Origin of the sequence: Duganella violaceipulchra (assembly GCF_019166075.1) — a bacterium.
Classification (GTDB): domain Bacteria; phylum Pseudomonadota; class Gammaproteobacteria; order Burkholderiales; family Burkholderiaceae_D; genus Rugamonas; species Rugamonas violaceipulchra.
In genome coordinates this window covers 1-57,671 of sequence record NZ_JAHTGR010000022.1, presented here as the reverse complement: position 1 = coordinate 57,671, position 57,671 = coordinate 1, and the positions used below count along the sequence as shown (strand labels likewise).

General features: G+C 59.7%; 48 protein-coding genes and 2 tRNA genes (1 of these 50 running past the window's edge). 20 read left to right on the top strand and 30 right to left on the bottom strand.

Translation table 11 applies throughout. The features are described 5' to 3' along the window. Window positions 1–348 carry the end of a type VI secretion system protein TssA gene (gene tssA / locus KVP70_RS28800; RefSeq protein WP_217945825.1) on the top strand. The gene continues 867 nt to the left of window position 1, outside the view, so the window shows 348 of its 1,215 coding nt (coding positions 868–1,215); the start codon falls outside the window, past its left edge; its stop codon occupies window positions 346–348. Window positions 349–352: 4 nt separating this feature from the next. Here tssA and KVP70_RS34695 read toward each other — a convergent pair whose 3' ends face one another. After that, the gene (locus KVP70_RS34695; protein WP_020705285.1) at window positions 353–478 is read right to left on the bottom strand and encodes a hypothetical protein; all 126 of its coding nucleotides are present in this window, start codon (window positions 476–478) and stop codon (window positions 353–355) included. A gap of 127 nt (window positions 479–605) precedes the next feature. Further along, window positions 606–1,058: a hypothetical protein gene (locus KVP70_RS28795; protein ID WP_217945824.1), complete on the bottom strand. Its 453-nt coding sequence runs from the start codon at window positions 1,056–1,058 to the stop codon at window positions 606–608. Window positions 1,059–1,311: 253 nt separating this feature from the next. Between KVP70_RS28795 and KVP70_RS28790 the strand changes: the two genes are divergently transcribed. The 6 genes from KVP70_RS28790 (at window position 1,312) to KVP70_RS28765 (ending at window position 16,786) form a co-directional block, all read left to right on the top strand. Beyond that, entirely contained in the window at window positions 1,312–1,938 is a 627-nt protein-coding gene (locus tag KVP70_RS28790; RefSeq protein ID WP_217945850.1) for a pyridoxamine 5'-phosphate oxidase family protein, read from the top strand. Window positions 1,939–2,065: 127 nt separating this feature from the next. Further along, window positions 2,066–3,577 (top strand): mechanosensitive ion channel family protein, encoded by a 1,512-nt coding sequence (locus tag KVP70_RS28785; RefSeq protein WP_217945823.1) that lies wholly within the window; start codon window positions 2,066–2,068, stop codon window positions 3,575–3,577. A 224-nt stretch (window positions 3,578–3,801) separates the two neighbouring features. Next, the gene (locus KVP70_RS28780; RefSeq protein WP_217945822.1) at window positions 3,802–5,376 is read left to right on the top strand and encodes a ShlB/FhaC/HecB family hemolysin secretion/activation protein; all 1,575 of its coding nucleotides are present in this window, start codon (window positions 3,802–3,804) and stop codon (window positions 5,374–5,376) included. A gap of 53 nt (window positions 5,377–5,429) precedes the next feature. Next, complete coding sequence (locus KVP70_RS28775; RefSeq protein ID WP_217945821.1) at window positions 5,430–14,093, top strand: two-partner secretion domain-containing protein; 8,664 nt, start codon at window positions 5,430–5,432, stop codon at window positions 14,091–14,093. 22 nt (window positions 14,094–14,115) lie between these two features. Continuing rightward, window positions 14,116–14,964, top strand: coding sequence for a hypothetical protein (locus tag KVP70_RS28770; RefSeq protein ID WP_217945820.1), 849 nt, complete (start codon window positions 14,116–14,118; stop codon window positions 14,962–14,964). A gap of 49 nt (window positions 14,965–15,013) precedes the next feature. Then, the gene (locus KVP70_RS28765) at window positions 15,014–16,786 is read left to right on the top strand and encodes a CHASE2 domain-containing protein (protein WP_217945819.1); all 1,773 of its coding nucleotides are present in this window, start codon (window positions 15,014–15,016) and stop codon (window positions 16,784–16,786) included. Here the strand turns inward: KVP70_RS28765 and KVP70_RS28760 are convergent, their stop codons facing one another. The 6 genes from KVP70_RS28760 to KVP70_RS28735 form a co-directional block, all read right to left on the bottom strand. After that, window positions 16,787–17,245 carry a hypothetical protein gene (locus tag KVP70_RS28760; protein WP_217945818.1) on the bottom strand — a complete coding sequence of 153 codons (459 nt, stop codon included), beginning with the start codon at window positions 17,243–17,245 and terminating at the stop codon, window positions 16,787–16,789. It abuts the gene before it with no gap. 26 nt (window positions 17,246–17,271) lie between these two features. Next, window positions 17,272–17,727, bottom strand: coding sequence for a hypothetical protein (locus KVP70_RS28755; protein WP_217945817.1), 456 nt, complete (start codon window positions 17,725–17,727; stop codon window positions 17,272–17,274). Between the two features lie 31 nt (window positions 17,728–17,758). Then, a complete protein-coding gene (locus KVP70_RS28750; protein ID WP_217945816.1) occupies window positions 17,759–19,342 on the bottom strand; it encodes a caspase family protein in 1,584 nt (527 codons plus the stop codon). Between the two features lies 1 nt (window position 19,343). After that, the gene (locus KVP70_RS28745; protein ID WP_217945815.1) at window positions 19,344–19,955 is read right to left on the bottom strand and encodes an OmpA family protein; all 612 of its coding nucleotides are present in this window, start codon (window positions 19,953–19,955) and stop codon (window positions 19,344–19,346) included. A gap of 117 nt (window positions 19,956–20,072) precedes the next feature. Continuing rightward, window positions 20,073–20,501 (bottom strand): type II toxin-antitoxin system VapC family toxin, encoded by a 429-nt coding sequence (locus tag KVP70_RS28740; RefSeq protein ID WP_217945814.1) that lies wholly within the window; start codon window positions 20,499–20,501, stop codon window positions 20,073–20,075. After that, the gene (locus KVP70_RS28735; RefSeq protein ID WP_217945813.1) at window positions 20,498–20,752 is read right to left on the bottom strand and encodes a type II toxin-antitoxin system Phd/YefM family antitoxin; all 255 of its coding nucleotides are present in this window, start codon (window positions 20,750–20,752) and stop codon (window positions 20,498–20,500) included. The genes KVP70_RS28740 and KVP70_RS28735 overlap by 4 nt, the downstream gene beginning before the upstream one ends. 349 nt (window positions 20,753–21,101) lie before the next feature. Between KVP70_RS28735 and KVP70_RS28730 the strand changes: the two genes are divergently transcribed. Further along, a complete protein-coding gene (locus KVP70_RS28730; protein WP_217945812.1) occupies window positions 21,102–22,436 on the top strand; it encodes a tyrosine-type recombinase/integrase in 1,335 nt (444 codons plus the stop codon). Window positions 22,437–22,450: 14 nt separating this feature from the next. Here KVP70_RS28730 and KVP70_RS28725 read toward each other — a convergent pair whose 3' ends face one another. The 7 genes from KVP70_RS28725 to KVP70_RS28695 all read right to left on the bottom strand — a co-directional run bounded on the left by KVP70_RS28725 (window position 22,451) and on the right by KVP70_RS28695 (window position 29,564). Beyond that, window positions 22,451–25,387, bottom strand: a complete 2,937-nt coding sequence (locus KVP70_RS28725) for a bifunctional DNA primase/polymerase (protein ID WP_217945811.1) — start codon at window positions 25,385–25,387, stop codon at window positions 22,451–22,453. After that, a complete protein-coding gene (locus tag KVP70_RS35045; protein WP_307730292.1) occupies window positions 25,384–25,740 on the bottom strand; it encodes a hypothetical protein in 357 nt (118 codons plus the stop codon). The genes KVP70_RS28725 and KVP70_RS35045 overlap by 4 nt, the downstream gene beginning before the upstream one ends. 129 nt (window positions 25,741–25,869) lie before the next feature. Then, window positions 25,870–26,616 (bottom strand): hypothetical protein, encoded by a 747-nt coding sequence (locus KVP70_RS28715; protein WP_217945810.1) that lies wholly within the window; start codon window positions 26,614–26,616, stop codon window positions 25,870–25,872. A 565-nt stretch (window positions 26,617–27,181) separates the two neighbouring features. After that, window positions 27,182–27,439, bottom strand: a complete 258-nt coding sequence (locus tag KVP70_RS28710) for a hypothetical protein (RefSeq protein ID WP_217945809.1) — start codon at window positions 27,437–27,439, stop codon at window positions 27,182–27,184. Between the two features lie 252 nt (window positions 27,440–27,691). Beyond that, window positions 27,692–28,408, bottom strand: a complete 717-nt coding sequence (locus KVP70_RS28705; RefSeq protein ID WP_217945808.1) for a hypothetical protein — start codon at window positions 28,406–28,408, stop codon at window positions 27,692–27,694. Between the two features lie 262 nt (window positions 28,409–28,670). Next, window positions 28,671–28,982 carry a hypothetical protein gene (locus KVP70_RS28700; protein ID WP_217945807.1) on the bottom strand — a complete coding sequence of 104 codons (312 nt, stop codon included), beginning with the start codon at window positions 28,980–28,982 and terminating at the stop codon, window positions 28,671–28,673. Window positions 28,983–29,015: 33 nt separating this feature from the next. Further along, window positions 29,016–29,564 carry a hypothetical protein gene (locus KVP70_RS28695; RefSeq protein WP_217945806.1) on the bottom strand — a complete coding sequence of 183 codons (549 nt, stop codon included), beginning with the start codon at window positions 29,562–29,564 and terminating at the stop codon, window positions 29,016–29,018. A gap of 102 nt (window positions 29,565–29,666) precedes the next feature. On the opposite strand from KVP70_RS28695, the gene KVP70_RS28690 reads away from it, so the two are divergent. Next, window positions 29,667–30,029 (top strand): hypothetical protein, encoded by a 363-nt coding sequence (locus tag KVP70_RS28690; protein ID WP_217945805.1) that lies wholly within the window; start codon window positions 29,667–29,669, stop codon window positions 30,027–30,029. Here KVP70_RS28690 and KVP70_RS28685 read toward each other — a convergent pair. Beyond that, window positions 30,026–30,370 (bottom strand): hypothetical protein, encoded by a 345-nt coding sequence (locus tag KVP70_RS28685; protein ID WP_217945804.1) that lies wholly within the window; start codon window positions 30,368–30,370, stop codon window positions 30,026–30,028. The two genes, KVP70_RS28690 and KVP70_RS28685, sit on opposite strands and share 4 nt — an antisense overlap. A 401-nt stretch (window positions 30,371–30,771) precedes the next feature. Between KVP70_RS28685 and KVP70_RS35425 the strand changes: the two genes are divergently transcribed. Next, window positions 30,772–31,137: a DUF3892 domain-containing protein gene (locus KVP70_RS35425; protein ID WP_217945803.1), complete on the top strand. Its 366-nt coding sequence runs from the start codon at window positions 30,772–30,774 to the stop codon at window positions 31,135–31,137. A gap of 453 nt (window positions 31,138–31,590) precedes the next feature. On the opposite strand, the gene KVP70_RS28675 is transcribed toward KVP70_RS35425, so the two are convergent. Further along, window positions 31,591–32,328 carry an SOS response-associated peptidase gene (locus KVP70_RS28675; RefSeq protein ID WP_229225159.1) on the bottom strand — a complete coding sequence of 246 codons (738 nt, stop codon included), beginning with the start codon at window positions 32,326–32,328 and terminating at the stop codon, window positions 31,591–31,593. Window positions 32,329–32,343: 15 nt separating this feature from the next. Here KVP70_RS28675 and KVP70_RS28670 point away from each other — a divergent pair, with 15 nt between their 5' ends. Continuing rightward, window positions 32,344–33,039 (top strand): hypothetical protein, encoded by a 696-nt coding sequence (locus KVP70_RS28670; RefSeq protein ID WP_217945802.1) that lies wholly within the window; start codon window positions 32,344–32,346, stop codon window positions 33,037–33,039. Here KVP70_RS28670 and KVP70_RS28665 read toward each other — a convergent pair whose 3' ends face one another. The 5 genes from KVP70_RS28665 to KVP70_RS28645 all read right to left on the bottom strand — a co-directional run bounded on the left by KVP70_RS28665 (window position 33,040) and on the right by KVP70_RS28645 (window position 36,104). Continuing rightward, entirely contained in the window at window positions 33,040–33,324 is a 285-nt protein-coding gene (locus tag KVP70_RS28665) for a hypothetical protein (RefSeq protein WP_217945801.1), read from the bottom strand. A gap of 260 nt (window positions 33,325–33,584) precedes the next feature. Further along, a complete protein-coding gene (locus tag KVP70_RS28660; RefSeq protein ID WP_217945800.1) occupies window positions 33,585–34,358 on the bottom strand; it encodes a hypothetical protein in 774 nt (257 codons plus the stop codon). 39 nt (window positions 34,359–34,397) lie between these two features. Then, window positions 34,398–34,955 (bottom strand): hypothetical protein, encoded by a 558-nt coding sequence (locus KVP70_RS28655; protein WP_217945799.1) that lies wholly within the window; start codon window positions 34,953–34,955, stop codon window positions 34,398–34,400. Window positions 34,956–34,982: 27 nt separating this feature from the next. Next, entirely contained in the window at window positions 34,983–35,759 is a 777-nt protein-coding gene (locus KVP70_RS28650; protein ID WP_217945798.1) for a RepB family plasmid replication initiator protein, read from the bottom strand. 6 nt (window positions 35,760–35,765) lie between these two features. Further along, a complete protein-coding gene (locus KVP70_RS28645) occupies window positions 35,766–36,104 on the bottom strand; it encodes a hypothetical protein (protein ID WP_217945797.1) in 339 nt (112 codons plus the stop codon). 101 nt (window positions 36,105–36,205) lie between these two features. Here KVP70_RS28645 and KVP70_RS28640 point away from each other — a divergent pair, with 101 nt between their 5' ends. Next, window positions 36,206–36,448 (top strand): helix-turn-helix domain-containing protein, encoded by a 243-nt coding sequence (locus KVP70_RS28640; protein WP_217945796.1) that lies wholly within the window; start codon window positions 36,206–36,208, stop codon window positions 36,446–36,448. 185 nt (window positions 36,449–36,633) lie between these two features. On the opposite strand, the gene KVP70_RS28635 is transcribed toward KVP70_RS28640, so the two are convergent. The 3 genes from KVP70_RS28635 to KVP70_RS28625 all read right to left on the bottom strand — a co-directional run bounded on the left by KVP70_RS28635 (window position 36,634) and on the right by KVP70_RS28625 (window position 39,191). Continuing rightward, window positions 36,634–36,709: transfer RNA gene (locus tag KVP70_RS28635), tRNA-His, on the bottom strand. A gap of 113 nt (window positions 36,710–36,822) precedes the next feature. After that, window positions 36,823–37,662 (bottom strand): glutamate racemase, encoded by an 840-nt coding sequence (murI, locus tag KVP70_RS28630; RefSeq protein WP_217945795.1) that lies wholly within the window; start codon window positions 37,660–37,662, stop codon window positions 36,823–36,825. Continuing rightward, window positions 37,662–39,191, bottom strand: a complete 1,530-nt coding sequence (locus KVP70_RS28625) for a fumarate hydratase (RefSeq protein WP_217945794.1) — start codon at window positions 39,189–39,191, stop codon at window positions 37,662–37,664. The genes murI and KVP70_RS28625 overlap by 1 nt, the downstream gene beginning before the upstream one ends. A gap of 371 nt (window positions 39,192–39,562) precedes the next feature. Here KVP70_RS28625 and acs point away from each other — a divergent pair, with 371 nt between their 5' ends. From acs to KVP70_RS34480, 4 genes are all read left to right on the top strand, one after another. Then, a complete protein-coding gene (acs, locus tag KVP70_RS28620) occupies window positions 39,563–41,551 on the top strand; it encodes an acetate--CoA ligase (protein ID WP_217945793.1) in 1,989 nt (662 codons plus the stop codon). Between the two features lie 76 nt (window positions 41,552–41,627). Then, window positions 41,628–41,718, top strand: a tRNA-Ser gene (locus KVP70_RS28615). Window positions 41,719–41,936: 218 nt separating this feature from the next. Beyond that, window positions 41,937–42,692 (top strand): tyrosine-type recombinase/integrase, encoded by a 756-nt coding sequence (locus tag KVP70_RS34485; protein WP_229225158.1) that lies wholly within the window; start codon window positions 41,937–41,939, stop codon window positions 42,690–42,692. After that, on the top strand, window positions 42,673–43,176 hold the full coding sequence (locus tag KVP70_RS34480) for a tyrosine-type recombinase/integrase (RefSeq protein WP_262311802.1): 504 nt from the start codon (window positions 42,673–42,675) through the stop codon (window positions 43,174–43,176). Before KVP70_RS34485 ends, KVP70_RS34480 begins: the two co-directional genes overlap by 20 nt. A gap of 49 nt (window positions 43,177–43,225) precedes the next feature. On the opposite strand, the gene KVP70_RS28605 is transcribed toward KVP70_RS34480, so the two are convergent. From KVP70_RS28605 to KVP70_RS28590, 4 genes are all read right to left on the bottom strand, one after another. Beyond that, window positions 43,226–43,492 carry a nucleoside/nucleotide kinase family protein gene (locus KVP70_RS28605; RefSeq protein WP_262311803.1) on the bottom strand — a complete coding sequence of 89 codons (267 nt, stop codon included), beginning with the start codon at window positions 43,490–43,492 and terminating at the stop codon, window positions 43,226–43,228. A 199-nt stretch (window positions 43,493–43,691) separates the two neighbouring features. Continuing rightward, a complete protein-coding gene (locus KVP70_RS28600; protein WP_217945792.1) occupies window positions 43,692–49,280 on the bottom strand; it encodes a beta strand repeat-containing protein in 5,589 nt (1,862 codons plus the stop codon). A gap of 12 nt (window positions 49,281–49,292) precedes the next feature. After that, window positions 49,293–50,402: a WD40 repeat domain-containing protein gene (locus tag KVP70_RS28595; RefSeq protein ID WP_217945791.1), complete on the bottom strand. Its 1,110-nt coding sequence runs from the start codon at window positions 50,400–50,402 to the stop codon at window positions 49,293–49,295. A gap of 131 nt (window positions 50,403–50,533) precedes the next feature. Continuing rightward, window positions 50,534–50,794, bottom strand: coding sequence for a helix-turn-helix transcriptional regulator (locus tag KVP70_RS28590; RefSeq protein WP_217945790.1), 261 nt, complete (start codon window positions 50,792–50,794; stop codon window positions 50,534–50,536). An 887-nt stretch (window positions 50,795–51,681) separates the two neighbouring features. On the opposite strand from KVP70_RS28590, the gene KVP70_RS28585 reads away from it, so the two are divergent. The 4 genes from KVP70_RS28585 (at window position 51,682) to KVP70_RS28570 (ending at window position 56,402) form a co-directional block, all read left to right on the top strand. Continuing rightward, the gene (locus KVP70_RS28585) at window positions 51,682–52,548 is read left to right on the top strand and encodes a phage integrase N-terminal domain-containing protein (RefSeq protein ID WP_217945789.1); all 867 of its coding nucleotides are present in this window, start codon (window positions 51,682–51,684) and stop codon (window positions 52,546–52,548) included. Window positions 52,549–52,765: 217 nt separating this feature from the next. Further along, window positions 52,766–53,992: an ABC-three component system protein gene (locus tag KVP70_RS28580; RefSeq protein WP_217945788.1), complete on the top strand. Its 1,227-nt coding sequence runs from the start codon at window positions 52,766–52,768 to the stop codon at window positions 53,990–53,992. Further along, window positions 53,989–54,465 carry a hypothetical protein gene (locus KVP70_RS28575; protein WP_217945787.1) on the top strand — a complete coding sequence of 159 codons (477 nt, stop codon included), beginning with the start codon at window positions 53,989–53,991 and terminating at the stop codon, window positions 54,463–54,465. The genes KVP70_RS28580 and KVP70_RS28575 overlap by 4 nt, the downstream gene beginning before the upstream one ends. Beyond that, complete coding sequence (locus tag KVP70_RS28570) at window positions 54,465–56,402, top strand: coiled-coil domain-containing protein (protein WP_217945786.1); 1,938 nt, start codon at window positions 54,465–54,467, stop codon at window positions 56,400–56,402. Before KVP70_RS28575 ends, KVP70_RS28570 begins: the two co-directional genes overlap by 1 nt. 617 nt (window positions 56,403–57,019) lie before the next feature. Here KVP70_RS28570 and KVP70_RS28565 read toward each other — a convergent pair. Next, window positions 57,020–57,415 carry a hypothetical protein gene (locus KVP70_RS28565; protein ID WP_217945785.1) on the bottom strand — a complete coding sequence of 132 codons (396 nt, stop codon included), beginning with the start codon at window positions 57,413–57,415 and terminating at the stop codon, window positions 57,020–57,022. Between the last annotated feature and the right edge of the window lie 256 nt (window positions 57,416–57,671).

The window sequence follows — 57,671 nt, the reverse complement described above, 5'->3', positions numbered from 1 at the left end:
CTGGTGGCGCTGGAGCGCGTGCTGCAGCAACTGGTCCCCGAGCAAAAGGAAGAAGAAATGACGACGCCGGAACAGCCGCAGGGCGGCGAGCAAGGGAATGACCCGGCAACGGTCCCGGCGCTGCCGCCGGTGGCCCTGTCAGGCTGGAAGAACCGTGACGAGGCCTACGCCGCGCTGGGCGCGATCGCCGATTATCTGAGCCTGGTGGAGCCGCACAGTCCGACGCCGTACTTGTTGCGGCGCGCCGTCAACTGGGGCCGCATGCCGCTGCCCGAGCTGATGGCCGAGATTATCCGGGAAGAGGGGGACCTGAACCGCCTGGTCAATATGCTGGGCTTGCGCGAGTGAGGACTTAGCGCAGCTGGTAGAGCGAGATGGTTTGGTCTTGCAAGGCGTTTTCCGAGCACAACACATAGGTCGATGCGCAGGCCAAACTGAGTAACAACGCGCCGAAGGCGATATGGAGATAGCGTGCCATGACAAGCTCCCAGCAGGGGTTGGACTTCCAGTGAGTCCAGAATACCCCGGGAGTTGCATGACGGGCATCAGCCGAATGTCCGACATTTTGTAGGACTACTGCCCGACTCTGTCTTTATGCTAACGTTTTACTTGGTCTTCCAGACGATGATGGCATCGGCCGGCGCGGTGTCGAGCGCGTTCGACACTTGCAGCCAGTGTTGCAACTGTTCCGGATGCTTGAGCTGGATGCCGGAGCCGTCGATGTAGCCGATCTGCTCGACCATCTTCGGGTCCATCTTGGCCTTGGACACGGTCGGCGCGCCGGCCACCATGCGGTCGTAGGCTTTGCGGGCCTTGTTTTCCCACTTGTGCAGGCTGCTCTCGTCGAAGCGGTTGGCTTCGAAGTAGACGGTCAGCGAACCGTCGGCGTTGCCGTAGCCGACGATGCCGGCGCCTTTGCGGATGGTGGTGGAGCTGCTGACGTCAAACAGCGCGGTCGGCACGAACACCGCGGCGCGGCCGTTGACGTCGGGACAACCGACTGGCGTGTCCTTGCTGTAGGTACTGACTTCGTGCAGGGGTGTTCTCTCTTGGGACATGGCTGGGCTTAATCTGGAAAAGGGGAGGCGTTGCATGCGGATGCACAGAGGTTCATTGTAGCGTCAATCTAGTTCCATTAGGCAACTGCCCCAACAAAATTTTGTAACGCGCAACGGGGGAACGGAAAAAATCAGGCGCGCGTGCCGGACCTGCATGCCATTTTTGACACGTGGTGTCGGGTACAATCGACGGCAATCGGCCACTGCCAAGTCAGCGTTCCGGGTTTTTATCATGAGGAGGTAGACCAACGTGATCCAGCTTGACCCTAATTATGCCGTCTCGGATATCGATACGCTTGAGAGACTTTATGGTGCGCCTGCTGCCGCATCGGTTAAGAAGGAAGTCTCCTACGTGCATCCACAGTATCGGAAATTTATCGAGGCTGCGCCCTTTGTACTGCTCGCAACAACTGGATCGGAGGCAATGGATCTGTCGCCGCGAGGCGACTCGGCCGGATTCGTCCGCGTTCACGATGCGAACACCTTGCTGCTGCCGGACCGGCGCGGAAACAACCGGGTAGATAGCTTGCGCAATATTCTCCATGACCCGCGCGTTGCTCTCCTGTTCCTGATACCTGGGATTGGAGAAACAGTTCGGGTTGTGGGCAAAGCATCGATCCACCTCGACCCAGACTTGCTTGCGGCGTTTTGTGTCGATGGCAAGCCCCCCCGGTCCGTGTTGGTGATAAAGGTTGAAGCTGTTTTCTTCCAGTGCTCCCGTGCCGTGCTGCGGTCGAGCCTTTGGGATCATTCCAGGCATATCGCCCGCGATGCCCTGCCGAGTCTGGGGAAGATACTTGCGGAGGTCAGTGATGGGGCAATTGATGGCCTGAAATACGATGCCGACTTGCCCGAACGCCTAAAAACCACCATGTACTGATGATTTTGGAAAGCAGGAGTTTTGTTGCTCGCTAAAAAGGTTTAAATCGTTTAGCTGGTTATCACGTTGCGCATGGGTGGGGATCAGTTCACAATACATGCAAGGTAGCAACGAATGGGGAGCCGGGATGCTGACGATAGATGGCCCGTGGATCAATCCCTGGCACGCCGGCCTGGTCGCCGCCGTCCTCCTCTGCAGCGTGACGCAGCTGCTGCTGACCCGCTCCGATCCGGACAGCCCGCACATGTTCCGCCACCACCTGCTGTTCGGCGGCTTGTGCCTGATCCTCAGCCTCTCCAGCAAACTGATGATCGACCTGGCGCAGCGCCAGGCCGCCAGCCTGCTGGAGAGCGCCGCCATGCTCGGCTTCGGCCTGCTGCTGATACGCATCCTGGGCCTGACCGCGTTCCGCGTGTTGCTGCCGGCGCTGCGCATGCACCCGCCGCGCATCATGGAAGACATCCTGCTGGTGATCACCTACATCGTCTGGACCCTGGTCTGGCTGCGCCTGGCCGGCCTGGACCTGAGCGGCCTGGTGACGACCTCGGCGGTGATCACCGGCGTGGTGGCGTTTTCGATGCAGGAAACGCTGGGCAATATCCTCGGCGGCCTCGCGCTGCAGCTGGACAATTCGGTGCGCATCGGCGACTGGATCAGGCTCGACGATGTGCGCGGCCAGGTGGTCGAAGTGCACTGGCGGCACACGGCGCTGCGCACCAATAACGGCAATCTGATCGTCATCCCCAACAGCGTGCTGATGAAGTCCAAGGTCGATGTGTACAGCCGCGCCGGCAAGCCGGAATTGCGCCGCTGGGTGCATTTCTGGGTCGAGGACGGCGTGCCGCCGCGCGAGGTCATCAACACCGTCGAGACGGCGCTGCGCCAGACCCACATCGAGCACATCTCGCCGCTCAAGGCGCCCGAATGCATCGTCACCGATTACCGCGACGGCAACATCCACTACGCGGTGCGCTATTGGCTCAGCAATCCGGCCCACGACGACGGCACCGATTCGGCCGTGCGGGTGCACTTCTACAGCGCGCTGCAGCGGCAAAACCTGTCGCTGGCCCATCCGTGCATGGACATCCGCCTGAACCGTGAATCGGAGCGCGCCGCCAAGCTGCGCCAACTGGCCGAGATCGCCGTGCGCAAGGCCGCGCTGGCCAAGGTCAAGCTGTTTGCCGGCCTGACCGACGAAGAACTGGGCGGGCTGGCCCAGTCGCTGCGCAACACCCCCTTCGTCAAGGACGACATCGTGACCCGTCAGGGCGCCGTGGCCCATTGGCTCTACCTGCTGGCCAGCGGCGAGGCCGAGGTCTGGTACGAGGCCGAGGGCCAGCCGCGCCGCCATTGCGCCACGCTGGCCGCCGGCGATGTGTTCGGCGAAATCGGCCTGTTGACCGGGGCGCCGCGCGGCGCCACCGTGGTCGCCAAGACCGACGCGCTGTGCTACCGCCTCGACAAGGAAAACTTCGAAAACATCCTGCACGCCCGCCCCGAACTGGCCGATGAGTTTGCCGCCATCCTGTGCGAACGCAATCTGGTGCTCGATGCGCTGCGCACCGACGCCGGCCCGGCCGCGCAAGTCCAGCAAGCCAACTACCTGTCGAGCATACGGCGTTTTTTCGGCCTGAAATGAGCACGGCAGGCGCTGCTTGCAGCGCACAAGGCTCGCGACTGTGATGCTTAAGCGACAAAAGATCGCGCCAGTCCTCACCTGCCCGATGATTAGTGCTACCCTGCGATATAGTTATCGAAATGAAACTTAATTTCTTTAAGTTAATGCCAATATTGTCGTCGCGATAGTCTTTCCGAATGATTGTTTGAAGCAATGCGCCGCTGCGCCGGCGCTTGGGAGAACACATGAAGAAGTGCATGACAGCCGGCTTGCTGCCGCTGATGGTGTGGTTGACCGCGTCGGCCGCCGCAGCCGATGCTGCGCCGTTCGAGATCAGCGGCTTCCGCTTCGAGGGCGCCAGCCTGCTGGGCCCCGAGCGCCTGCAGGCGCTGGTGGCGCCGTTCGCCGGCAAGCAGCGCGGCATGGACGATGTGGGGCGGGCCGTGGCGGCCGTCAAGGCGGCCTATGTCGCGGCAGGCTATCCCATCGTCCAGGTGTACGCGCCCGAGCAAACCCTCGGCGCCGGCACCGTGGTGCTGCGCGTGAGCGAGGGCCGGCTGGCCAGGGTCGAGGTCCAGGGCAACAAGGTCTACAGCGTGGCCAATGTGCGCGCCGCGCTGCCGCCGCTGCGCGAGGGCGAGCCGCCCAACACCGACGCCATCGTCGCGGCGGTGCTGCTGGCCAATGACAATCCGGCCCGCCAGCTGGCGGTCAACTTCTCGGCCGGCGCCAGCCCCGCCGAGGTCGACGCGCGCATCGACGTGGCCGAGGACCGCGTCGGCAAGTTCACCGTGTCGCTCGACAATGCCGGCGCGGCCACCACCGGGCGCGAACGGATCGGCCTGGGCTACCAGCACGCCAACCTGTTCGGGCGCGACCACGTGCTCAGCGTGCAGCTGATGACCAGCGTGCAGCAGCCCGACAAGGCCGCCAGCGTGACGGCCGGCTACCGCATCCCGTTCTACCGGCAGGGCCTGTCGCTGGACCTGGTGGCGGCCTATTCCGACAGCAAGAGCAACGCGGTGTCGCCGGCCGGACCGCTGTTCTTTTCGGGCAAGGGCGTGTACGCCGGCGCGCGGCTGAACCAGGCGCTGGCGAGCCGCGGCGAGTACCGCCACAAGCTGGTCTACGGCGTCGACTACAAGGACTTCAACAACAACTGCAGCATCGCCGGCATCGAGCTGGCCGCCTGCGGCACCATCACCGACGTGCCGCTCAGCGTCAGCTACCTGGGCCAGCAGGCCACGCCGGGCTACCAGGCCGGCGGCAGCCTCGGCTACTTCCACAACCTGCCGGGCGGACGCCACGGCCAGCAGGAACGCTACGGTACCCATCCGCGCAGCTGGCAGGCCTGGCGCGCCAGCGCCTACTTCGCCCAGCCGCTGGGCCAGTGGCAGTGGCGCGCGACCGTCAACGCCCAGTACAGCGGCGAGGCGCTGATTCCGAGCGAGCAGTTCGGCGTGGGCGGCGCGGCCTCGGTGCGCGGCTACGACGAGCGCACCGCCGCCGGCGACCGCGGCGCCTCGGCCAACCTGGAGCTGTACACGCCGGAGCTGGCGCCCAGGCTGCACCTGAGCGAGCGCCACGCGCTGCGCGCGCTGCTGTTCTATGACGCCGGCTGGGTGCGCAACAGCGACGCCGCGCCGATCGCCAGCGGCCATCTGGCCAGTGTCGGCGTCGGCCTGCGCTACAGCTTCGACAAGGACGTCAGCCTGCGCTGCGACGCCGGCGCGGCCCAGGTGGCGACGGCGCCGGGCGCCAACGCCCCGCGCCAGACCAACACCGGCTTCGTCCACGTGGCCTTCCAGTACTCGTTCTAAGCGACACACTCTGCGTTACACCTTGCGTTAAACACCTTGCCGGAGATTCCGCTATGTTGCGCCTCGCATTCCTGACCCGTACGCTGTTTCCCCATCCCTGCGTCCAGGCCGGCGCCGTCCTGCTGACGGTGCTGACGCTGGCGCCGCCGGCGCAGGGCGGGCCGCTCGATCCGACGGTGCGCGCCGGCACGGCCAGCTTCGCCGTCAACGGCAATGTCTTCACCGTCACCAACACGCCCAACACCATCATCGACTGGCGCCAGTTCAACGTCGCCAACGGCGAGCTGCTGCGCTTCCTGCAGCAGAACGCCCAGTCGACCGTGCTCAACCGCGTGACCGGCGTCGACCCCAGCCAGATCCTCGGCGCCCTGCAGTCGAACGGGCGGGTGCTGCTGGTCAATCCCAACGGCGTGCTGTTCGGCGCCAACGCGACGGTGGACGTGGCCGGCCTGGTCGCCTCCAGCCTGCGCCTGTCGGACGCCGACTTCCTGGCCGGCAAATACAACTTCGCCGGCGGCGCCGGCGGCGTGCACAACTTCGGCGCCATCACCACGCCGCTGGGCGGCAGCGTCTACCTGGTCGGCGGCGACGTCAGCAACGGCGGCGTGATCCGCGCGCCGGGCGGGCAGATCCTGCTGGCGGCCGGCCAGCGCGTCAGCCTGGCCGACAGCGGCGCGCCCAACCTGTCGGTGACGCTGGACACGGGCGGCAAGGCGCTCAACCTGGGCGAGCTGAACGCGGCGGGCGGGCGCATCGACATCTATGGCGCGCTGATCGACCTGCAGGGTGTGGCGCGGGCCGACAGCAGCGCGCGCGATGCCCTGGGACGCATCGTGCTCAAGGCCAGCGGCGCCACCAGCGTGGCGGGCGCGGTCAGCGCGGCCAACAGCGACGGCGTCGGCGGCAGCGTGCAGCTGCTGGGCGACAGCGTCAGCCTGGGCGAGGCCGCGCGCATCGACGCCAGCGGCAGCCTGGGCGGCGGCAGCGTGCTGGTCGGCGGCGACTACCAGGGCAGGAACGCGGCGCTGCAGAACGCCAGCCGGGTGGACATGGCGGCCGGCGCGCGCATCACCGCCAGCGCCGGGCAGAGCGGCGACGGCGGCAAGGTGGTGCTGTGGTCGCGCGACCAGACCAGCTTTGCCGGCAGCATCGTCGCGCGCGGCGGCGCGCTGGGCGGCGACGGCGGCCAGGTCGAAACCTCCGGCCACACGCTGCAGGCCAGCGGCTATGTCGACACCCTGGCGCCGCGCGGACGCACCGGCAACTGGCTGCTCGATCCGGCGGTGTTCTGCTTCTACACCAGCAGCGCCGGCGAATGCAGCGGCCCGGCGGCGGCCGGCGCGACCGATTTCAATTCCCTCGGCAACCTGCTGGTGGCCAGCAACGGCACCCTGCAGGCCAGCGACTTCGTCACCTTCCTGCCCAGCGGCGGCAGCGCCTCGGTCAACCCGGCGATACCGGCCGGCCTGACCCTGACGGTGCAGGCGCCCTACATCGAAGTGGGCCGCGGCGCCAGCATCAACACCGGCGTGGTGGGACTCAAGCTGGACGCGTCGAGCGCCTATGGCAGCACCAGCCGGGTCGACGGCGCCGGCGCCAGCCTGACCGGCAGCATCGTCATCGGCGGCATACTGGGATCGAACGCCAGCCAGGCCCTGATCAGCACGGGCGGCAACATCCGCATCGGCAGCGCCGACGGCACCAGTCCGGCGACGCTGAGCATGGGGCTGGCCTCGGGCACGCAGTCGATCACCACGACCGGCAATCTGGATCTGACGGCGGCGGTCGGCGCGGCGCAAATCACCACCCAGGGCGAGCAAACTATCCATGCCAATCGTATCAATCTGCTGGGCAGCAATGCCAGCGGTGCGACCAACGTCGGCGCCGGTCTGATCGCGGGCGTCAACCAGACCGTGCAGGCCGGCGAGATCAATCTGCTGGCCGGCAGTGGTGGCGGCGCGACGATCTGGATGCCCTCCGCCCCTGGCGGCAAGCAGACGGTGGATGCGGACCGGATCACGCTGACCGGCGGCGCTGCGGGCCTGTTCAACAACGCCAGCATCAACGCCAGCGGGCTCAATGTCAGCCAGACGATCACCGCCGGCGTCAGCCTGACGCTGAACGGCGGCGCCGGCGGCGCCGGCAACATTGCGCAGATCCGCGTCGACGGCGGCTCGGCGCAGGCCTCGGCCGTGCAAAAAATCACGGCGGGCGCGATCACCGTCAATGGCGGCATCAGCAGCGTGGCCGACGATACGCGCGGCAATAACGCCTCGCTCGATTCGGCCGGCAGCCAGGTCATCAATGCGGACTCGATCACCATCAATGGCGGCAGCACCACCGTTATCGTGCCCAACTATGGCGCATCGCACGCCTTCATCGGCGATGGCACTGGCGGACAGAGCATCAACGTCACCGGTGCGATCAAAGTCAACGGCGGCAGCGGCCTTGGCAGGACGGCGGCCAATATCTACACCAACGGCAACCAGTCGGTCAAAGCCGACAGCATCACCGTCACCGGCGGCAGCGCGGGCGCGAATAACTTTGCAGAAATCGGGCTGTACCGCGATTCCAATGTCGCGGTGGCGCCGCTCAACCTGAGCCAGACCATCGTCGCCAACAGCATCAGCCTGCAGGGCGGCGCGGACGGCGCCAGCAACACGGCCATGCTGACCGCGACCGGCGTCGGCGTGGTGCAGAAGATCACCACCGGGGACCTGGTGCTGAAGGGCGGCAGCGGCAGCAGCGGCAACCAGAACCGCGCCTTTGTCAGCGCCTGGGATGCGGCCGACATCGTGCCGCAGGTGCAGATCATCAACGCCGGCAACATCAGCGTGAGCGGCGGCGGCGGCACGCTGAGCGAGGCCTATATCGGCGGCAAGGCGGTGCAGACCATCGTCGCCGACAACATCACGCTGCGTTCGGGCGCCGGCAGCGGCGCCGGCGCGCGCATTACGACCAACCTGGACCAGACTGTGAGCGCGAGCCATGCGGTCGCCATCACCGGCGGCAGCTCGACCGACGCGGCCGCGTACAACGCCGCGTCGATCAACTCCGGCGGCAAGCAAAATTTCAGTGCCGATGTATTGACCTTGACCGGCGGCGACTCTGGCAGCGGCAACCGGGCCGATTTGGGCAGCGGCGGCGATCAGGTCATCGCCGTCAAGACGCTGGTCTTGACCGGGGGCAAGGGCGGCAACGACAACACCGCCACGCTGAACCTGAGTGGCAAACTGAGCGGCAAGGTGCAGAGAGTCGACGCCGACAGCATCACCCTGCTCGGCGGCGCCGGCACCAATAACACCGCGGGGATGTTCGTCAACGGCCCCGGCGTCAGTCAACTGATTTCGGCGCCCGTGATGCGCCTGACCGGCGGCGCGGCCGGCAGCGGCAACACGGCGCAGTTCTGGGCCAACGACGATAGCCTGACGCAGGCGCCCATCCAGACCGTCACCGCCGGCGCGCTGACGCTGACCGGCGGCGCCAGCGGCGTCAACAACAACGCCTACATCGCCGGCAAGGGCACGCAGACGGTCAAGGCCGACAGCATCCTGCTGCAGGGAGGGGGCGCCACCAATCTGAATGCCTACATCAACACCGACCTGGATCAGGTGCTGAGCGTGCAGAACGCGATCGTCCTGCAGGGCGGCAGCGGCGGCACCGCATCGATGTACGCCAACGGCAATCAAAGCATCACGGCCGCGTCGCTGTCGCTGGCCGGCAGCGCGACCGGCAGCGGCGGCGGCACCGATATCGGCAGCTCCGGCAACCAGACCGTGACCGTGCAATCGCTGGCCATCCTCGGTGGCAGCGGCGGCGACCACAACCACGCCAACCTCAGCCTGAACCAGGGTGCCGGCCACACGCAGACCATCAACGCCGACAGCATCGTCCTGCAGGCCGGCGCCGGCACGGAAAACTTCGCCGGCCTGCATGCGACCGGCGCCGGCGTCACCCAGCGCGTGAACACCAACAGCCTGACCATCAAGGCCGGCTCCGGCGTCAGCGGCGACTGGGCCCACCTGTGGTCCTACGACGACACCAACACCGTGGCGGCGACCCAGGTCATCACCGGCGGCGCGATCAGCCTCACCGGCGGCGAGACCCCGGACAGCAACGCCCTGATCGGCGGCAACGCGCACCAGACCATCAGCGCCGATACGCTGCGCATCAGTGGCGGCACCGGCAGCAGCAGCGGCGGCGGCGCCGGCGTCAGCACCGCGCGCGACCAGAGCATCGCCGTGCGTGACGCGCTGACCGTCAGCGGCGGCACGGGCGCCAACCAGGGCGCGTTTATCAGCGCCGGGACGGCGCAAACCATCAGCGCCGCGACGCTGACGATGAGCGGGGGTTCGGGCAGCGGCGGCGCCAGCGCCAACGTCAACAGCGGCGCCGGGCAGCGCATCACGGTGTCCGGCGCGCTGACACTCAACGGCGGCGCAGCCGGTGTCGGCAACCGTGCCCAGATTAATTTGTTCAACAATGTCGTGCAGGGTGGACTGGTGCAGGAGGTCGTGGCCTCCAGTGTTATCTTGACCGGTGGCGCCGGCGGCAGCCAGAACACCGCCCAAATCATCATCAATGCGAACGGCGGAACGCAAAACATTACCGCGCCCGCGCTGAGTTTGATCGGGGGACAGGGCGGCACAGAAAATCACGCGCGCATCCATGCGTTCGGCCCCGATGGCATAACGGTGTCGGACCAGAACATCAAGTCCGACAATGTGAGCATGTTGGGGGGCGGCGGCAGCGCCACCGATGCCAACAACTGGGCGCGCTTTTTTGGGAGCGGCAAGCAAACCATCACGGCCACCAACCTCACCATCGCCGGTGGCACCTGGACCGGTTCCAGCTCCGGCATCAGCAGCGGCATTGCGCAGACCATCACCGTCAGCGACACCTTGAGCATGCGCGCGGGCACGGCGGACCAGACCAATGTCTTCATCCAGCAGGTGCCGGCCGAAGGGATCACCAACGGCGCGCAGACCATCAGCGCGCATCGCCTCAACATGGTGGCCGGCGCCGATGGCAGCGATCGTTATGCGACGATCGCCGCGACATCCGGCACGCAAACCTTCAACCTGACCGGCGCCGGCTCGGAATTGACGATGAGCGGCGGCGGCAGCGGCGGCAGCGCCAACAACAAGGCCATCATCTACCAGGTCGGCTCGGGCACGCAGAAATTCGTCATCAACGGCGGCGGCGCGGTCAAGCTGCGGGGCGGTAACGGCGACGGTCTGCAGGACGGCGATCCCGAAGCCGGTTACTGCCCCAGCTGCCGTACCAGCAACAACCTGGCGGCCATCTATGCCTTCGGCGGCGGCGACCAGATCCTGGACTTCGTAGCCGGCGGCACGCTGGACCTGGCGGGCGGCAAAAACGGTTCGGACAACAGCGCCGTCATCCTCGCCGATCTCAGCAAGGGCGGCCACCAGACCGTCACCAGTTCGGGCGGCGCGGCCAACTACGCGGCCATCACGCTGACCGGCGGCAGCGGCGGCTACTACAACACGGCCGACGGCGCGATGATGACCAACGTCGCGGCGCTGGCCTCGTTCTCGCAGGGGAAGGCGGGGCTGGGCGGCGTGCTGAAAACCATCAACGCCAAATCGATCACGCTCGACGGCGGCGGCACGCCCACCACCCACGGCGGCGCGCTGCTGGCCACCGGCCAGGGCGACGCCCTGATCAACGTCACCGGCGACCTGACCATGACGGGCGGCGCCAGCAGCGTGGCCCTGCAGGCGCCGGCCGATCCGGCCACGGCGTTCTCGCGCGACCAGGGCGCGGTGGCGGCGATCAACCCGGACGGCAGCCTGACGGTGACCGTCGGCGGCAATCTGAGCCTGACCGGCGGCAGCGGCGCCAGCGGCGACGCCTTGATCCATGCTGCCGGCGCCAACAGCAAGCTGAGCGTGGCGGTCGGCGGCGCCACGCGGCTGATCGCCGGCGCCTCGTCGGCCTCGATCGTCACCCACACCGACAATCTGCTGCCGAAAAAGGTGCTGGGCGGCGTGCTGGTCGACCTCGGCGGCGACGGCAGCCTGAACACGTCGACCTTCGCCGCCAGCGGCCAGACGGTCGAGCTCAACGGCACCATCAACGCCACCGGCTCGGCGCCGAACGCGACGCTGCTGCCGAACTACACGCCCAGCGCGCCGGCCGGCGGCAGCCAGGTCGACTGGACCGTGCTGGGCGCGAAGAACCTGCAGGCCGAGATCTACGCCAGCGACGCCTACACGGTGCGCAGCGGCGGCCTGGTCACGCCGAACGGCAACTGGATTGTCGCGCTCGGCAAGAACGCGGCGGCCGCGCTGGACCCGGCCGGCAGCAGCACCCTGAGCTATGAGCTGATCAATGCCCACGGCTACAGCTGGAGCCCGGCCGTGTACGACAGTGGCAACGCGGCGGCGTTCCGCTTCCTGCTGCCCGAAGGCAGCCCGGTGGTCGACCTGCGCGTGGCCGACGCGGCGGTCCAGTCGACCTGCACCAACAGCCCGGCCATGTGCGCCAGCAACAGCGGCGGCGTCAGTGGCAGCGCGCTGCCGGGCGCGGCCGCCGCAGCCGCGCCGGTGACCTACGACGCCAGGCTGGCGCTGGCCGACGCGACGGCCGCGCCGGCGCCGGCCTCGGCCGCCGCGCCGGCCAAGACCGAGGACGGGCCGGCCGGCGGCGTGGCCGGCGCCAAGGTCGGCTTCGGCGGCAAGCGCGAGGCGACCCGCGAGAAGGAGGTGGCGCAGGCCGCCGACGACAAGAAATCGACCCAGGAACTGAAGCGCGAGGCGCGCGAAGCGAGCGGCGCCGCCAAGGCCGACCTGGCCGGCGCCCGCAAGGCCGAACTGGCCGCCAGGAAGGACGCCGGCCAGGCCAAACAGGCCAGCGCCGAGGCGGCCAAGGTCGAGGCCCAGGCCAAGCGCGCCGAGGCGCTGGCCAAGCGCGCCGAGGCCGACGGCAAGCAGGCCGACAGCGACGCGCGCAAGGCCGAAGCCGAGGTGCAGGGCGCGCCGACGCCGGCGCTGAAGGTGCTGGCGCAGGCGAAGAAGGCCGACGCCGACGCGCGCCGCGCCGGCTTCGAGGCCAAGGTGGCCGACGCCAACGCCAAGAAGGCCGAGGCCGGTGCCAAACAGAGCGAGGCCGGCGCCAAGCGCGTCGAGGCCGAGGCGCTGGGGGTGGACGCGCGCGCGCGCACCGCCGCCGCCGAGGCCAAGATGGCCGACGCCGCGCGCAGCGAGGCGCTGGCGCAGGCGCGCGAGGCGAAGTCGCCGCAGCAGCGCGCGGCGGCCGAGCGGGTGGCCGGCGACAAGCGGGTCGAGGTGACGCAGAAGACGGCCGAGAGCCGGGTGCGCCAGGAACAGGCCGACGATCTGCGGCTGGCCGCGTCGCAGGCCAAGGACCAGGCCGACGCGCGGCGCAGCCAGGCCCAGGCCAGCGTGCTGGAGGCCGGCGCCAAGCGCGAGGAAGCGCTGGCCCAGGTGGCCACCGCGCGCAGCCGCAAGGAGGAGGCGCAGGTGCAGCGCGCCGAGGCCAGCGGCAAGCCCGAGCTGGTCAAGGCGGCGACCGGCGCCAAGGCGGCGGCGGACCGTCAGCTGGCCGTGCAGACCAAAAAGGCCGAGGCGCAGAAGGTGGCGGCGGCGGCCAAGGCCGAGGAGGCCAAGGCCAAGCAGGCCAAGGCGGACGCGGCGGCCCTGGTGGTGGCCAAGCGCGACGAGGCGCGCCGCGCCAAGGCGTTGAAGGCTTTCGCGGCCACGGCGACGGCGGCGATGAGCGCCGAGCAGCTGGCCGAGCTGTCGGTGCTGCGCCACGAGCACAAGACCGCGGTGTTCAAGGAGGCGCTGAAGATCCTCGAACACAACGCCCACGCGGCCGACCTGCCGCCGTGCGGTCCCGGCGCCGGCGGCCTGTGCGTGCCCAACCAGGCGCTGCTGCAGACGCAGTTGCAGGCGATGCCGTCGCGGCCGGCGCTGCGCCTGCCCAGCGCGTCCTTCCTGCCGCAGATCGAGCGCAAGGTGGCGGTCGTCATCGGCATCAACCATTACCAGGATGAGCGCATCCCGGCGCTCGATTCGGCGGTGCCGGACGCCGAGGCGGTGGCCACGCTGATGGCCGAGAAGATGGGCTACGAGGTGCATGTGCTGCGCGACGCCACGCGGGCCGACATCGTCAACGGCATCGGCGCCATGTCGCGCGAGCTGGGGCCGAAGGACAGCCTGGCGGTGTACTACGCCGGCCACGGCTATATGACCGGCAACGCCAAGAGCGCCAAGCAGGGCTACTGGATACCGTCGGACGGCAGCGGCAACAGCCCGGCCAACTGGATCTCGACCAGCGACGTCTCGAAGCTGCTGGCCAGCGTGCCGGCGCGGCAGGTGATGCTGGTGTCGGACAGCTGCTACTCGGGCACCTTCGCCGAGGGCCAGAAGGTCGCCGCCGGCGCCGATGCCAACCAGATCCTGGGGCGCCGCTCGGTGGTGGTGATGTCCTCGGGCGGCGAGGAACCGGTGGCCGACGACGGCGTCGAAGGCCATTCGATCTTCGCCTGGAGCCTGATGAACGCGATGAAGCGGGTCACCCGCTACGACACCGGCAACACCGTGTTCGACGCCACCAAGGCCGGCGTGACCGAGGCCTATCCGCAGGTGCCGCAGTATGGCGCGGCGGTGTCGGCCGGCCACACCGCCGGCGGCGATTATCTGTTCGAGACGCGCAGCTATAAATGAGGCCACGGCCGAGGAGGGCATGATGTCGCTGATCCGTGTGTTTGTACTGGCCGCCGCTTGCGTGCTGGCCGGCCTGCCCGTCCACGCCGCCGAGGAAGTGGTCGGCATGGTGCTGGACGTGCAGGGCAATGGCGAGCTGGTGCGCAATACCCAGCACAGCAAATTGCAGTTGCTGAACTACGTCAAGCCGGGCGAGCAGCTGCGGCTCGACGCCGGCGCCAAGGCCTCGGTGTCGCACTACGGCGCCAAGCTGATCTACCAGCTGAGCGGGCCGGTGCTGGCCGAGGTCGACAGCGGCGCGATCCGCGTGCTGAGCGGCACGCCGCTGGCCACCAAGTCGCTGGCCGAGAAGGTGGTGCTGGCGGCGCTGAGCCCCAACACCGGGCCGGCGGCGTTCAAGATGCGCGCCATCATGCTGGACCTGACGCTGCTGGGACCGAAGAACGGCACGCTGGTGCTGGGCACCCGCCCGCAATTCCGCTGGGAGGCCAACGAGGCCACCGCCTACACCTTCACCCTGGAGCGCGCCGACGGCGCCGTGGTGACGCAGTTCAAGACCGACGCCTCGGCCTGGGAACCGCCGCCGGCCGCGCCGCTGGCGTATGGCCAGAGCTACCGCTGGAGCGTGGCCTACACCTCGGCGGTGGACGGCGAGGCGCGCCAGGCGATGGCCCAGTTCCAGGTGGCCAGCGAGGCCGAGCACGCCAGCCTGGAGGCGCTGCGGCCGGGCGCGGGCGCGCCGATCGACGAGTGGGTGCTGTACGCGAGCCTGCTGCAAAACCGCCAGATGCTCGACGACGCCCGCGCGATCTGGCAGGACATCGCGGCACGCCGGCCGGACCTGAGCAAGGCCGGCAGCCTGGCGCGCTAGGCCGCCCTTGGCCGCGCTGCCGCTAGCCGCCGCGCGCCGTTGGACGGCCGTGCGCGGTTACGTCTGCGGGCTGCTGGCGCTGGCCTGCGCGCTGCCGCTGGCGCCGGCCATCGACGCCCGCCTGCTGGACCTGCAGTTCGCCGTCAACCGCGCCTGGTTCCCGCAGCCGGTGCAACGCGACCTGGTGCTGGTGGGCATCAACGAAGCCTTCCTCGAAGGCGTCGAGGAACCGGTCACGCTGAGTCACCGCTATCTGGCGCAATTCCTGCGCGCAGTGGGCGCGGCCGGCCCGCTGGTGATCGGCATGGACCTGGTGCTGCCGGAAAAACGCTACGACCAGCTGCAGTCGCGCAGCGACCCCGAGTTCGATTTCCACCGCACCCTGCTGGCCGGCCTGCTCGGCGCCATGCAGACCAGCCCGGTGGTGGTGGCCAAGGTCTGGGACCACGACCGGCGCCACTTCCGCGACATCCAGCTCGACTACAGTTCGGTGCTGGCCAGCCAGGGCGAGGTCGTGCACGGCATCGCCTCGGCGCTGTTTGCCGCCGACCCGGACGGCCGCATCCGCCGCTATCCCGACGCGGCGATGCAGCCGGACCGCACGCCGTTTACCTTGTCGAGCGAGATCGCGGCGGCGGCCGGCGTGCGCCAGCCGTGGAGCGGCTTGATCAACTACCAGCTGGGCGCGCCGTTCCAGTACATCCCGCTGCAAGACGTGCTGCGGCTGGTGCGCGAGGGCCGGCAGGACGAGCTGGCGCGCCGTTTCGCCGGCAAGGCCGTGCTGCTGGGCGCGGTGTTGGACGATATCGACCTGGTCGACCTGCCGGTGCCGCTGGCGGCGTGGCTGCCCAACGCCACGCGGGTGCCGGGCATGCTGGCCCACGCGCAGGCGGTGCGCAGCATGCTGAACGGCGGCCTGATCGCGCCGCTGGCGCGCGGCGGCCTCTGGGCCGGCGCGGTCGCCATGGCGCTGTTCTGGTTTGGCGCGCGGCTGCGGCGCAAGCTGGCGCTGCTGTCGCTGCTGTCGCTGGGGCTGTGCGCGCTGAGCACGGCGCTGCTGCTGCGCGGCGTGTGGCTGGCGCCGGCCGCGCCGCTGCTGGGCGGCTGGATCGCGCTGCTGGCGCGCGCGGGCTGGCAGTCGTGGCAGCAGTTCCTGGAGCGGCAGCGCCTGAGCCGCTGCTTTGGCGGCTACGTCAGCCCGCAGGTCATGCAGAACATCCTGGACGGCGGCATCGACGCCCGCAAGTCCGGTCGCAAGCTGTCCGTGTGCGTGCTGTTTTCCGATGTGCGCGGCTTCACCGGCCTGAGCGAAGCCTTGCCCGCCGAGCAGGTGGTGGCGCTGTTGAACCGTTACTTCGCGCGCATGACGGCGGTGGTGCACCGCCACGGCGGCACGGTCGACAAGTTCATCGGCGACGGCATGATGGCCTTCTTCGGCGCGCCCAACGAGCTGGCCTGTCCGGAGGCGGCGGCGCTGGCGGCGGCGCGCGAGATGCTGGCCGAGCTGGCGCTGCTGAACGCCGAGTCGGCGCGGCTGGGGGCGCCGGCGCTGCGCATCGGCGTCGGCCTGCACAGCGGGCTGGCGGTGATCGGCTACATCGGCTCGGCGGCGCGCCACGAGTACACGGCGATCGGCAACACCGTCAACGTGGCGGCGCGCATCGAGAGCCTGTGCAAGGAGGTGGGCATGCCGGTGCTGTGTTCGCTGGCGGTGGCCGAGCGGCTGGCCGGCGAAACCGGGCTGAGCGACCTTGGCCTGCGCGAGATCAAGGGCCACAGCCCGGTGCATGTGCTGGGCTGGGCGCCGTCCCAGCCCGGATGATCATGGCTTTTTCTTGATGAAGACGATCTTGTCGATGACCGACTCGCCCGATTTGTCGATGTGGTAGATCACGTTGGCGTTGTACTGGTTGGCGCTGTTCATGGTGCGCTCGGCGTTGGCCTGCTTGATGAGCGAGTACACCACCGGCAGCAGCGCCAGGATGAACTTGGGCTTGAGCGCCGGGTCGGCCGGCTTGAGCGTGACCTCGCCCTCTTCGGCCACGGCGGTGATCCATTTGTCCACGCGCGGCGGAATGTTGTTGAGCGAGATCTTGCCGCTGATGTTCACTTCCACCTCGTTCTTGCCCTTGCCCAGTTCGCGCGACAACAGGTTGTCGAACAGCGTGGAATCGAGGAAGGTGATGGGTGGGCTGTCGGCGGCCGGCGCCGGCGTTTCCGCGGCCAGGGCCAGCGGGGCGGTGAGCGTCAGCAGCAGCAGGGAGTGGCGGAGCGGTTTCATGTTGGGCCTTGTAGGGGAAGGGGCGGCTATTTGACGACCAGGGTCAGGAGTTTCTCGTTGCTGCGGTTATTGCTGTCTTGTATCTTGAGCAGCAACCGGTGCTTGCCCGAGGGGACGTCGGCCTGGTCGATGCGCAACTCGTTCTGCACGAAGGTGGCGCGCTTGAGCAGGCGGTCGGTGATGTTGATGCCGAAGGCGCCGTAGTACACCTGCAGCGAGGCCGGCACCAGCGCGGCGCCACCCTCGGTGCCGAAGTGCACGCGCACCGGGAACGGCGTGGTGGCGATGTTTTGCGGATCGGCCGGTTCGACCAGGTCGATGGTCGGCGCGCCCGGCTGCGGCACACCCTTGGCGATCAGGATGGAGCGCGACAGCACGGCCTGCTCGGCCTGGCTCTCGGCCAGCGTGATCAGGGGTTCGCCGGCCCGGCACAGGGCGGGGGGCAGCAGGGAACAGCACAGCAGCATGGTGGACAGTTTCATCGCGTCTCTCGTCGAGGGGACAGGGCCGGCATCACCACTCGGTGAATTCGACCAGGGCGGCGCCAAAGGCGTCGGAACACTGGGCGCTGCTGGCCGGCGTGCGCGCAGCGCCGCCGCGGCGGCATTGCGGCGTGGACGCGCGCAGCGAGGTGCCCAGCAACCATTGCAGATTGGCGCGGCCGGCGGCGTCGCTCAGGCTTTGCACGAAGGGCCCGGCCTTGTTGTTGCCCAGCACGGACAGGTCGCGTTCGGACTCGCTGACCACCACCAGCATGCGGTCGATGCCGGCCGGCCCCTGCGCCGTGATGCGCCAGTTGGGACGCGGCAGCTTGAGCGTCTCGCCGGCCTTGATGGCGTTGGCGCGGTCCTTGTCGTTGGGGAACAGCATATAGTAGCTGCTGTTGTCCGAGCCCAGCAGCACCAGGTAGACATAGCCGTCGTGCGAGGAGGTGACCGAGACGTCCAGCGCGTCCTTGCCGATGCGCAGCAGATTCGATTGCGAATTGAGCGCGACCTTGCGGCGCGGATCGCGCTGGGCCAGCACGTCGTTGAAGGCGGCGCCGGGCGCGGCCGAGGCGGGCGGCGCCACCGTCAGCACGCTGGCCTGCTCGAAGGCCGAGGCGAACCAGCCGGGCACGAAGCCGGTGTTGCCGCCCAGCGTCAGGTGCTGGGTGCTGTACTGCTGGCTGCCGGCGAAGCGCTGGTCGATCTTGTTCTGGGCGCAGGCGGCGATTTCATTGACGGAGATGCCGCCCGAGTTGTCCAGGTCCTTGCCGTCGCCCAGCATGCAGTCGCGCCAGGCCTGGGTGGCCAGGCCGCCGGCGCCCTCGTCGTCGAAGGAGATTTCCTCCGGCCGCGAGGAAGAGATCTGCACGATGTTCTGCGGCAGGCTGCCGCTGCGCATGGCCTCGCCGGTCAGGCTGCGGGTGCGGATATTGGCCGGCTTGGCGCAGGCCTCGGCCACGCCGGCCGGGCTGAACTTCGGCGTCAGCCTGGCGCCGTCGGGCGCCTTCAGGCTGCGCGTCAGCGCCATCGGCTTGCCGACGATGCCGCCCGAGTGGCAGGCGTCGTAAAACACGAACAGCTTGTCGGCCTTGTCGGAGATCGGCCTGAGCAGATTGGCCAGGCGCTCGTTGGTCAGCGGGTGGCTGTCGGCCGGCAGCAGCGCCTCGACGCAGCCGTTGTCCTTGGCCTGCACGTCGTACCAGCGGCTGCCGTGGCCGGAGAAGTAGAAGAACACGCGGTCGCCCGGCTGGGTGCGTTCATCGAGGGCGGCGATTTCCTGCTGGATGCGCTCGGACGTGGCCTCGTGGTCGCGCAGGATGGTGATGTTTTCCGGCGGCACCTGCATCGCGACCGCCATCTTGGTGGCCGAATCGACGTCGTAGCCGATGCCCTTGAGCTGCGGCACGGCCGGGCTCAGGTAGTCGCCGACGGCGATGATCAGCGCGTGGCGGGTGGCGCGCGCCTGCACGCGGGTGCCGGCGGCGGCCGCCTTGTCCGGCGCCGCGCCTGGCGTGGCGGCCGGTGTGGCGGCGCGGGCCTGGCCGGCCAGCGCGCAGGCGAGCAGCAGCAGGGCCGGACGCAGCAGGGGAGAGCGCCGTTGCGTCCTCATCTCATTTCCCCAGCATGACGATGCGCACGCGGCGGTTTTCCGGCGCGCCCGGCATGGCCGGATTGAGCAACTCGCTGGAACCCTTGCCTTCCGCCACGATGCGGCTGGCGTCGACATGGTGTTGCACCAGTGCCCGCTTGACCTGCTCGGCGCGTTGCGCCGACAGGCGCTTGTTGTAGGCCGGCTTGCCGTTGCCGTCGGTGTGGCCTTCGACCAGGAAGCGCATCGGCAGCAGTTCCGGTGTCTGCAACGCCTGCGCCAGGTTGGCCAGCAGCTTCATGCTGGCCGGCAGCACGCGGTCGGAATTGACTTCGAACTGGATGGCCAGGTTAATCGATGGTACCGGAGCGGGGGCGGGCGCCGGCGCCGGTGCGCTGGGTGCGGGAGCGGCGCCGCCCTCGGGCAGGGTGTTGATTTCGACGCCCAGGTTGCGGGTCTTGCGCTTCGGCTGGGCCGGCGCCGCGGCTGGCGCGCCGACGGGGCGGGCGGTCAACGCGTCGATCATTTGCTGGGTGGTGGGGGCGGCTGGAACAGCGTCCTGTGCCAATGTGACGGGGCTGGAAGCGAGCAGAAATGCGTGCAAAAACAGCGACAGCCATTGTTTGTTCGACATGAAAACCCCCGCAGGAAGTGATGTTCTTATTGTACTGAAAATTCATCTCAGTCAATTCTTCTTTGCGGGAAATCGAGAAATATACTTTTGAACTGTGCAACCTGACGCTGTTTCCCTTCACTGCGATACGTCCCACGGATTGACGAGGGCTACGCCCATGGGCTTAAAATCGGCGACGTTGCGCGTGACCACCGTCATGCCATGCACAAGGGCGGTTGCCGCGATGAGTGCGTCGCGCTCGTCGCGCTGGTCGGGTACGTGCAGCCGGGCGCAGCGTTGTGCCACGGCGGTATCGATGGGCAGCGTGCGTCCGGAGAACTCAGGCAATACGTGCTGGTCTAGCCATGAGCGCAACAGGCCCCCCTGGGTGGTGTCTTTTCGCTCGATCGACAGAACCCCAAGTTCCAGTTCCATGATGGTGATGGCCGACACAAAGAGGTCAGCGGCATCAACGCTTGCCGTCCAAGCCGCCACGTTCGAATCGGCCTTGCCGAGTCGCACCTTGCGCAGTTCGGATACCACGTTGGTGTCGAGAACAAACATCATGAGAAATCAGCCGGCCGGCTATCGATGATCACACGCGGCGCCTCAAACTCGATGTCGGCAATGCCTGGCATTGCGAGTGCATCGGCAATATTGCGCCGTTGCTTAGTGAGTCGCTGGTATTCCTCGAAGGTCATCAGCACGTGGGCTGGCCGGCCTCTATCGGTGATAAACACGGGCCCGTTGTTTGCGGCCCGTTTTGCCTCGCTCGCTCCTTGATTGAACTCGCGGCTTGATAAGGTGGTAATGGCCATGACGTCACCCCGGAAGGCTAAATTTATGTAGCGATGTTACTACACGGTTAGGGCGAGTACAAGGAGCGCAGAATGCAAAAAAAGGGCTACAGCGACAAGCGCGTAACCCTTTAATTTTCCTACGTATTCTGTGGGGTGGCTGATGGGGCTCGAACCCACGACAACAGGAATCACAATCCTGACTAATATGTATTTCTTGCCGTTGGTTACTGTTGGCGGTTTGGTGAAAAACCATAATATACAATGGGTTATGTTTATTTGCTGTTGACCGTTGTGTTGATTTTGACACATTGTTATACTCCAATCCGGGTTACATGCAGGTTACACGGAAGCGTTGAAGGGTATAGGGATGGCGAAAGTGAAGTTTACGGCAGGGCGGGTGGATGCGTTTGAGTGCGACGAAGGCAAGAGCCAGTCCTTCCTCTGGGACGCAGCCGCGCCAGGGTTGGGCTTGAGGGCAACCGCCAACGGCGCCAAAGCCTATATGTTCCAGGCCAAGTTGAACGGCGCCGCTATACGGGTCACGATTGGCGCCCCTGAAACATGGAGTATCCAAGATGCCCAAGCGGAAGCTCGTCGCCTGAAGGTGATGATCGACAATGGCCAAGACCCGCGCCAAGTCAAAGCCGATGCAATTGCGGCCGACGCCGCACGTCTCGCGGTGGCGGTGAGCGAGGCCAAGGAGCGTCACGCGCAAGAGAGGCGGGACAGTGTAACTTTGGGCATGGTATGGCCAATCTATGTGGCCTCGCGGAGCGACAGGTGGAGCGCCTGGCACATTCGTGACCATGAGAACGTCGTGCGCCTTGGTGGCCAGCCTAAGAAACGCGGCAAGGGCTTGACGGAGGCCGGGCCGTTGGCGTCACTGTTGGCCGTGCGGCTGGTAGACCTTGCCGGGAAGCGGATCGGCGAATGGCTGGCCCTTGAGGCTAAGGCGCGGGCTACTCAAGCTGCGTTGTCATTCCGGTTGCTGTCCGTGTTCGTCAACTGGTGCGAATCGACCGAAGAATACGCCGGGCTGGTACCGGCGGGCGCATGCAAGGCTCGCCAGGTGCGCGATGAAATGCCCAGCAAGAACGCGAAAGAGAATGACAGCTTGCAGCGTGAACAACTGGCCCCTTGGTTCAGCGCTGTGCGTGGCATGAGCAATCTTGTCCAGTCGGCCTACCTCCAGGCGCTCCTGCTGACCGGCGCACGCCGCCGTGAGCTTAGCGCGCTGGAATGGAGCGATGTGGACTTCCAGTGGCAACGGTTGACCATTCGGGACAAGGTAGAAGGCGAGAGGACTATTCCGCTGACGCCGTATGTGGCGGGATTGCTTGCTGGTCTGCCGCGCTGCAACGGTTGGGTATTCGCCAGCCCGGCGTCAGCGAGCGGGCAATTGACCGAGCCGACACCTGGGCACAAGCGCGCGTTGGCCGCCGCAGGACTTCCTGATATGACCTTGCATGGTCTGCGCCGTTCGTTCGGCACGTTGGCGGAGTGGACTGAGGCGCCGACTGGCGTGGTGGCGCAGATCATGGGGCACAAGCCTAGCGCCATCGCGGAGAAGCACTACAGGCAGCGGCCTATTGACCTGCTGCGCATGTGGCACATCAAGATTGAAGAATGGATGTTGCTGCAGGCTGGACTGGTGCCCGCCGTTGAGGATGACGCCGCGCCAGAGCTGGCAGCGGCGGCATGATTGTGGGAGGCTGATTAGGCGCGCGGCAGGTAGGTGATAACGGCGTTGGTCCGTCCAGTACCTTTGGTGATTTTGCCCTGAGCCAGCAGCGCCTTGATGGCTTGCTCACGGTCCCGTTGGGGCACCGCGCCGTACACCTTGCAGCGATCAACCAAAATGCGCTCGGTGATGGCCTTTTCTTCCTTCTTAAAGTAGGCCGCGATCTGCTTGTAGGCCATGGCCTCAATCTTGGCGTACTTGCTGCCGAAGAGGTGCGAGCGGATGTCGGCCATGAAGGCGTTCGCAGCGTTGGTGACGATTGCCAGCGCTAATTTGAAGTGTTCGACGCCGACTTCGGTCGCCCATGGGGCGGCGGCCAGCGCCAACGTCAGCGCAACACGGCTCGCGTTCTCGACGGTGCGGGTCAGCATAGTGCTCTCCAACTCATCCACGCAGGCATTACGGCGGTCAACGATGTCCAACTGGGCTTGCCGTACCAGCCGCGCAGCGGCGGCGGAGTAGGGCACCATAATTGGCTGGTATCGATGGTTGGCCACGCCGATGAGGTCGCCCTTTTCTTTGATTGCTTGCGCGTGTTCGCCTACGCGCGCCTTGATCGCTGCCAGCCAGGCTTTCACTGATTCAGGCATCGGCGCGTCTTCGTAGTCGAAATTGGGCATTGGGATCTTGTCGGGCGCGCGGAAAAACAGGATGCGCGGCAAGAATCCACTTCCGATCACGTCGTCTGACATGCCTTTGAACAGTGTCACGGCAGTGGTGGCGCCAAAGATGGAGGGGCAGGGGCTGGCGAGGTCAGTACGTTCGCGGCCGTTTACCTTCTTACTGTCCTGCACGGCGTACTCCGTGCCGCGATACGTCTCGCCGCCCTTGGTGTACAGGTCCATAAACACCGTGCCGATGCGCGCTTGATGGCTGGCTGCTTTCGCATCGAAAACGCTTTGCAGCACCTCGCCCAGCTCATCCATGACGAACGTACTGGCCGGATTGCGCCCCATGACAGTGAGCACACTGGCGTCACTTGCCGGCTTCCCTGCGCGGCGTTCTGGATCGTAGGCATCAAGGATCTTAATTACCGTACGGAGTGCATTCTCCTTGCCGCAACCGGAAGGTCCAACGGCCACATTGTATAGATTGGTGTGCGAGCCGCTGGCCCCGATGAAGTCGCGGGCCAGCACGCTGGAGCACGCGGCGAGCGCCGTGCACAGATCAAACGCTGGCTGAACAGTGCGCGCGGTACGGGCGCTCCAGGCGGCGATATCGCTCATCACGCCGGGCAGCTCTGCCTGTTCTACAGCATCGACCACGCTGTTCGCCTTGTCAATTTCAGCAACGGCCTTCTCGGCTAGTGCCAGCGCTTCCTCATCGAGGTCGTCGGCGTCGAACATGCTGTCTGCTGCTTCCTTGGCGCCGTAGCTGTTCGTTGCTGCGCTCTTGGCGATGCTGTTTACTTCGTGCTCTGGCAGCGGCTGCGTGCAGCGGTGTTGATTCTCGATGTTGAGGACGGCGCGGATGCTCTCTGGCTGCAGACCGAGGCGGGCCATGTTACCGCCCAGCTTGAACAGGGCGTTATTGCGGCCGCCCTCTGGAATGCGGTAACCCACGGGGGCGGCAGCAGGCTTTGCTGGCGAATTCATGGCGGCCTTCGTGACCAGCATGCTTTGCCACAAGGTCAGCAGGGCTGGTGGCAGCTCCGGCAGGTTCTTGAAATCGCCAGCGCCAGCCCATTCGTAGGGTTTGCCGGTGGTCGGATGGATGGTCGGCGGCAGCACGTCTTGGCAGCCCTTGACGCTGGCGGAACGGAATTCAATCAGCATCGAGCCGTCATGATTCTTGACTTGCACGATCTCCAGGGGCGCGATGCCCGGCGGCAGGCGATATACCAATTTGCCACGGTTCGGTTGGCCGGATTTGATCTGAACGGCGTCGTCAGCGGCCAGCAAGGCGAGCAGGTCGATGTCGCGGGCCTCGAACCACGCCACTGCGCTCTCGAAGTTATCCAGGTCGATGGCGCAGGTGCCAGAGAGGGCGTGAATCAGACCCAGACCTTCGTGGTTTACTTGATCGAGAGTGATTGGGTTGTCTTGCCAGCCTTTGGTTTTCGGCCCTTTGCTGCCCGTGGCGATGCGGCACAGCTTGAAGCCGGCATTGCTGTATTCGGCGGCGATGGCGCGGTTCACGGCTATACGCATGGTGACATCCTGCCCGATTGCCTGGAAATCGGTGCATGCGGCATCCGGCACGCAAGACGTAATGGCGTCGTCTTCGATTGGTTTCTGTTCTTCTGCACGGACGGCTGCCGACGTGTTGACCACCATCGCGGTAGCGGTCATCTTGGACGTCACGCTCAGATGGGCGCTACCCGCGATGACCGTGCCTGCCGGCAGCGGATGACCTTCCCACTGATAGGTGGCACCCGACTGGTGCAGCGAGCCGGCGCCCATGACGCTGCCGTTTTTTGCGTGAATCTTGGCGTTTTGGATGCTGCCGAAGTTCAGATCCTGTTCGGCCGTCACCTCGACGTAGACGTGGCGCGTGCCGTGAGGGGTGAGTACCTGCCCGCAGGTGCGGAAGGTACCATTGATCATCGCTGCAACTTGAGCCATTGCCTCTTCGCCCAGCTTGGCGTCTGCGGGCGCCTCAACCACTGCCAGTACGTAGTCGCTGCCTTCCTGTTTGCGGCCAGTCGCAACGGCGAAGTTCATGTTGGGCCACTTTTCAACCCAGCCGACAATGATGGCTGGGTCGCACGTCGAAGTCAGGTGGGTGAAGTAGCTGCACGGATGCGCACCATTGTGAACGGCTGGGTGATCGTGGCGGCAATCGCATTTACCGTCAGTGATGCCATTGATTGGGTAGATTGCCCAGCCACGCTTTGCGTAGGCCAGTGCGTAGTCCAGCGCCGGATTGGTGGCGCGCTGGGGCAGAGGCAGTTTGATGGCTTCAGCGATCATTGAATGCCCTCCACGCCCATCAGGCGGCGGATCGCATCGACAGGCCACGCCAGGCGGCCATTGATGCGGATGGGGCGGATCGGCCCGTCCTCCAAGCATGCCCAACTGCGCAGCGTTTGCTGCTTGCGACCGAGCCAGTGAGCCGCGCAGGCGGTGCCGACGTGGGTACGCTTTTCGCCGCGCAGCGAGGGGTGGGCGAATGCGACATGCTGGCGGGCCGGCTTGCTGTCGTTGCTGCCGACGATGTTTTGGCCTCGGGCGGCGCTGGTGTTGTACAGGAATTGACCGTATGCCGTCGCGGCGTTCGGCGCGACCCACTGTTGTGGGTTGTATTGCAGGGAGGAAGGGAACATGGTGCGTCTCGTTGTTAAAGGAGTCACCAGCATTCCAGTGGTCAGTGCATTCGACGCTATGTCGCTTCCTAACCCTTACCAACCCTTACCTACCCTTACCCGATTTCGGCCGGTCGAACGCGATAGGCATTACTGGCCCGTTGATTTCCGATGCTTGACCAACCGCATTTTGAGTGCGTTCTTGCTCAGCGACGTGGGTCGGTTTTTGTCGTCGGTGAAGTGTAGTCGCTCATCCTCCACCAACCCTGTGAACGGCGGCGTGCCGTCCAGAGCCAAGTCACGGAGGTGAATCCAAACGGCGCCGCTGGACATCGTGCCCGCCCGCTTAATGGCAGCCTCGATTGGCCCGTCCATAGAATTGCGTTTGATAAGGTGCTTGATGCCGACGATAGCCCTATGGCTGTGAGGCTGCTCTGCGGTTGGTGCGCCATTTGCCTGCAATTCCTCGATGGTCTCGGTCGGGACGCGGCAAGTTTCGTCAGTGACCGTCACCCACTGTGACAGCATGAACACCTCGGACTCGCCCATGAAGTCCTCAGGGAGCCACCGTTCCCAATGAGGTTGTGCATCCAACTGCTCGACGGTATGCGGCGCATGCGCCAGTTCATGTGCTCGATGCAGTCGGCGGGCCTTGATTTCCTGCCAGGTCATGTAATCCGGGTCGCCCGGTTCGAGCGCCACGCCGGTGGTGGTCGCCTCGCCATGCATCGCCAGATTCATGGTCGTAGCCCGCGACAGCAGAGCGTGCCGTCGATACCCCAAAGGAGGAAAGTGAGCATTGCGCTGCTCCCCTATCGATTCAATCACTGGATTGCAGCCAATGGGCGTGGTGGCGCGCAGCGGCAACGAGTTGGCGATGACGGCGTTGAAGAACATGGCACGGGTCCAGGGCCTGCCTGTGGTCTGGGACAGGACTTGCAGCGCTTCTGGTAGCGTAGGCAGTAGATTGACGGTCATGGTGGCGTGTCGCAGGCAGCGTTGATGTATAGGCGACGCACTATACTGGGAGGCCAGATCGGAGGTCAACGTGGCCACGCCGAACATCCACCAACATCCACCGAATATCCACCTGGTTTCTCATGCATGATCGGCCTGTAACCCGCATGGATAAAGGGCCTTCGAGGAGAAGCCGCGAACATCCAGCTTTTTTGCACATTCCCTGTATAGGTAGCGTATTGCGGGTTTTGAGGCACCGCTGTGCGAATGTATGGGTGGGGTGGAGAAGGGGAGAAGGTTGGGGTATTTTTATATATTATTTATATACTTCTCTAGTATCTATGCGGGTTTCAAGCCTTGTACGCTTTCTGTGCAAGGCAAGCACAAGGTGAACGAATTTTTGTAAAGTGCATTCAATGCCTACCAAGCCCAAGAGACCGATGTCGACATCCAAGTTGCTCCTTTCGCGCGCGACCTAGCATCTGGCGTTCTGAGGTATTAGAAGTCAGAAATCGTTGCTACCTAACGCGATAGCCCCTGCCATTGGATGGCGCGTGACATAGGCAAGGGCGGCTTCCGCAATAAGTTGCCTATGCGCAGTGAAAATCCACATCAGATCGTGCCCCGCAGGGCCGTCGAGTTGTAGCAGCGCGCTGCGCGAAATGTAGCCATGTCGATCGACAGTGCCAGTCCTAAACGAAAACTCAACACGTTCTTCGTCGCCAGAAAGATGTTCCTTGATGATGCTATGCGTGGTATCCATTTTTCCTCAAGGGCTTGTATGCGATTGATTTTGACGTTATGCCGGCGTCGGGACAAGCTAGGCAGAAGCTGCACCTCATCGGCTTGGTGTCCTCTTGGCAGCTGAACGAGTACCGCCCACTCCCAGTGGGCGGGACCAAACTACTGCCTCTTAGCGGGAGGGATTCCGCCCGCAGTGGGCTTGATCGGCGTCACGTCCGTCTTAATTGAGCGCGAAGGAGGAGGTGGTGGAGGAGGCGGTGGCGGTACTGGTTTAGTCGCCATGTGCACCCCTCGTTGGCGGCTTCGGCGGCTGGGCTGGCTTACGGTCATCGCGGACGTGGCGAGTTGGTGGCGCTGGCGGCGGAGGGGGGGGGGCGGGACGGGTTGCCATCGGAACTCCTTTCATTGGTACGGAGGAAACTACGCTGATCTCTGTAGGTTTTGCGTGGATGGACTTATCTAGCTCGCCAAAGAAATAGCACAAAAATGCAGCAAATCCAAAAGTTGCCGAAATCACAAAATACTTAATGGTCATGTGATATCCGAAAGATCTCGTTTCGTTGATAGAGGCGTTCACAGTCGCGCACTCAACGTATTTTTCGCGAACAGCGTTCTTCAGTGCACCGCATATCAATTTAGTACGTTGTTTCCTAGGTTGGCTGGCATAGAGCGCGGTGCAATCGGCGTGATATGTATGCCAGGCGGTTGCCACCGGCAAAACAGCGTATTCATGACCCCAAGCCGACTTTACGCAGTACCAACCGCTAACCAAAATAAACAAGGCGGCAATCAAAAAGGCCGTTTCAAAGCCGTAGTACCAGCCGTTTACTCGCCCCCGGTCAAGATTCTGCGCCATGAAGCCCAGCATGCCGATGGTAGAAATGAGCAAGGCCAACGGAATCTGAAGGCGCGTAGTCATCTGCTCACGCGCTTCCATTTCATGGAAGTATAGTTTTTCGTAGAAATCGAATCGCGCTTGGTTATCCATCCAGTACCACAGAAAAGTTAATTTGCTGGTCTGACTACTTGTCGGAGAGAATACTTATTGTGGGAATAGTAACACGGGCGTCTTGCCTAAAGCCGAGTTTGCCAGCACGGCGTTGGGGAGGGCACCGACTCAAGGCGATGCGGTCCGAGTGGCGGCATTGAGGTAGCACTGCAAGAGGCGCGTCACCTTACACCTGGATAGAGGATTTGGGCTGGCTTGTCCGCTGATATAGGCGTGCGGCGGGGGCAACCATATTGTTGTTTTAGGTGCGAGATAGCCACCCAAGTGCCTGTGCAAGGGTCAGCCCCGTACTGGCAGCCGCCGCGCAAGCAGCGATCATTGTCCAGAACGCCGCGCGCTCTGAAGCTGCTGCGGAGCGCGCGGTAGCGATGAGCGCATCGGTCTGCCGCTTCTCCGACTCAGCCTGATCGAATTGGCGTAGCCATTCCTGCGCGAACATGATGCTTCGTAGTTCATTGCCGAATCGGCCGCCGGCAAGTGCTTGCCGGAGACCGTCGGCCCCACCGTTTTCTTCGGCCCAGGGGCCGACTTCTTCAAAGGTCGAAAATGCCACTTGCTTCTCCTTAATGATTGATTGGTGCAACCTTCACACTGGGGCATCGCTGTCGGCGAATATGTATTCTTCTGCCTCGATGGCCACAGTCCATTTGTTGCCCGCTTGACGGACTTGTTCATTGATCCAGGTGAGGGGGACGATTTCTCGGTCATACCAAACGTCAGAATATTTTGCCGTAAGCGACCGCTGCCACTCCTCAGGCATCATGCGAAATCCACGACCCAATGCCATCACGCCCTCCGTCGGAATGCCTTGTGCGACGTAGTACGCGATCTTTATGCGTTCAACAATCAATCGGCGCGCCATATATTGCGGAGTGTCCGGAGTATCCCCTCCGCGACCAACAAACGTGTTTGGCGCTCCATACGGCAGCTTCATGGCGGCTCTGCGCGCATACTCCGCGCCGTCAATGATTCCCAACATCTGCGGCGCGCCGCCGCGTCCACCGCGTCCATCGTGCTGGTTGGCTTCTCCCCCATCGCCACCGTAGTAAATACTGTCATCGTGTAGCGCGACGGCATCCCCGCCTTGCCCTCCCTTGCCTACGCCACCGCGTCCACCACGACCGGCGATAGCCATGCTGTTCGCCCCAATGGCATGCGCATGTCCGCCATCGCCGCCTAGTCCACGTAATGAGTCCCCGGCCGCCCCGCCTTCTGCGTAGCTGTAATCGCCTTCCGCATGGGCATTGCCACCGTCGGCTTTTTCTTGTATTTTTTGCATATCGAAAACGGTAGAAAGAAACTTATGAGCGACCAACCTGTATTGATTGACGGGCTAACGGCTGAAACCTGGGAAGCCTGCTATCGGCCGGGTATGCCGGAATTCGCTGGCGTGAGCTGGGCGTATACGGTTGAGAGTCCAGACTCCGTGCGCCTTGTATTCGGGAACTTAGGGCCAAGGAGACCCGACGGACCACGGATGCCGGTTTTCACGAACGCGATTACGATTCCGGCAGCCGTTGCCGTTGAACTTGCCAACGCACTGTTGAAACACTTCGCTGCACCGCTGGACAAGCGCCCCAAGACAAGCGGTGAAAACTAGCCCGATCCGCCTGCGCCCCCCTTGGCGCGGGAACCTTTTCCGGTAGCCCTTGCACTGCCGCCATCGCCACCGATACCGCCATTCGCGTTGCCGCCTACACCGCCAACCGCATCGGCCTTCTCCCCAGGCGCGCTAGCTTTGCCACCACGCCCACCGCGTGCCTGTGGTATGGCTGAGCCGTTTTTTGCCACAAAGTAGCTAATCACCAGTAATACGCAGCCTGCTGCCAGCAAGCTGTATTTCCAGACCTCGTTCGCGGTCGGCAGCATGATGGACAGAGCGCCGCCGAATGCCAAGAATACGGCCCCCATCAAAAGGGGCAGGAAATAGGTGATGCGCATACATACCTCCTTTGATTGGCAAAGAGGCAATAAGTATCCCACCGTGCAAAGTTCTGGACAAGGAGTCAGAGCGGTTTCCCCACGGTTTTACACAAAATATTACACACATCGGCCGCAAACCCGCATGAATGCGGCGGGCGAGGATACCTATATTAGGAATCGTCACGCCCGCGTAAGCCCAGGTGGCAAAAATACAGTACCGTGAAAAATGCAGAAAAATTGTTGACTTTGCCAAGGCGCACACTACAATCGGTGTTGCGGTCTCTGAAAGACACTAGATCTAGTAGATCCATTAATCGGAAACAGCTTGTGGCCTGCCCAAGGACGTGATGGGTTGACCGGGTGCAATATCAGCACGCTATCAGCATGGTTCCTCAATAACATTTTATTAAGGTTTTATCATGCTTTTAGCTCCAGAAATCAAATTGACTGGCGTCCGTATGTCGGCGGCCCAAGGCGTGAGCATTTTCACACTGCTCACTGTAACAACTCAACACATAGAGGCAGTCACCAGCGGCTTGCGGTCTTGGACTGTAGCCGAAGTTGTCGGGCTAGTTGATGGCGGCTATCGATTTTATGTCGAAGACCGATTGGGGGTGCGGGCGTACGTGGAGGTGGTACGGCCATTGTGGCACCTACCATACATCAGGACTCATCGAGACGATACAACTTCCGACAATCTGCTCTCTCTCCCAGGAGGTCCGTTCTACACTGGGGCACAGCCCCGTGGTCTCCTCGATCCGTACCGTACGCTGCTAGGTAGCTAGAATGCGTGGATCAGCGGAGTACCGGCAGGACCAGGGGGGAGGCCGAAGCCCCCCCCCATCTCGCGCTATGCCGTCGGTCGCCCCGTCAAAAATTTCGCGCATAGAAAAGATCAATTTTTTTTCGCGCGCATGGGTAAAAGCGTAAAACTAGTCGGTCGAATTGCTCATCGCCTGCAATGATGAATGCGTCATCCACAACTTCGTCCCTAGGCCCATGCGCTTCGTTATAGATTTCGTCTCCCGGCTCCGCGTCAGCCCCGCAGCCCATAACCTCGACTCTGAGTCAGCTACTGCCACGCCTGCATCGCCCGCAGTTGATGATGGTCCCGTTGCGGACACGGCTGCCGCGATCTTTGCGCCGATTATGGCAAGCCTGAAACGCATCGAAGAGTATGTCGACACGTTGCCCGACAAGCGCACTGGCAGCGCGCAGGTCTGACAGCGTACTGAGGTCTAGTCAAACAGCCCGGGAGCCAGCGGAGCGGCCAGCGCAGGCCCTTGGTTGCGCGAGTTCCCCACCGCCGTGCTGACCTTATACCAAGCGAACTTGTCGGGACCGAGGGCGACCGAGCGGGCAAGTTCTGCCGCCTGCTCGCCCGATAGGTTCGGGTCCATCCAAGTAGCGGCGTCGCTGGCTGTAAAGATCACAGGGCGCCGGTCGTGCACGTCAACCATGCCGCCTTCATCATCATCAGTGACGATGGCGAACCCCGTGGCGTTCTTGTCCTCGCTGGACGTGCCCCAAGCCGTCAGCGCGGCCATGTAGAGCAGTTCTCCATCTGCGCGGTGGACATGCCATGGCTGCTTGTTTGGCTTCTCCCCTGTCCATTCGTACCGGCCATTTGCCGGCACGATGACCCGGCCGGCCTTGAGCAATCGGCCCCAGTACCTGCCAGCGATCTTATCGAGCCGCGCGTTCGGCGTCTGTCTCACGGTGCTGGGCGATCCTGGTGCCTTGTACATCCACCAGCGGTCATCAAGCGCGATCTTCCCGCCGTCGACGCGCAAGATTGGCCGCATGGTGCCTGGCGCCGCGTTGAAAAGCGGCTCGGCGTGGCTACGGCGCATGACCTCCTTGGCCCAACTGAAATCGCTGAGCACCCTGTCGATGTCGCTCTGATCGAGCCGGTCGCACATAAAAACGACGATACCGTGTTCCAAAATGGAATATACTGTACGTATATACAGCATTAATTGGAGCGTCAAGTGAAGGTTTGGGTTCAGCGCCGGCTGGATGGCGGCGCCGCGCTAGATCAGCCCGTTCAGATCGGGGAGTCGGATGAGCCGTTGGAGTTGGTGATGCTGCAAGTGACCGATCAAGGGCAGCGCAGACCGACCAAGGTGGCGCGTCTCATTCCCAGTGGCCAGCGCCGGGCAATCGATGAATTGGTCATGCCGAGGCTGTTCTGGCTCAGGGGCGGAAAGTTTGTCCTGAACGGGGTCGCACAGCTACGTGAATCGCATGGAGTGAAAGGTTACAGCCAGTCATGGCTATGTCAGTTGGCGCTACCGGCGGAAGTGGATGGCTTCAAGGTTGTGCCGTTGTACAGGTATGGCGAACAGATCGCCCGGCGCGAGTTGGTCGACAGGTACGCCACGACCCTGAGCGGCAAGCTATCGGTTGTGTGCCTCTTGGACCAGACGCTTGGTCGCGCCACAGTACGGGCGGATATCGGAGCGCCAGCGTCGGCATCCGCTTACGGGCGGGGCGTTTTGCTAGATGCCAATTTGGAGTGGATGTCCACGGATAGCTTCGAGCTGTCCGGGTATGAGCATGTAGCGGCCCATGCGGATCGGCCTGCCATCACGCTGCAACAAGGGTGGCTGTGCCAGCCGGATTGGGCGGTGGCCGAGCAAGCAGCCCCGACCCGCACTTACCGAGCAGGGCGTGAAGAAAGATAGTCACGTTTTGAGCTGGATCAAGCAGACAGCTCTGTGCTTCCGGCACGATCTAAAAATGGAATTCCGACCAGCAGCCGACGGGCTGATATGACCGAATTGAGACGACTGGACAGACTGACGGCGCAGCGGGTAGAAGTGGCCATCGTATTCAGGGAAATGCTCGGCGCCGCCGATGCCGCCGCATACATGGCTGAGAACGGAATTGCGCAGCACATCGCTGTCCGTGTGCTGGCCGGTATGATAACGACGCGGACCACCGATGGGGCAGTAGTAGGCTACTGCCATCACGATCCTGAGGCTACTGTGCCCAGTGCTCCCCGTTGGGGTGTCGCACCAGAAGCGCTGGAACGGGCCGCAGCGCCTCTAGCGGTACAGCGGCCCTGCCGAGTATGCCAATCCGTTATTTGACGCCCTATAGGCTTTATAATCGATCTGGAAGGGCGCAGCCTTGGTGAGCGTCGGCTTTCGTTCAGCACCCCGGCCTTGTTGATGATCTGCCCTGCTTGGCCGATGTCGAAGTGCTGCCCCCCTGATCAGCCCGGGCCTCACCATACGCGACTACGTTGATATTGGCGTTCGACCTCCCCGCCCGACAGTAACCGCAATGCTGAATCTCGCGCCCGCGCAAGCCGTTCAATCTTCATGGCTTTGACCTCGGAGTACCCGTCTGGCTTCACGGCCTTGAGTACTGCCACCGCTTCGTCAAACCGCCCCAGTTGGCGCAATAGCTCGCCGCGTTCCACTTGGTGCTTCATGTCGTGCTCAAACAGCTCCAGGAGGCGTAGGATGTTGGCGATGGCCTCGCCCTCTGGCACAGCAGGCTGGCTTTCCATGACGGCCTTGGGATTACGGTGACGCAGGTGGTCACTTGCGATCCACCATATCCGGCGGCGCAGGTAAATCTCACGGTCGGGCTTTGATGGATCGAGCTGCGCCAGCGCGCGGAAAAGGTCAACATAGTCTGGAGTGTCTGCTCGTTCGGCGGTTTTCAAATTATCCGCGATAGCCTGCCACTCACGCAGTTCTTTCAGGCGCCCACTGCGGTCGCCAGTCAGCCAGGTCAGGGCGCGCATGATCGGCCCAATCGAACGTGGCGCCCATGTAAGCCGCTGGACCTCCGGGGTATCTTCCCACCAGAAGACTGCGGCGCATTGCGGGCAGCGCGCGACGGGGCCATGCATGAAGTTCCAGACGCCAGAGGAACATCCATCGCTCCAGTGGTCCAAGCCGTCCATGAACATCGAGATCAAGGCATGGCGGGCCACGTAACCAGCACAGGCCGGGCATTGGTGGATGATCGGGGGCGAGAAGCGGGTCATGGCATTTAGTATCGCATTATCGGAATGGCCGCGCGAGTGTCAGCGCACCTCGATGTCCATGAGGGCGTAGTGATCGGCTTCATCAGTGGGCGTGACCAGGCCAAGTTCCACCAACCCTGCCGCAACTCCTTCATCGAGGATATGAACATCACGCTGCCAAGGCGTAGCGTTCTCCATTGCCGCAACCAGCGCCTCACTCAATGATCGTTCAGCTAGGAGGAGAGTCCTCAGAGTCGAACCAGGGAGTGAGAAAACTGGCTCCGTTGTGCGTTCCATTGTGTATAGAAGAAGGGCGAGCTGCACTTCGTGCTGTTGCATTGGTCTGCCGTCGTTGCGCACCACATGCAGCACATAGTGCTTTGATCGTAAGTGGTCAAGCTGGTCACGCTCATCCTTGATTTCGAACTTTAACTCCTGCGGCGCGGCATTTGCGGCCAGCCGAAGAAATGCCCTTGGCGTGTTGCCCATAACGCTCTCAAGCTCAAAACGGGTAGGCTTGCCGGTATCGCCATGCAGCGTGATAGCGTAGCCGCCCTCTGGCATGCCGTAGTCCGTGTCATCAGTGGACGATGTGTATTGAAAAGAAAATGTATGCATGATTTGGGAGGGGCGTATCAACGTCGTCTAAAACTCCATGAAGTCCGGCTTGTCCTTGTTCTTCATGATCCAGTCATATAGGCCGGCAATGTCGCGGTGGCTGTAGTCATAATATTTGCCGCGCATCTTGGCCAGTGGGCTTTTCTGGTCTGCCGCGTCCAGTACATCAAGCACTTCGTCACGCGACAGGAGCTGTTTTAGCCGCTTCTCGACCCGCTCCCTCAGTTGCCACCACTTCATCGACTTGGGGCGCTTGGTGCGAGCCTTCAGGCGGCTGATATGGACTATGGAAAGGTCTCCCGGCACCTTCGCGCCGCGCGCCACGACGGCCGGCGCGTTGATGGCCTCTGCGAACGAGATCAATGGCCGACTTGCGCCAGCTCGAATGTCGCCTACGATCCACTCCAGATACCTGATGAAGGTCGAGGAGAAGCGCAATTCATAGTAGTCCTCTGTGTAGCCTAGTTTCTCGGCCCAGCAGAAAATAGTCCCCTCGTCATGAAAGTGGATACTAACGCTCCGCTCAAATAGGGCGTAGGCGGCCATGTCGAGGCGGCGACGCGCCACCTTGAAGGTGATTCCGGCGTGCGCGGCGAACTCGATCACGGAGACCGTGATGAGCTTGCCAGCGGGGCGGCTTGCGGTGTCTGGGTCTTGAGCAACCAGATTGACCAAGCGCCGGAGAACGTAGCGCTCGTCAATCGATAGATTGCGTGCGCTATCGACTAGCGCTTGCTGCCGTATCCGTTCGCGCTCCTCCTCGGCTTGCACCGGCGGCAAAATCTCTATGGTCTCAGCCGGCATCGTGGTCTACTCCGCCTTCTTCACTTCAACGGTCACGTCGGCCTTTGGCTTCAGCTTCGGCCGCGCCAGCTCCGCGTCACCGGCATTCAAGCACATGAACTGCACTTCAGCCTTCGGGTAATTGCCGAATACGAAGGGCGGCTGTGCTTCTTGCGTGCTGACGACCTGCAAGGACTTACCTCGGGCCGCGCAGTAGGCGTTTGCCTCCTGGAACGCTTCGGCCTTGAGACTGCCGGAGCCGCTGAAGCCGGTCGCGGCTTGGCGGCTGACCATGAAGGTGTCGGTGCCGATGGGGATGATGCCGGTGTTGCTGGCGCAGCCGGCGACGAGCGATAAGCTCGCCAAAATTATTCTTTTCAAGTGTCTACCCTGTTGAAATTGTTGGTCCGCTAGAATGGGGAAGATCACCCGTGGCGTGGCGCGGATGATACCGCGAAGATCGCCGGATGCCAATAACCTCGCCCAATGCAAAAGAACCCGTACTAGTCGCCTTTGGCGATGCTGTGCGCGCCGCGCGGTTGGCGGTAGGGATTTCGCAAGAGGAATTGGCTCATATCAGCGGCATTGACCGCTCGTACCTAGGGGCTATCGAAAGGGGTGAGCAAAACGCGGGCCTGCTGCACCTTGTGCGGATTGCTCAATCGTTGAATGTCCCGTTGGCAGAATTAATGGTCGGCGCGGGACTGTAGACCTAAGGAGGGCCGACGTGGCAACCTTGAGGCAGTTTCGTCGTGCACCGCGATAGCTGCGGGCGCCCTGGACGATTGGTGGGATTGGGTTACACAGCGGTTACATGAGTCAATCATGCAGCGCAGAATGCAAAAAAGGGTTACAGCGACAAGCGCGTAACCCTTTGATTTTCCTACGTATTCTGTGGGGTGGCTGATGGGGCTCGAACCCACGACAACAGGAATCACAATCCTGGACTCTACCAACTGAGCTACAGCCACCACTGATTTACTTCACTTTGTCTACTGTTTCGTAGACAGGTGCCGAATTATACAAGCCAGTTTTGAATCCTGCAAATCTAAATGTGAAGTTTCTTCAAAAAATTCCACTTTGCTTAAACATCAATCTTTTCCACCGGCGGATACAGGCCCAGCAGGTTGGCGAACGCCGGCGCCAGGGCGCTGACGGACGCCGTCGTGTAGCCGCGCAGCGCGGCGGGCGCCTCGGCGGCTGTACGCGCCGGGCGCAGCAGGCCGGCGGCGTCCAGCAGGCGCACCAGTTGGCGGGCCACGGCGTCGCCGGTATCGATCAGCGTGACGTCGGCATGGCCATGGGCGCGCAACACCCGTTCTATGCCCGCCTGGACGAAGGGGTAGTGGGTGCAACCGAGCACCAGCGTATCGGCGCCCTGGTCCAGCAGCGGCGCCACGTACTGCTCCAGCAGCGCGGCGATGGCGGGGGTTTCCAGGTCGCCCAGTTCAATCTGGTCGACCAGGCCGACGCACGGTTGCAGCAGGAACTGCGCCTGGGTGGCGGCGCCGATCTGCTCGCGCAGCAGCAGGAATTTTTCGCCCTTGAGCGTGCGCGCCGTCGCCAGCACGCCGATCTTGCCGTTGCGGGTGGTGGCGGCGGCCGGCTTCAGGCCGGGTTCGACGCCGACCACCGGCAGATCGGGATAGCGCGCCCGCACCGCCTTGATGGCGGCCACGGTGGCGGTGTTGCAGGCCACCACCAGCGCCTTGATGCCGCGTTCCAGCAGGAAGGCGGCGACCAGCAGCGCGCGGTCGACCACGTATTGTTCGGTTTTTTCGCCGTAGGGCGCATGACCGGAATCGGCGAAATAGATCAAGTCTTCCGCCGGCAGCCGCGCCCGGATGTGGCGCAGCACCGACAGCCCGCCCACGCCGGAGTCATAGACACCGATCGGGGCACCGGGAGAGCGGGCGGCGTGCATCAGGCGGTGACGATAGCAACGTTCAGCGCTTCGATCTTGGCTTTCCATTCCTTCGGACCGGTTTCGTGCACCGAGGTGCCGGCGGCGTCGACCGCCACCGTCACCGGCATGTCCACCACGTCGAACTCGTAGATCGCTTCCATGCCCATGTCGGCAAAGCCCAGCACCTTGGCGCCCTTGATCGCCTTCGACACCAGGTAGGCCGAGCCGCCGACCGCCATCAGGTAGGCCGACTTGTGCTTCTTGATCGATTCGATCGCCACCGGGCCGCGTTCTGCCTTGCCGATCATCGCGATCAGGCCGGTTTGTTCCAGCATCATGTCGGTGAAACTGTCCATGCGGGTGGCGGTGGTCGGGCCGGCCGGGCCGACCACTTCGTCGCGCACCGGATCGACCGGGCCGACGTAGTAGATCACGCGGTTCTTGAAGTCCACCGGCAGCGGCTCGCCCTTGGCCAGCATGTCCTGGATGCGCTTGTGCGCGGCGTCGCGGCCGGTCAGCATTTTGCCGTTCAGCAGCAGGGTCTGGCCCGGCTTCCACGAAGCGACTTCTTCCTTGGTCAGCGTGTTCAGGTCGACGCGCTTGGATTTTTCGGTGTCCGGCGCCCAGCTGACGTCAGGCCAGGTCGACAGCGGAGGCGGCGTCATGTAGGCGGGGCCGGAGCCGTCCAGCACGAAGTGGCCGTGGCGGGTGGCGGCGCAGTTCGGGATCATGGCGACCGGCTTGGAGGCGGCGTGGGTCGGGTAGGTCAGGATCTTCACGTCCAGCACGGTGGTCAGGCCGCCCAGGCCTTGCGCGCCGATGCCCAGCGCGTTGATGCGGTCGCACAGTTCGATGCGCAGTTCTTCCAGCTTGTTCTGCGGGCCGCGTTGCTTGAGCTCGTACATGTCGATGTCTTCCATCAGCACTTCCTTGGCCATCAGCATCGCCTTCTCGGCGGTGCCGCCGATGCCGATGCCCAGCATGCCTGGCGGGCACCAGCCGGCGCCCATGGTCGGCACGGTCTTGAGCACCCAGTCGATCAGCGAATCGGAAGGATTCATCATGACCATCTTGGATTTGTTTTCCGAACCGCCGCCCTTGGCCGCGACCTTGACGTCGACGGTGTTGCCTTCGACCAGTTCCATGTGGACCACGGCCGGCGTGTTGTCCTTGGTGTTCTTGCGGTCGAAGTGCGGGTCGGCCACGATCGAGGCGCGCAGCTTGTTGTCATCGAAGTTGTAGGCGCGGCGCACGCCTTCGTTGACGGCGTCGGTGACGGTGCCGGAGAAGCCCTCGAAGCGCACGCCCATGCCGATCTTCAGGAAGACGTTGACGATGCCGGTGTCCTGGCAGATCGGGCGCTTGCCTTCCGCGCACATGCGCGAATTGGTCAGGATCTGCGCGATCGCATCCTTGGCGGCCGGGCTTTGCTCGGCGTCATAGGCGCGCGCCAGATGCTGGATATAGTCGGCCGGATGGTAGTAGCTGATGTACTGAAGCGCGGCGGCAACGGATTCAATCAGGTCTTCTTGCTTTATGATGGTCATGATGTTCTCGCGTGGGTTAGTGGGATGCTTAGTGGGATTCGTTGTGGGTCAGTCAGGATCAAGCCCAGGCAAAGCGGCAACTGGAGCCAGCGCGTCATGAAGATAAAGGCGGGCAGGCGGTCGCAGCTTCGGTGCTGGCTTGGTCATTACGGCGGGACTCCTTGAATTGGTGCATGCTGACGGGATAGCCGACATTTTACACGTGCTGCCCAGCAATCGCAGTGGCGTGTGGGTACTACGTATAGTTGATGAAATATTGGTAAAATTACATAGGGCATTACATCCTCCGCCGGGGATTATCAATCTGTAAGGGCTCAGTAAGCGATGAAGTTTATGTTTATGACAAACGACTACAAACTCTGGAGACAAGTATGAGCAGCACCACCACACAGCAAGGCCCACAGGAATCCCGCATCTTCACGCCACCGGCGGCGTTTGTAGCACAGGCCACCGTGGCCGGCATGGACGCCTATAACGCCTTATGCGCCGAAGCGGAGGCCGATTACGAAGGCTTCTGGTCGCGTCTGGCGAAGGAAAACCTGGTCTGGCAAAAGCCGTACACCAAGGTGCTGAACGAAGACGACGCGCCGTTCTACAAATGGTTCGAGGACGGCCACCTGAACGTCTCGTACAACTGCCTGGACCGCAATCTGCAGAACGGCAACGCCGACAAGACCGCCATCATTTTCGAGGCGGACGACGGCAAGTCGGTCAACGTCAGCTACAAGGAATTGCACGAGAAAGTCTGCAAATTCGCCAACGGCCTGAAATCGCGCGGCATCAAGAAGGGCGACCGCGTGATCATCTACATGTCGATGTCGGTCGAAGGCGTGGCCGCGATGCAAGCCTGCGCACGCATCGGCGCCACACACTCGGTGGTGTTTGGCGGCTTCTCCGCCAAGTCGCTGCAGGAGCGCATCATCGACGCCGGCGCCGTGGCCGTGATCACCGCCGACGAGCAAATGCGCGGCGGCAAGAGCCTGCCATTGAAAGCCATCGTCGACGAAGCGCTGGCGCTGGGCGGCTGCGACACCATCAAGGACGTGATCGTCTACAAGCGCACTGGCGGCAACATCAACTTTCAGGCCGGTCGCGACCTGTGGCTGCATGAGCTGGTGGCCAGCCAGTCGGCCGAATGCGAGCCGGAGTGGGTCGATGCCGAGCATCCGCTGTTCATCCTGTACACCTCCGGTTCGACCGGCACGCCCAAGGGCGTGCAGCATTCGAGCGGCGGCTACCTGCTGTGGGCCGCGCTGACGATGAAGTGGTCGTTCGACATCAAGCCGACCGATGTGTACTGGTGCACGGCCGACATCGGCTGGGTGACGGGCCACAGCTACATCGCCTACGGTCCGACGGCGGTGGGCGCGACGCAAGTGGTATTCGAAGGCGTGCCGACCTTCCCGAACGCCGGCCGCTTCTGGGACACCATCGCCAAGCACAAGGTCAGCATCTTCTACACCGCGCCGACGGCGATCCGTTCGCTGATCAAGGCGTCGGACGTGGATCCGAAAGTGCATCCGAAAAATTACGACCTGTCGTCGCTGCGTTTGCTGGGCACGGTGGGCGAACCGATCAATCCGGAAGCGTGGATGTGGTACTACACGCAGGTGGGCGGCGAGAAGTGTCCGATCGTCGACACCTTCTGGCAGACCGAAACCGGCGGCCACATGATCACCCCGCTGCCGGGCGCGACGCCGATGGTGCCGGGTTCGTGCACCTTGCCGCTGCCGGGCATCATGGCGGCCATCGTGGACGAGGCTGGTGTGGACGTGCCGAACGGGCAGGGCGGCATCCTGGTCGTCAAGCGTCCGTGGCCTTCGATGATCCGCACCATCTGGAACAATCCTGAGCGGTTCAAGTCGAGCTATTTCCCGGATGAGTTGGGCGGCAAGATGTATCTGGCTGGCGATGGGGCGATTCGGAACAAGGATACGGGCTACTTCACCATCACCGGGCGTATCGATGACGTGTTGAACGTGTCGGGCCACCGCATGGGCACGATGGAGATTGAATCGGCGCTGGTGGCCAATCCGCTGGTGGCCGAGGCTGCGGTGGTGGGCAAGCCGGATGACACGACGGGTGAATCGATCTGCGCGTTCGTGGTGTTGAAGCAGGCGCGTCCGACTGGGGATGAGGCCAAGAAGCTGGCGCTGGAGTTGCGCAATTGGGTGGCCAAGGAGATTGGTCCGATCGCCAAGCCTAAGGAGATTCGTTTCGGGGATAACCTGCCGAAGACGCGTTCGGGCAAGATCATGCGGCGCTTGCTGCGGGTGTTGGCCAAGGGCGAGGTGATTACGCAGGATGTGTCCACGTTGGAGAATCCGGCGATTCTGGAGCAGTTGAAGGAAGCTTCCTGAGGTTGGGGAAATAAACTTTGTACTCTCGGGAATGTTTGCTATAATTCGCGGCTTCTCCGGAAGGGGAAGATATGCAGGAGAGGTGGATGAGTGGTTGAAGTCGCACGCCTGGAAAGCGTGTATAGGTTCATAGCCTATCGGGGGTTCGAATCCCCCTCTCTCCGCCAAGGATTCAAATTGGGCAGTCTCAGCAAGTCCGCAGACGTCCAGAAAAAGCCGCTTTAGCCCCTGCTACAGCGGCTTTTTTGTATTCTGACGGCTCCCACTGTCCAGCAGCATCCAGCTTTTTTGAGGGTATGAAACAGAGCCCTCTTACCCCTATCTCGAAACCATACCCTCATAGCGCTGTCTAAAGTAATTTTGACAACTGCCGAGGAGAGTGGCCATGGCAAAACTCATCGTTCCGCTGACCGAGATGCAGGTTCGAAATGCAAAGCGCCGGGAGAAAGCCTACCGGATTTTTGATGGTGGTGGGCTCTATCTTGAAGTCGCGCCAGGTGGGTCTCGTATCTGGCGGATGAAGTTTCGGCAAACAAACGGCAAAGAGAACATCCTGACGTTCGGCCCCTATCCCGAAGTAACGCTCGAGGAAGCGCGAGAAAAGCGCTTGGAGGCGCGAAGACTGATACGCCAAGGCGTTGACCCAGCCAGGCATCGCGACGACGCCAAGCGCCGCGCAGCTGAAGAGGCCGCCAATACTTTTGAAAAGATCGCACGGGAATGGTACGCCACCAAAGTGCCGACGTGGAGTGAGCGCACCTCCAAGAACATGATCCAGCGGCTTGAAGCCGACATCTTCCCTGAGATTGGAAGCCGTCCGATAAATGAACTCAAGCACCGCGACATCATTACCACGCTACGGAAAATCGAAGAACGCGGCGCGGCTGAAATCGCCCATCGACTGAAGGCCGTCTGTAAGAAGATCTTCAGTTACGCGATCCAATGCGGCCTGACTGACCGCAACCTTGTGGTCGACATGACGGACGTGCTCAAGACGCGTCGGGCCTCTCACTTCGCGGCCATCGATGCGGATGAATTGCCTGCCTTCCTCGGTGCAATTGAACGAAACGAAGCCCGCATGTTCCAGCCAACGCGCATCGCGCTTCGCCTGATGTTGCTGGGTGTTCGTCAGAACGAGTGAACTGATCGAAACGCCATGGAGCGAGATCAATCTGGAGAAGTGCGAATGGATCATTCCGTGGCAGCGCATGAAGCGTGGCAAGCTGACCGTCAATCCGGACATGACCAATCATCACGTTTGTTTGTCTCGCCAGGCATGCGAACTACTGCGAGAATTGCACGCTATAACCGGCAAGGGGAAGTATCTCTTTCCGAACCAAAGAGATCATCAACGACCAATCAGCAACAACACCATTTTGGTAGCTCTTGAACGCATGGGCTACAAAGGCCGCATGACGGGCCATGGCTTCCGTGCGCTGGCGATGAGCACGATCAAGGAGCGACTGGGGTATCGGCACGAAGTCGTTGACCGCCAGCTGGCACACGCGCCGAAGGACAAGGTCGCCAGCGCATATGATCGTGCGCAGTTTCTTGCCGAGCGCGGGAGGATGATGCAAGACTGGGCCGACTACATTGATTCCGTCGTCCAGGACTCCCACCGATGAAGTCAGGGCCGCTTCAACTGTCCGATAACGCTCGCCACCTTTGTGGTAATCATGTCGACCGCCGGGCCTTAGCACCATGCGGAATAATTATGTCGGCGTTGCGCTTAGTCGGCTCGATGAATTGCTTGTGCATCGGACGCACTGTTTCCAGATACTGGCTGACGACGCTTTCCACCGAGCGGCCGCGTTCGGTAATGTCCCTTTGCATACGGCGGATGAAGCGGATGTCGGAGGCGGTGTCGACATAGATCTTCAGCGACATCATGTCGCACAAGTCCGCGTCATACAGGGCAAACAGGCCTTCGATCACGATCACCGAGGCTGGCTTAACCGGAATGGTCCGGTCGGAGCGATTGTGGAGTGTGATCCATGAGGAATCTGAATCTAATTCATCTGACACGAAGCGTTAGAAAACTGGCGGCTCCACCCCGATCCTGTTTTTCAATTTAAACCGAGCAAGCGATCTGGGTGGTTGAAGGCAACATGTCACTCCAACAACCACCATACGTAAACGGTCAGATCAGTTGCAACGAACCATGCCAGCTAATGCTGTCCCAATCATGAATTTGCTGAAGATGAATAGCAAAGTCATGGTCACCTACCGCTGCATATGCGGCTTGCAGGTCCATTCCTGCGAGTTGCTGGTTTATGCCCAAGTAAAACGCGAGGTCCCCTCCATAGGCAGCATCTGCGCTGTGATCGATTAATAACGCCGGCAATGCGCTCGCTGCCGACCAATTGCCCGCATTCGGGTTCTGTGCATTGAACGCGTCAAACGTGTGCACCAAGCTGGCGAAATCGAAAACGGCTACATTGCTGGACGTCACCGGGTCGTTGCCGTCCGGCGCGAAATCGGTACTGGCCTGTTCGATCAATTGCAATTTATCAAATGCCTGATTGGATGAGCCCGCATACCAATTTTGAAGTAAGACGGAATCTTCGCCACCAAATGATAACTTCAGGTCGGCTCCGGTGCGGCTGAAGTTAATATCCGCTATGGACAGTCCACCGCCCAGGGATAAGACATTATGGCTAGCGCTACCGGCGATAACCGTGTCGTGCCCGCCGCCCAAAGAGTATGCAAGAACACTTGCTGACGCCCCAAGGGTAATAACGTCATTGCCTTGACCGCCAGCGATCAGCGTTGCGGCAGTGCCTGCCGTTAGCACTGTATCATTAAAAGAGGCTAGTAACGCGGCAGCACCCGTGCCGCCGATTAAAGTCGATATTCCATCGCTAAGAGACTCCACCACCGAGATCCCTGATCCTGCGTATACGGTGGCGCCGGCATTGTTTGTGATGATGAAGTTCGACTGATCATTCCCTCGTAGGGTTAAAGTATTATCACCAATCCCGAACATCGCTGTAGCATTGGTCGGCATGGAGTAGTCAACGCTGACGTGTACTGTATTACTTAAGGCATCGCTATTCGCCTCTACAACCGAATCTTTATTGCTGACGACAAAATCGTTATCGCCGAGGCCGCCTATAAACCGGTCCGCGCCCAGTCCGTGCCCCCCAACCAGTCGGGCACCTCCGGCGCCTGCTACCAAGGTATCGCCAGCGTCATTTGCAACTACTGTACTGAAGATGCTGTCATTGCCAGCTAGTACTAAATGTTCGGTACCGGAGCCAGTCAGATTGGCAATGCCAGCAGAAAGCTTGAAATTTACGGAAGCAGTGACATCGTCACTTGCACTATATTGATCTATGACGAGAACGTTGGAATTGTTGACGATGAAATGATCAGCGCCCGCGCCGCCGACAAGCGTAGCGCTGCCGGTTCCTGCGATGAGGGTATCGCCAGCATTGTTCGCAATCAGGACACTGTGGCTAGCATTACCCGTCGCGGTTACAGACTCTGTGCCGGTCACGACCATCGTGTGATAGTTGTCAGGCAAGATGGCGCTTTCAGCCGACGTAAATACGTCTGTACCCGATGATGGGCCCGGCAGACTTGCAATGGACGTAGTCGTTCCGTCAGAAAAATGCAGATAATCCAAAGGCCCGCTGATTGCTGGATCGACACTGTAAACTTGAATCACCGCGCCCGACTTCATGAAGAGTAAGGCCGATGCGGCGCTACCGGTGATGTTCGAAATTCTCACTTGAGCGGTAACATCGTCAATTGTCAACCCTTCGCCAAGTTGTAATGTGTCGCCTTGCATGCTTTGAATCACGGTATTCCCGCTATTGGCATCAATCTCGAAAATGGTGGATATTGATTGCTTGCCATGCACGAGGAGACTAGTGCCGGTACCGGCCACGAGCACGTCTTTGCCTGAACCGGAAATGAGGGTGTCATTGCCGGCGTTCCCAACTATAACTTCGTTCAGTCCGTTGCCTGTGACGGTCAGATCTTGATTGCCGGTTAGAGTGTAACGAAGGATGCCCCAGGGAACTACCCCATCTACGCTGCCGGTTGCCGTAGTCGCCAGCCCATCTGTACCAGCCAACAGATCGCTGATCGCACTCGATGTCGATGCATCTCCATTAAAGCTCACATCTCTCAATAATGATGCGCCATTACTGTCTTGGATGGTCACTGTGTGTCCGTTGGACAAAGACAACCGAATAGCGTTTGAACCATCGTTGGCAAGAAACGCATGCGCGGCAACATCGGCACGGCGTATGTTATCGCCAAAATTGATCCATGAATCACGCGATGCGTTCTTGATGATGACATCGCCACTGTTTTGATTGATATTCACAGCGTTATAGGCGTGCTCGTTGTCGGATGCCACCATCACTGTGGTACCGCGACCTGCAACGAATGTCGTCACTGTCCCCGCAGCGCCAGCGCCAATGAACGTGGCGTTGCCGGTACCTCCAATAAAGGTATCGTCTGCTGCATTTCCCGTCACAACCAAATCGTTGTTGTTGGCCGTGACAATGATGTCCCCAGTTCCGCTGACATGATAGTCGAGCACGCCATCTCCAACATTTACGGTACTTGCTATGCTGTGTGGTGTCTGGTGTTGTGCGTCGAGCAGCGAGATACTGGCACCGTCAGAAAATTGAATTTTATCCAGCACGTGATTTTGCTTACCGACATTCAGAACGACTTGCTCGCCGCTGAGAAGCCAAACCTGAATGGTGGTTGATGAGCCATCCCAAGATGTCACTGGCGCGCCTGCGTGCACATCTTCGGGACGGATGCCGACGCCAAACTGCAGCACATCTCCAAAACTGCTACCGCTAATCGTTGTCTGGCCATTCCCACGATCGATGTGGAATGTTGTTTTGCCGTGCGATGATAGGTTATCACCGCCGATCAAAGTATTCGTACCTATGCCAGATACCAATGTGGTATAGCCTCGGCCAGCAATCAGAATGTCGTCGCCGCTATTGGCGCGAATTATGTTGTCGAGGTCGTTGCCCTGAGCTTGCACCGAAGCTGTACCAGTTAGCGTCAGCTCTACCACGCCAGGCGCCATGACACCTCCGACTGCCGAGAATGCGACAGACTTTCCAGGATCAGACCGGACCAGCAATGAGCTGAGAGTGGTGTGACTGCCATCTGAAAACTCTACCCCTTGAAGCAAACCCGTAGCTGAGTTTGCCTCAACATAAATATTTCCTCCGCTGACGGTACTGAGTTGCACCACCGTCGCGCCCGCAGAATTTGTAAATGTGTGTGCGGTCACATCGCTGGCGGTCATCCCAGACCCAAATACAATCTTATCTGTGGCCAAGCTCTTTTCAATATGCGCGACACCCTTGCCGGTATTGACTAAAAATTGGGAGCCGCCTTTGCCGGCGATGATTTTGTCATTCTTTCCGTCTATTGCCAACGCGGTGAAGACGTCTTGTCCATTGCCTCCGATTAACGTATCGTTACCTCCACCCCCGTCAATCGTATCATTGCCGTTATTTGCGATGATCAGGTTGTCATGGTTATTACCCATAACGCTGAGTGCATCCGATCCAGTCAGTTTGACGTCCAGCATGGCATCTGAGAGCACGGCCGATTGCGCGGACACGAGCGAAGTGTCCGAAGTCCAATCGGGCTGCTCTTGATGTTCAGAACCGACCGCTCCGTATAGGCTGACATATTTCACCATCTGATAAAAATTATTGAATGGATCGTACTGGCGGTCCACTGGAGCACTCTGCTCCATCCGGGGCCAATCGATCGTCCCACCCGCACGCAGGAATATAGTCGTGGGGGGGAGAGGCGGGGGACCGTCATAGTCAAATTGCGCTTGCACGTACACGCCATTGGCCTTAGCTAAATGCACGGTCGTAGTTCCGACACCGAAGATGGAACTCTCTTTTTCCGCAAGCGTCCAGGTTTCGCTACCGTCAGTCTTCAGAGTGTGAGAATAAGAGAGTTCCATCTGATACGGAACTCCACTTGGATGCACGGCGTCCGGTATCACCAGTTCCGTCCCGTCAAACCACCGATGAGTGAGGTTAACGCTAGATGACTCTGTTAAGTTGCCGAGGGCATCGACAATTGTTTGTCCATGTGCACCATCCCATCGTGTCCATACATGAATGTGTTCGCCCTGAGGCGTGATTTCGTCAACAGTCGAGTTGCCAGGATGCTCGCTGACCGTCACATTCACCTCGCCGTTGACGTCGGTGGTGTAGGTGATCATTGAACCAAGACCGTTATCTTTTGTGCGTACTGAGTGACCGTCGGGATACGTGACCAAGCTGTCCGAACTGCCATCGATATTCTGCTTTGCTGTGACGGTAACGCCGTCCGAACCGACACTCGTTGCAGTGCTGCTGCCATCGAGTGCTTTGACAATCGTCGTGGACTTTTCGGTCGAACCGTCGGGATTAATGGTCCGGGCGACAATAATACTGCTGCCATCGGCATAGGATTTCTGGCTTGCAATAGTAGTTGTGCCATCCGCTGCGCGCGTCGCTGTGGATGTCGCGCCGTCGACACCCTGCATCGTAATCTCGTCGAAAGTGCCATCGACGCCTACGTGCGAAATGATTGTCGATTCATTCGGAACTCGTACTGTCTCGGTGTATGAGCCATCTCCGGCGATGATGACAGTCGTAACGCTACCGTCGGGCGACGTAATAGTGCGGGTTGTACCTCCAATACTCGATATGGCTGGATCAAGATGGCCATTTTTATCGTGCCCCTCCAGATTGTAGCCGGCGTTATCGAACCCATACTGGTCATAGCCGTTAAGGTTGTACACTGGCGGGGCGGATGGGTCGGGCAACCTCGCCAGGACCTCGGCCTTTTGCTGCTGAGTCATCTGGTCAAATTCTGTTTTGGTCACGCCCAACAAATTTGCAATCTGGGTCCCCGAGCTGCCGGCCAGGTCGGTGACTTTCGTCTCTCCAATTGCCGACTGCGCAATTCCATCGCGTAGTAGATCAATGCGGTGAGCTTCGCCGGTGTTGTATAGCCCATCAGCTACGAAGTAGTTGCCAAGAATTCCAAGAGGACCAAGTCTTAGCGCTTCACCTGCGCCAAGTAGTCCTGCCGTTGAAGCAAGTGATGGACCGTAAGGCGCTGCGACGACTGTCGTACCCGCAAGGTCTGCGCCACCGGCATAATGTATCAAATCTCCTTGGGCCGATATGTTGTAACTCGTATATAGTCGGCTGTCGCCGGTAAGCGAAAGCGGGCCAATTCCAGGAGCATCAAAGGACACGTTAGTAAGCTGAACATCAGTGTTCAGCAATTTACCCTTGGAGATCAGAGTACTTAAATATGCAGTCTGGCCTTCGGACTCTGCGCCACCAAGTGAATGTCCAGTCAGATATAGGTGGGTAATTTGGCCGCCGTTCAGTTGCGTGGCGGCTAGCTGCGTCGCTTCGAAAGCGAAACGATTTGCCACGACCTGCGCATTCTGGATTACCCCTACACCAAGCTGTATATCGGACGAAAGATTGGGAGTGATAAGAATCGTACCGCGATTGCCAATGACGACTTCCCCGGTAACGAGATTGACCGAGGCAACCCCATAATAACCTTTGCTTACCATGGCTGCCTGCAAACTTGACGATAAGGAGCTCGTGTCAATGTTTCGCCAGTTGGCGCCTAAATCGAGATTTCCGTTTGGTTCATATGCGGCATGTGCAGTTGTCGCGAGATTGCTTATTGTTACTGTGCTGGTAACCGTCATTTCAATTGCCCTTTATTTTATGAAAAATATCGATGCACCTTTTCCACCACCAAATGCGAGAAAGCGCCCGTCATCGCTAGTTGCGATTTCCTCTTCACCGCCGGGAAAAGTGCCAACTTGCTTCGCTAGAGCCAGATCGATGATGCTGTTGGCGGCTTTATGGTGACCATCAAAGCTATTGACATCTTTAATGAATAGAAACCGTCCATCGGCGGAACATGCCTGGCCGCCTATCATCGCTACGGAATTCGATTTAACTTGCTCATTCGTATAGAATTGTTTGATAGTGAGCGTTCGTCCGTCCAGATACTTGTTGACGCTGAGCGTTGCATTATTTGAGCCGAAGCAAGAAATTCCTAACGTTAAGTCAGCTGATGGATTCCATTCAATACCTTTGTCCGTTTTGATGGCGTGAGCCGGGAACCAGATAGTTTTGGTAAAAATTTGATTATTTGTGTTGAATAAGCGTAGGGCAACGTCAGCTCCTTGTAATATCTGGTACCCCTCAATAGTCTTTCGCATCGCCTTTGGAGTGGTGCCCACGCTCATGATTAAGTTGCCGTCCGAGGTCCAAGCCATAGTGGCTATGGATAAATCATCGACATATGTTCTTTGATCGGACCATTTTTTCGTGTCATAAATGTGAAGGTAAGAAGGAGTACCAAGGCCATTCTCGACCGTAGCTAGCTTAGAACGGTCTTTATTAAACAGTGCTTGCCAGCCGATAACTGGAGCATCTGTAAGGCGCGTTCCTGTCAATGCATTCCATCGATATCGTGAGCCAAGGAATACAATTTCATTGTCTAACCATTGCAATTTTTCATCACGCGACATCCCTAAGTACTCGGGTGAATGCATGGTCGATATTTTTTTTCCCGTCCGTATTTCAATGATCGTCACGTCAGTTGTACCTAGCATTGGATCTAGCTTAATCGCCAAATACTTGGAGTTCGGGCTGAAGGCCAATTGTCGGATTATCGCCTTATGCCAGAAAGTTGAAATGTCGACATCACGAAGGTGCTGTAATGTCGGCAGGGGGCGCGAAAGAGCGGGCGGAGCGTCCTGCCCAACGGCACTTGCCATGAGTAGGCTCATAAAAGCGAGGGAAAGTGCATATTTCATGTTTGGCTCTCTTGGATAGCGCCGTTGCAGGACATTGCCCCGTCAACTGAACAATTGGGATCTCCATTGACGGCTACTTTACGGATCAATAGCATCGTACATAGTTTCCATACGGGAATACTATTGAAATGTCACACCTGTACATTTTTGTCGCACAATTGCACAGCGGCTCCAGCATGGCACGACCTGCAGCGATTCTTTCTGCAATATTTATTTGGTAGCTGGGCGCTGTTAATCGAGAGGATGAGCCGTCGCTCAGGCAGCCCCCCTTCCTGAACCCACGCCGACGCGTGCTTGGTTAGCTTGACCTGTGCCGGGAATGCGCCGCGCTTGGCGTAGGCGATGCTGCGCGACAGTCCGTAGATTTCCGTCACGTCCGGTAGGCGGATCATTCGTGCGGTGCGGTGCGGTGCGGGGTCGGGGGATCGTTTTATGATTTCCTCCAATGCCCTTTTGATGGCCGCACTGTCCTCCGATTCCCGCGTAAGTGCGGTGCGAAATTGGCCCGTTTTCGGCGTCGATTCTTAGCTAGCTTTGTCGACAAATAAATCGAAGAGAAATTTAAGTCAGTGATGCCGGTGAGACGCCAGATAGAGGACAATATGCTTTTCGACGCGAAGGAATCGTCCTTCGCGCAACTTGGCATTGCGCCAGGCGTAGCGCTCGTCACGCGCCCTTAGTCTCCACATTCGTTTTTAGATTGGCTTCGCCTTTGAGCGAGCCTGTGACCAGCCCATGGCGGGTTGCGTCCCGATTGCGCGTCTGCTCCCAGAGGGCGATGCGCGCCACATTGTGCGCATTCACGCACTGTCACCACCTCACGCGGCGATCTGCCGCCGCGTGCATGTCCTATGCGCCGCCCTTGTCCGCGGCGCAAACCGCGCGTCGTTACTGGCGGCCTGCTGCCAGTGACGACGCGCTAGCAACTAAGCGCTATATGGGCTGCGCCGCTGTTTTCTCAGTGACGGCGGCCAGTGACAGCGGATCTACCGCTATCAGCGCAGCAGAACGCTGCTTGCCAACCTTGCCCCTCGTGGGCCGACAACGTGTGCGAGGCACACCCCATGGACCCTGGGTAACTGGTCCCACCGCGATCAGGCTTCTACAAGGAGCGGATCGCGGCGCCATACGCGCATGCGGCGCGGGCAAGCAGTGAACATGCCGCATACATGGGAGTGGTGTCCCGGGGCCTTTACAAACCGTCCTTGCTGCGGCAAGCACGGTGGCCAGAAACACTCACCTGACTCGAGCACACCAAGTTTGATTTTAGGAACATGCGATGCGCGACTTGAACTATCAACTCAAGCAACTGTGCGACCGCAATCGCGATGGCAGCTACGCCACGCAGTCCGACCGCGCTCGGATACTTTCGCACGTGGCGAACCAGTTGCACGATCTTGGATATCGCCATATGAATGCTGACAGTCTGCGTCCCAAGCATGTGGACGCGCTGGTGCAGCAGTGGAAGGCTGATGGCGTCAGCGCCGGCACGATGAAGAACCGCATGAGCGCCATGCGATGGTGGGCGCAGAAGATCGGCAAGGACAACATCATCGCGCGCGACAACGGCAGCTACGACATCGACAAGCGCACCTTTGTCACCAATATCTCCAAGGCTAAGGTGCTTGACGATGCGCGCTTGGCGAAAATCACGGATGCCTACACGGTCATGTCTCTGCTGCTGCAGTCCGCTTTTGGTTTGCGGCGCGAGGAGAGCATCAAGATCGTTCCCGCGTGGGCCGATGCCGGTGATCGACTGAAGCTCAAGGACACGTGGACCAAGGGTGGCAAGTATCGCGAGATCGCCATCCGCACGCCTGAACAACGCACCGTGCTCAATGAAGCCAAGCGGCCTGCAACTGGCGGTAGTCTCATTCCGTCTAACCTGAGCTACCGCGATCAGCTTCAGCGCTTTCGAGCGCAATGCGATAAGGCAGGCATCCATGGCGTTCATGGACTGCGCCACAACTACGCGCAGGAACGCTACTACCAGCTCACCGGCTGGCAATGCCAGGCGCGAGGCGGCCCCCGATCATCTCAATTGGCGCCAGAGCAAAGGCAGTGTGATCTCTCGGCGCGTTTGCTACTGTCGGAGGAGATGGGGCATGGCCGTGAGCAGATTACTTCAATATACCTCGGGTGCTAACTGAGTTAAACCACACGGCTGAATTTCCAAGTGGCAATATTTTTGCTGCGTTACTTTAGCCCTGTGGAATTCTTGTATTGGTTAATAGCAGTTACCTTGAAAATTGCCTTTAAGGTATATATGTGTTTTTGACATTTTTAAATGAATGAAGCTTTTTTCTAAAAAGTGACATTTTGATAGAATTTCTAATTTGCAATCATGTAAGCTGAAGAGGAAAATGTTGCCACATCAAAAAATACTAGAGGGAAAAATGAAAACAGCAGTTGTGTTTGTCCATGGGTTTACAGGTGGCGAAGAAACCTGGAAAGGGGGCGGAGGCTTGAAATTTTCAGAGCTGCTAGCACAAGACCCTGAGCTCAATACTGATTATCAATTTTTTGAGTTCACATATTTTACGAAATTGTTAGATTTTTTTACCACGGCAAAGATTCAGAAGGTACTGAATGTTATTCCTTTAATTAATCGCATTCCAGGGATAACGGGCCGAGTTAGGGTGAATAAGCCGATAGCTCAACTAAGCGAGCAGTTAGCTACCTTTCTCGATTTGCAACTAGGAGAATTCGATGATGTTATTCTTATTTCTCATAGCATGGGTGGACTAATAGCTAAAGATCATATTCTCAATTATGAACCTGGACACGGCCCCAAACCTAGCGGATATGTTTCAATTTCTGTGCCGCATAAAGGGTCGCTTAGTTCTTTAATTTTAGGGCCTGCAAACAATGTAAATGCACGGGAATTAGTTCCCCTTTCTGAGTACTGTGATGCATTGAACAATCGCTGGATTGAGCAAAAGCAGAATCTGCCGCCGACACTCTACATGATAGCGCTACATGATGAATGTGTTGTGAAAGAGAGTGCTTTGCCATTTACAGTTTCCAAAGCAGGCCGCGCAACGGTAGATCATGACCACACGTCGATTTGTAAACCGCTTTCAATGGCAGACTTGTCTTATGTGGCAGTCAAGAAATTTTTAAAAGATATTTCTTATAATAAACTCATGAATTCGTTATCTAATGGGGCCTTACTCACATCTATGCCTGATTATGATAAGGAAATTTTTGTGTTAAAAATGATTGTTTGCGATATTGGAAAAATGGGTGTGGCGGATGCGAAAGATTGCTTCTTTAACGCAGAAATTATATCTAAGGCTGCGAACAAAAAGGATGCAGCTGAGTTGATCAGTCTTCAAGGTAAAGTATTAAGTCTTTATAAGCAAAAATATAATTCGTGCAATGGTAAGAACCTATCGTCTAATGAGATTTTTGCAGAAGTTCATGCTGAAATAACAGCTCAAGATGATGCTGTATTAAAATCAACGGCTAGCTACTTGAATTTTTTGCATAAAAAAGGGCTTCTGCACCAACTGGCAAACAATATGCGCGACGATGTAATTTGGGGTGATCAGACTGATTTTAATGCGATTGAAACAGGAACGCTATGAACCCGTTTAGTTTGATCGACTATAGAGATGAGTTTTATTTGAAGACTTTTCGACGTTGGAATGTTGTAAATAATCTCTCTAGAAATGCTAAGTTTAAAGGTGGCGTGCCCTTGCACAAGGCCGCATTGGTAGATTTCTTACTATGTAATCCACCACTGCTCCAACGTATTTTAGTGCATTTTGGCCGGGCTGAGCCTTCCTTGAATTTAGAAGAGCTTTTGTACCAAAATAATTTGGAATTTGGTGGCGCACAGGATATTGGTGATTTTTGTCAAACCTGCGTGCTACTTATCTCTGAAAAATATTTGGAATTTAGAAAAATAGATGGTGAGATACTATTAATCGGAAGTGAAGATAAATTATCGTTGGATAATTACCTGTCCCAGCGATGGGAAAAAGAGATAGACTTGCTTCAACCACTCCTCGGTAAGTCCTTAAACATATTATCTAACGCCGTCCTTGGGAGATTTTGATGGAAATTAGTCCTTATTTGATTGTGCAACGCTTAATTATCCAAGGAGCGATTAAACAGTACACAGCAAAGTTTGAGGAAGGATTGAATTTGGTTTGGGGAGACATGGATTCCGGAAAATCCAGTATTCTTAATTTGATCGATTACTGTCTTGGTGGAAAGAATGACAATCTCCTGTATGGCGAAATGAAAGCAAACGGGAGAATAGTTTTCTTGGAAGTAAGTTTAAATGGAAAAGTTTTTACGTTTGAACGTGATATTTTGTCAGCAAGTTCCCCGATTCGTTTGTATACAGGTTTTTTCGAGGAAAGAAGTACACATTTCCCGCTTCTTCTAGCTGCATCGCCAGAAGATGATTCAGCCCCTGATGGTTGGATTTCCGATTTTATTCTCGAACATCTTGGTATAGCCAGAGTTTCAATTAAGGAATCTCGCATACGCGAAGACTCCTCATCAGATAGGCTCAGCTTTAGGGACTTAATGAAGTTGATGTATTTAAAGCAGACTAGGGTTGGTTCCGATGCTCTTCTGAATTATCAGTCACCTGCGGTATTCAATAAAAACGTTGAGATTCAAAAGTTTGTTTTTAATATATATGATGATAAGTTGACAGGGCTGCAATCAGAGCTTGCTCGTGAGAGCGCTGAATATAATGAACTGGAAAAGAACGAGCGGTTTATAAAGAAATTTTTGGGTGACGTCAAGATTGATGTTAATAACTTTGAAAGCGTCCGCGAAGAGGCTGAGAATTACGAAGCGAGAATGGCAGAGTTGGATGACGGGCTAAGGGATTTAAAAGAGGACTTTGTTCTTTCCAATGATGTGGGCGCAGAAATTTCCAACGCAATAAAAGGGATTAGAATCGAGGTGAATGGAATAGATGCCCGTCTAAAAGAAATCGATTCTCAATATGGCAACTACGCAAAGCTTAGTAATACCTATCGATTCGATATCGATGCGTTGAAGCTATCCAAGATTTCACGTTCCATTATTTCAGTAAATAGATCTAAGAATGACCATATCCCCTGTCCTCTGTGTCAAACAGAAATTGAAGTCACTTCACCTGCAATTGACGACATTGATATTGACAACCAACTTCGATCGTTGAAAAACCGGAACGCAGGTATACAAACGGTCCTCACTGAGCTGCGTGATGAGCAGAAAAAATTAATTTCGCAGAAAGAAAAACTGCAGAGAACTTTAACTGAAGCCAGTCGTAGTTTTGATGAAAATAACTTGGCAAGTATTTCTCCATTATTAACCTCTATCCAAGCAATTGAGGATGCGAGGAGTCTGCTAAAAATCACTCTTGCAGAAGCCGAGAGGAATTTGTCAATTTATAACAAGTTTGTTGATATCGGTACGAAATTAGAGGTCAAATCTTTAATGATTGAAAAATTGCGGAGAGCGATAAAAATTATTAGAGATGGACTTATAGGGCTGGATGCCGTGATAGATGAGCTTACGGGATTATTTAGTTTACATTTGCAAAAAAGTGGCCTGCAAAAAGTCCACGACGTATTCTTGGATAAGAAGTTTATTGGATATTTTAGGGGGATTTCTTATTACAACACATCTTCTGGTGGAGTTAGAACAATAACTTCAATAGCATTATTCGTTACCAGGTTGCAGTATTTGTTGAAGCATGCTTGCAATCTTCCAACATTTTTAATGATTGATACGCCCGGACAGAATATTGGACGGCACCGTTCTGATGATGATAATACTGAAGTCTCCGATCCGAAACTTTACGAAAATATATTCAATCAAATAGTTAGTGTTGTGAATAATTCGGCTAAGGAGGGCAGAAAGTGCCAAATTATTATCGTGGACAACGATTTGCCAGATTCACTTAAGGACGGTGATAATTTCCATCTGGTGAAGCGTTTCAGTAAGCAAGGCGGAAAATATGAAAAGGGCCTTATAAACGACGCATAGAGAAATTTTCCTAATGGTGTATTTTTTGTAGCATACGGCTTTTCGGTAGGCTTGGGTTTTCTATTTGCAATTTTGGAATCAACATCGCCGATATGTCTGTCATTGTGAAGGGCCAATGTGCTTGTCGTGTAATCGCTGCCTTGAATTAGTGTTCATCGGCATGGTTACACTCATAGATGAGCTTGTCGAAAAATCCTCCGGCGTCCAATCGATGGCTTTTTTTAATGACAACCTGAGAAAATTTTGGTTAGTGGAGTATTTGAAAAATATTGTTTAAGCGATAATTTTTAGGGGTACTTATGAGGGTAAATTACATATCGAATTGGTACTAAACCCAGTACCACTGCGGCTCATCGCGATGATAGGAATCCCCCTCTCGCCAAGGATTCAAATTGGGCAGTCTCAGCAAATCCGCAGACGTCCAGAAAAAGCCGCTTTAGCCCCTGCTACAGCGGCTTTTTTGTATTCTGACGGCTCCCACTGTCCAGTAGCATCCAGCGTTTTTGGGGGCCTTGATACGGATCAGTTTTACCCCATTCAGAACCAATGCCCGAAACTGCAGTCGTAACTAGGTACTCGGCGGTTACTTCCTCGCGCTTCCTAGGTGGCCAAAAATATCATGCGGAGGATGCGGACGTGCGGCGACCAACGATAGTGACGCTCTCCGTATAGCTAAATCCATAGCCGTAGCCGTAGCCTGAGCCTCCGTGGTTGACGCCACCGGGCTTGTGCTCGTATTTGAAATAGTATTGCCCGGAAATTGCGGGCACGATTGTCGCTACTTCGTAACCTTCCCGATTTAGTCGTGCAACGGCTGCCTCGATATCTTGTGACAATCTCTCGCCGTCAATTTCACGATCCGAATAGCCAGTTTGAATCCATTGCTTTTGCTTTTCGAACACCTCCTTCTCGCCTCCGAAAAAGCCTTTTTTCGTTTCGCCGGTTGGAATCTTAACGGTCTGGACTTCCCCAACAGGCTTGAAATATGCCTTGATATGTACGACTTTATTCAAATTTCTCTCCGATATATCGATCTGGGAAGGGCGTAATTTCCATTTTTGTTGCCATGCATCACTATTTAATCACAAGTTGTGATTAACTCAAAATTAATCCGTTGAGCATGGGGCAATCAGCTCCGCGATCCCTCTGTGCCAATATAACTTGAGACACCTACCCGATTAATTTAGAGTACAGCGGTAGGTCCCCAATATGCACAACCGAAAGCATCAAATTAGCACTTCAGCAGCCCAGCAAGACAGCCTCAACGCA

Bases quoted from the DNA above. Each gene is read 5' to 3' on its own strand.
- KVP70_RS28625 (WP_217945794.1), bottom strand. From the start codon at position 39,191: ATGACCATCATAAAGCAAGAAGACCTGATTGAATCCGTTGCCGCCGCG.
- KVP70_RS28715 (WP_217945810.1), bottom strand. From the start codon at position 26,616: ATGTTCTTCAACGCCGTCATCGCCAACTCGTTGCCGCTGCGCGCCACC.
- KVP70_RS28750 (WP_217945816.1), bottom strand. From the start codon at position 19,342: ATGAGGACGCAACGGCGCTCTCCCCTGCTGCGTCCGGCCCTGCTGCTG.
- KVP70_RS28685 (WP_217945804.1), bottom strand. From the start codon at position 30,370: ATGCGCATCACCTATTTCCTGCCCCTTTTGATGGGGGCCGTATTCTTG.
- KVP70_RS28730 (WP_217945812.1), top strand. From the start codon at position 21,102: ATGGCGAAAGTGAAGTTTACGGCAGGGCGGGTGGATGCGTTTGAGTGC.
- KVP70_RS28695 (WP_217945806.1), bottom strand. From the start codon at position 29,564: ATGGCTATCGCCGGTCGTGGTGGACGCGGTGGCGTAGGCAAGGGAGGG.
- KVP70_RS28660 (WP_217945800.1), bottom strand. From the start codon at position 34,358: ATGACCCGCTTCTCGCCCCCGATCATCCACCAATGCCCGGCCTGTGCT.
- KVP70_RS28710 (WP_217945809.1), bottom strand. From the start codon at position 27,439: ATGGATACCACGCATAGCATCATCAAGGAACATCTTTCTGGCGACGAA.
- KVP70_RS28760 (WP_217945818.1), bottom strand. From the start codon at position 17,245: ATGAAACCGCTCCGCCACTCCCTGCTGCTGCTGACGCTCACCGCCCCG.
- KVP70_RS34695 (WP_020705285.1), bottom strand. From the start codon at position 478: ATGGCACGCTATCTCCATATCGCCTTCGGCGCGTTGTTACTCAGTTTG.
- KVP70_RS28740 (WP_217945814.1), bottom strand. From the start codon at position 20,501: ATGATGTTTGTTCTCGACACCAACGTGGTATCCGAACTGCGCAAGGTG.
- KVP70_RS28795 (WP_217945824.1), bottom strand. From the start codon at position 1,058: ATGTCCCAAGAGAGAACACCCCTGCACGAAGTCAGTACCTACAGCAAG.
- KVP70_RS28705 (WP_217945808.1), bottom strand. From the start codon at position 28,408: ATGGATAACCAAGCGCGATTCGATTTCTACGAAAAACTATACTTCCAT.
- murI (WP_217945795.1), bottom strand. From the start codon at position 37,662: ATGCACGCCGCCCGCTCTCCCGGTGCCCCGATCGGTGTCTATGACTCC.
- KVP70_RS28570 (WP_217945786.1), top strand. From the start codon at position 54,465: ATGGAAATTAGTCCTTATTTGATTGTGCAACGCTTAATTATCCAAGGA.
- KVP70_RS28575 (WP_217945787.1), top strand. From the start codon at position 53,989: ATGAACCCGTTTAGTTTGATCGACTATAGAGATGAGTTTTATTTGAAG.
- KVP70_RS28640 (WP_217945796.1), top strand. From the start codon at position 36,206: ATGCCAATAACCTCGCCCAATGCAAAAGAACCCGTACTAGTCGCCTTT.
- KVP70_RS28735 (WP_217945813.1), bottom strand. From the start codon at position 20,752: ATGGCCATTACCACCTTATCAAGCCGCGAGTTCAATCAAGGAGCGAGC.
- KVP70_RS28580 (WP_217945788.1), top strand. From the start codon at position 52,766: ATGTTGCCACATCAAAAAATACTAGAGGGAAAAATGAAAACAGCAGTT.
- KVP70_RS28600 (WP_217945792.1), bottom strand. From the start codon at position 49,280: ATGACGGTTACCAGCACAGTAACAATAAGCAATCTCGCGACAACTGCA.
- KVP70_RS28675 (WP_229225159.1), bottom strand. From the start codon at position 32,328: ATGCTGTATATACGTACAGTATATTCCATTTTGGAACACGGTATCGTC.
- KVP70_RS28745 (WP_217945815.1), bottom strand. From the start codon at position 19,955: ATGTCGAACAAACAATGGCTGTCGCTGTTTTTGCACGCATTTCTGCTC.
- KVP70_RS28665 (WP_217945801.1), bottom strand. From the start codon at position 33,324: ATGGCAGTAGCCTACTACTGCCCCATCGGTGGTCCGCGTCGTTATCAT.
- KVP70_RS35425 (WP_217945803.1), top strand. From the start codon at position 30,772: ATGCTTTTAGCTCCAGAAATCAAATTGACTGGCGTCCGTATGTCGGCG.
- KVP70_RS28585 (WP_217945789.1), top strand. From the start codon at position 51,682: ATGCGCGACTTGAACTATCAACTCAAGCAACTGTGCGACCGCAATCGC.
- KVP70_RS28655 (WP_217945799.1), bottom strand. From the start codon at position 34,955: ATGCATACATTTTCTTTTCAATACACATCGTCCACTGATGACACGGAC.
- KVP70_RS28595 (WP_217945791.1), bottom strand. From the start codon at position 50,402: ATGAAATATGCACTTTCCCTCGCTTTTATGAGCCTACTCATGGCAAGT.
- KVP70_RS28770 (WP_217945820.1), top strand. From the start codon at position 14,116: ATGTCGCTGATCCGTGTGTTTGTACTGGCCGCCGCTTGCGTGCTGGCC.
- KVP70_RS34485 (WP_229225158.1), top strand. From the start codon at position 41,937: ATGGCAAAACTCATCGTTCCGCTGACCGAGATGCAGGTTCGAAATGCA.
- KVP70_RS28590 (WP_217945790.1), bottom strand. From the start codon at position 50,794: ATGATCCGCCTACCGGACGTGACGGAAATCTACGGACTGTCGCGCAGC.
- KVP70_RS28775 (WP_217945821.1), top strand. From the start codon at position 5,430: ATGTTGCGCCTCGCATTCCTGACCCGTACGCTGTTTCCCCATCCCTGC.
- KVP70_RS28785 (WP_217945823.1), top strand. From the start codon at position 2,066: ATGCTGACGATAGATGGCCCGTGGATCAATCCCTGGCACGCCGGCCTG.
- KVP70_RS28690 (WP_217945805.1), top strand. From the start codon at position 29,667: ATGGGCATTGCCACCGTCGGCTTTTTCTTGTATTTTTTGCATATCGAA.
- acs (WP_217945793.1), top strand. From the start codon at position 39,563: ATGAGCAGCACCACCACACAGCAAGGCCCACAGGAATCCCGCATCTTC.
- KVP70_RS28780 (WP_217945822.1), top strand. From the start codon at position 3,802: ATGAAGAAGTGCATGACAGCCGGCTTGCTGCCGCTGATGGTGTGGTTG.
- KVP70_RS28755 (WP_217945817.1), bottom strand. From the start codon at position 17,727: ATGAAACTGTCCACCATGCTGCTGTGCTGTTCCCTGCTGCCCCCCGCC.
- KVP70_RS35045 (WP_307730292.1), bottom strand. From the start codon at position 25,740: ATGTTCCCTTCCTCCCTGCAATACAACCCACAACAGTGGGTCGCGCCG.
- KVP70_RS28725 (WP_217945811.1), bottom strand. From the start codon at position 25,387: ATGATCGCTGAAGCCATCAAACTGCCTCTGCCCCAGCGCGCCACCAAT.
- KVP70_RS28650 (WP_217945798.1), bottom strand. From the start codon at position 35,759: ATGCCGGCTGAGACCATAGAGATTTTGCCGCCGGTGCAAGCCGAGGAG.